41 protein-coding genes, 1 tRNA gene and 1 pseudogene are annotated in these 47,643 nt (G+C 56.8%); 23 read left to right on the forward strand and 20 right to left on the reverse strand.

What is annotated here, in order from left to right; genetic code table 11:
- The 3 genes from H8S59_RS26780 to H8S59_RS08260 form a co-directional block, all read left to right on the forward strand.
- Positions 1-266: hypothetical protein (locus tag H8S59_RS26780; protein ID WP_214658246.1), on the forward strand; the 266-nt coding region annotated here is incomplete at its 5' end.
- 56 nt (positions 267-322) lie between these two features.
- Positions 323-1,411 (forward strand): enoyl-CoA hydratase/isomerase family protein, encoded by a 1,089-nt coding sequence (locus H8S59_RS08255; RefSeq protein WP_187521089.1) that lies wholly within the window; start codon positions 323-325, stop codon positions 1,409-1,411.
- 3 nt (positions 1,412-1,414) lie between these two features.
- Entirely contained in the window at positions 1,415-2,566 is a 1,152-nt protein-coding gene (locus H8S59_RS08260; RefSeq protein WP_095099460.1) for an acyl-CoA dehydrogenase family protein, read from the forward strand.
- A 118-nt stretch (positions 2,567-2,684) separates the two neighbouring features.
- On the opposite strand, the gene H8S59_RS08265 is transcribed toward H8S59_RS08260, so the two are convergent.
- Entirely contained in the window at positions 2,685-7,847 is a 5,163-nt protein-coding gene (locus H8S59_RS08265; protein WP_187521090.1) for a dermonecrotic toxin domain-containing protein, read from the reverse strand.
- A gap of 128 nt (positions 7,848-7,975) precedes the next feature.
- On the reverse strand, positions 7,976-8,539 hold the full coding sequence (locus H8S59_RS08270; RefSeq protein WP_187521091.1) for an NADPH-dependent FMN reductase: 564 nt from the start codon (positions 8,537-8,539) through the stop codon (positions 7,976-7,978).
- A 292-nt stretch (positions 8,540-8,831) separates the two neighbouring features.
- Between H8S59_RS08270 and H8S59_RS08275 the strand changes: the two genes are divergently transcribed.
- Complete coding sequence (locus H8S59_RS08275; RefSeq protein WP_027902834.1) at positions 8,832-9,041, forward strand: hypothetical protein; 210 nt, start codon at positions 8,832-8,834, stop codon at positions 9,039-9,041.
- A 234-nt stretch (positions 9,042-9,275) separates the two neighbouring features.
- On the opposite strand, the gene H8S59_RS08280 is transcribed toward H8S59_RS08275, so the two are convergent.
- From H8S59_RS08280 to H8S59_RS08295, 4 genes are read right to left on the reverse strand one after another with little or no spacing between them, the layout of a single operon-like run.
- Entirely contained in the window at positions 9,276-9,821 is a 546-nt protein-coding gene (locus H8S59_RS08280; RefSeq protein ID WP_187521092.1) for a GNAT family N-acetyltransferase, read from the reverse strand.
- Between the two features lie 45 nt (positions 9,822-9,866).
- Positions 9,867-10,628: a DNA polymerase III subunit epsilon gene (gene dnaQ, locus H8S59_RS08285; RefSeq protein ID WP_095099470.1), complete on the reverse strand. Its 762-nt coding sequence runs from the start codon at positions 10,626-10,628 to the stop codon at positions 9,867-9,869.
- Positions 10,621-11,073: a ribonuclease HI gene (gene rnhA, locus H8S59_RS08290; protein WP_087274467.1), complete on the reverse strand. Its 453-nt coding sequence runs from the start codon at positions 11,071-11,073 to the stop codon at positions 10,621-10,623. Before rnhA ends, dnaQ begins: the two co-directional genes overlap by 8 nt.
- A 28-nt stretch (positions 11,074-11,101) precedes the next feature.
- Entirely contained in the window at positions 11,102-11,863 is a 762-nt protein-coding gene (locus tag H8S59_RS08295) for a class I SAM-dependent methyltransferase (protein WP_187521093.1), read from the reverse strand.
- Positions 11,864-11,933: 70 nt separating this feature from the next.
- Here H8S59_RS08295 and gloB point away from each other — a divergent pair, with 70 nt between their 5' ends.
- The 8 genes from gloB (at position 11,934) to fabI (ending at position 22,870) form a co-directional block, all read left to right on the forward strand.
- Positions 11,934-12,713: a hydroxyacylglutathione hydrolase gene (gene gloB, locus H8S59_RS08300; protein WP_095099476.1), complete on the forward strand. Its 780-nt coding sequence runs from the start codon at positions 11,934-11,936 to the stop codon at positions 12,711-12,713.
- A gap of 99 nt (positions 12,714-12,812) precedes the next feature.
- Positions 12,813-14,399, forward strand: a complete 1,587-nt coding sequence (locus H8S59_RS08305; protein WP_187521094.1) for a LysM peptidoglycan-binding domain-containing protein — start codon at positions 12,813-12,815, stop codon at positions 14,397-14,399.
- Positions 14,400-14,669: 270 nt separating this feature from the next.
- Positions 14,670-16,499, forward strand: coding sequence for an ABC transporter substrate-binding protein (locus H8S59_RS08310; protein WP_187521095.1), 1,830 nt, complete (start codon positions 14,670-14,672; stop codon positions 16,497-16,499).
- On the forward strand, positions 16,496-18,349 hold the full coding sequence (locus H8S59_RS08315) for an extracellular solute-binding protein (RefSeq protein ID WP_187521096.1): 1,854 nt from the start codon (positions 16,496-16,498) through the stop codon (positions 18,347-18,349). The genes H8S59_RS08310 and H8S59_RS08315 overlap by 4 nt, the downstream gene beginning before the upstream one ends.
- Before the next feature lies 1 nt (position 18,350).
- The gene (locus H8S59_RS08320; protein ID WP_095099488.1) at positions 18,351-19,424 is read left to right on the forward strand and encodes a microcin C ABC transporter permease YejB; all 1,074 of its coding nucleotides are present in this window, start codon (positions 18,351-18,353) and stop codon (positions 19,422-19,424) included.
- A 1-nt stretch (position 19,425) separates the two neighbouring features.
- On the forward strand, positions 19,426-20,445 hold the full coding sequence (locus H8S59_RS08325; RefSeq protein WP_095099491.1) for an ABC transporter permease: 1,020 nt from the start codon (positions 19,426-19,428) through the stop codon (positions 20,443-20,445).
- 1 nt (position 20,446) lies between these two features.
- On the forward strand, positions 20,447-22,057 hold the full coding sequence (locus H8S59_RS08330) for an ABC transporter ATP-binding protein (RefSeq protein WP_095099494.1): 1,611 nt from the start codon (positions 20,447-20,449) through the stop codon (positions 22,055-22,057).
- Positions 22,058-22,075: 18 nt separating this feature from the next.
- Complete coding sequence (gene fabI, locus H8S59_RS08335; protein ID WP_087274483.1) at positions 22,076-22,870, forward strand: enoyl-ACP reductase FabI; 795 nt, start codon at positions 22,076-22,078, stop codon at positions 22,868-22,870.
- An 854-nt stretch (positions 22,871-23,724) separates the two neighbouring features.
- Here the strand turns inward: fabI and H8S59_RS08340 are convergent.
- From H8S59_RS08340 to H8S59_RS08360, 5 genes are all read right to left on the reverse strand, one after another.
- Entirely contained in the window at positions 23,725-24,726 is a 1,002-nt protein-coding gene (locus tag H8S59_RS08340; RefSeq protein WP_095099497.1) for a lysylphosphatidylglycerol synthase domain-containing protein, read from the reverse strand.
- Positions 24,723-26,006: a cardiolipin synthase ClsB gene (gene clsB, locus H8S59_RS08345; protein WP_095099500.1), complete on the reverse strand. Its 1,284-nt coding sequence runs from the start codon at positions 26,004-26,006 to the stop codon at positions 24,723-24,725. Before clsB ends, H8S59_RS08340 begins: the two co-directional genes overlap by 4 nt.
- Entirely contained in the window at positions 26,003-26,788 is a 786-nt protein-coding gene (locus H8S59_RS08350) for an endonuclease/exonuclease/phosphatase family protein (RefSeq protein WP_095099503.1), read from the reverse strand. Before H8S59_RS08350 ends, clsB begins: the two co-directional genes overlap by 4 nt.
- Positions 26,785-27,714 carry a DUF72 domain-containing protein gene (locus tag H8S59_RS08355; RefSeq protein ID WP_187521097.1) on the reverse strand — a complete coding sequence of 310 codons (930 nt, stop codon included), beginning with the start codon at positions 27,712-27,714 and terminating at the stop codon, positions 26,785-26,787. Before H8S59_RS08355 ends, H8S59_RS08350 begins: the two co-directional genes overlap by 4 nt.
- Before the next feature lie 142 nt (positions 27,715-27,856).
- On the reverse strand, positions 27,857-29,002 hold the full coding sequence (locus H8S59_RS08360; RefSeq protein ID WP_187521098.1) for a hypothetical protein: 1,146 nt from the start codon (positions 29,000-29,002) through the stop codon (positions 27,857-27,859).
- A gap of 676 nt (positions 29,003-29,678) precedes the next feature.
- Here H8S59_RS08360 and H8S59_RS08365 point away from each other — a divergent pair.
- From H8S59_RS08365 to H8S59_RS08375, 3 genes are all read left to right on the forward strand, one after another.
- The gene (locus tag H8S59_RS08365; protein ID WP_095099510.1) at positions 29,679-30,218 is read left to right on the forward strand and encodes a cytochrome b; all 540 of its coding nucleotides are present in this window, start codon (positions 29,679-29,681) and stop codon (positions 30,216-30,218) included.
- 154 nt (positions 30,219-30,372) lie between these two features.
- Positions 30,373-32,538, forward strand: a complete 2,166-nt coding sequence (locus tag H8S59_RS08370) for a PA5441 family protein (RefSeq protein WP_187521099.1) — start codon at positions 30,373-30,375, stop codon at positions 32,536-32,538.
- Between the two features lie 6 nt (positions 32,539-32,544).
- Positions 32,545-33,252, forward strand: coding sequence for a DUF3142 domain-containing protein (locus H8S59_RS08375; protein WP_187521100.1), 708 nt, complete (start codon positions 32,545-32,547; stop codon positions 33,250-33,252).
- A gap of 143 nt (positions 33,253-33,395) precedes the next feature.
- Here the strand turns inward: H8S59_RS08375 and H8S59_RS08380 are convergent.
- Both H8S59_RS08380 and H8S59_RS08385 read right to left on the reverse strand, forming a co-directional pair.
- Positions 33,396-33,953 (reverse strand): annotated as a pseudogene (locus tag H8S59_RS08380) (cysteine hydrolase family protein).
- A 23-nt stretch (positions 33,954-33,976) separates the two neighbouring features.
- Positions 33,977-34,900, reverse strand: coding sequence for a LysR family transcriptional regulator (locus tag H8S59_RS08385; RefSeq protein WP_187521101.1), 924 nt, complete (start codon positions 34,898-34,900; stop codon positions 33,977-33,979).
- A gap of 119 nt (positions 34,901-35,019) precedes the next feature.
- Here H8S59_RS08385 and H8S59_RS08390 point away from each other — a divergent pair, with 119 nt between their 5' ends.
- Complete coding sequence (locus H8S59_RS08390) at positions 35,020-35,769, forward strand: 3-oxoacyl-ACP reductase family protein (protein ID WP_187521102.1); 750 nt, start codon at positions 35,020-35,022, stop codon at positions 35,767-35,769.
- A 117-nt stretch (positions 35,770-35,886) separates the two neighbouring features.
- On the opposite strand, the gene H8S59_RS08395 is transcribed toward H8S59_RS08390, so the two are convergent.
- Positions 35,887-35,976: transfer RNA gene (locus H8S59_RS08395), tRNA-Ser, on the reverse strand.
- A 127-nt stretch (positions 35,977-36,103) separates the two neighbouring features.
- On the opposite strand from H8S59_RS08395, the gene H8S59_RS08400 reads away from it, so the two are divergent.
- The 5 genes from H8S59_RS08400 to H8S59_RS08420 all read left to right on the forward strand — a co-directional run bounded on the left by H8S59_RS08400 (position 36,104) and on the right by H8S59_RS08420 (position 39,386).
- Positions 36,104-36,391: a hypothetical protein gene (locus H8S59_RS08400; RefSeq protein WP_246475143.1), complete on the forward strand. Its 288-nt coding sequence runs from the start codon at positions 36,104-36,106 to the stop codon at positions 36,389-36,391.
- Positions 36,392-36,529: 138 nt separating this feature from the next.
- Entirely contained in the window at positions 36,530-36,823 is a 294-nt protein-coding gene (locus H8S59_RS08405) for a DUF6388 family protein (protein WP_095099762.1), read from the forward strand.
- Between the two features lie 7 nt (positions 36,824-36,830).
- Complete coding sequence (locus H8S59_RS08410; RefSeq protein ID WP_187521103.1) at positions 36,831-37,493, forward strand: class I SAM-dependent methyltransferase; 663 nt, start codon at positions 36,831-36,833, stop codon at positions 37,491-37,493.
- A 110-nt stretch (positions 37,494-37,603) separates the two neighbouring features.
- A complete protein-coding gene (locus tag H8S59_RS08415; RefSeq protein WP_187521104.1) occupies positions 37,604-38,296 on the forward strand; it encodes a crotonase/enoyl-CoA hydratase family protein in 693 nt (230 codons plus the stop codon).
- A 118-nt stretch (positions 38,297-38,414) separates the two neighbouring features.
- Positions 38,415-39,386 carry a magnesium and cobalt transport protein CorA gene (locus H8S59_RS08420; RefSeq protein WP_095099538.1) on the forward strand — a complete coding sequence of 324 codons (972 nt, stop codon included), beginning with the start codon at positions 38,415-38,417 and terminating at the stop codon, positions 39,384-39,386.
- Positions 39,387-40,027: 641 nt separating this feature from the next.
- On the opposite strand, the gene H8S59_RS08425 is transcribed toward H8S59_RS08420, so the two are convergent.
- Entirely contained in the window at positions 40,028-40,747 is a 720-nt protein-coding gene (locus tag H8S59_RS08425) for an amidotransferase (protein WP_187521105.1), read from the reverse strand.
- 713 nt (positions 40,748-41,460) lie between these two features.
- Between H8S59_RS08425 and H8S59_RS08430 the strand changes: the two genes are divergently transcribed.
- The gene (locus H8S59_RS08430) at positions 41,461-41,832 is read left to right on the forward strand and encodes a rhodanese-like domain-containing protein (RefSeq protein ID WP_095099546.1); all 372 of its coding nucleotides are present in this window, start codon (positions 41,461-41,463) and stop codon (positions 41,830-41,832) included.
- Positions 41,804-42,658, forward strand: a complete 855-nt coding sequence (locus H8S59_RS08435) for a cytochrome c (protein ID WP_187521106.1) — start codon at positions 41,804-41,806, stop codon at positions 42,656-42,658. The genes H8S59_RS08430 and H8S59_RS08435 overlap by 29 nt, the downstream gene beginning before the upstream one ends.
- A gap of 144 nt (positions 42,659-42,802) precedes the next feature.
- Here H8S59_RS08435 and H8S59_RS08440 read toward each other — a convergent pair whose 3' ends face one another.
- The 5 genes from H8S59_RS08440 to H8S59_RS08460 form a co-directional block, all read right to left on the reverse strand.
- Positions 42,803-43,621, reverse strand: coding sequence for a transglutaminase family protein (locus H8S59_RS08440; protein ID WP_095099551.1), 819 nt, complete (start codon positions 43,619-43,621; stop codon positions 42,803-42,805).
- Positions 43,618-44,577, reverse strand: coding sequence for an alpha-E domain-containing protein (locus H8S59_RS08445; RefSeq protein ID WP_095099553.1), 960 nt, complete (start codon positions 44,575-44,577; stop codon positions 43,618-43,620). Before H8S59_RS08445 ends, H8S59_RS08440 begins: the two co-directional genes overlap by 4 nt.
- A 12-nt stretch (positions 44,578-44,589) precedes the next feature.
- Positions 44,590-45,999 carry a circularly permuted type 2 ATP-grasp protein gene (locus H8S59_RS08450; RefSeq protein ID WP_095099555.1) on the reverse strand — a complete coding sequence of 470 codons (1,410 nt, stop codon included), beginning with the start codon at positions 45,997-45,999 and terminating at the stop codon, positions 44,590-44,592.
- Positions 46,000-46,512: 513 nt separating this feature from the next.
- Positions 46,513-46,854 (reverse strand): ribonuclease E inhibitor RraB, encoded by a 342-nt coding sequence (locus H8S59_RS08455; RefSeq protein ID WP_027898878.1) that lies wholly within the window; start codon positions 46,852-46,854, stop codon positions 46,513-46,515.
- Positions 46,855-47,099: 245 nt separating this feature from the next.
- Entirely contained in the window at positions 47,100-47,336 is a 237-nt protein-coding gene (locus H8S59_RS08460; protein WP_095099558.1) for a hypothetical protein, read from the reverse strand.
- Positions 47,337-47,643: the final 307 nt, after the last annotated feature.

Here is a 47,643-nt window from a genome sequence, read left to right on the forward strand (position 1 = left end):
GGTGGCGGCGGCCCCACGCAGTAATGTCGGATTACGGGTATGCCGAGCGACAGCGAGGCACCCAGTGGTGGGGCAAGAGCGTTTTGCTTACTTTTGCGCTCCTTTCAAAAGTGAGGCGCTGTAAAAGCGCAACCAATGTCAGCCTTCACCGCAAAAATGGATATGCACACAAGAACAAACGCATCATGGATATCAACCGCACCCTGCAAGAACGCCCTAGGACTATGCACCTTTACCGGCTGTCTTTTGCAAATTTGCACTGTTAGCATCGTGACTGTCATCTCTCGCAGCCTATAAAACAAAAACGAACAGGGAGTTTGTAATGACTGCATCTGCTTCAACTGCCCTCAAGACGCTCACCGACAACAGCATTCTGGCCGAGGTGCGCAATCACATCGGCCACCTGACACTCAATCGCCCGGCGGATCTGAACGCCATTGACCTGAGCATGGTGCGCAGTCTTCAGGCGCAACTGGACGCCTGGGCCCGGGATGACTCGGTGTACGCCGTAGTCCTGCGCGGTGCCGGAGAAAAGGCGTTTTGCGCCGGTGGCGATATTCGTTCGCTTTACGACAGCTTCAAAAATGGCGAGACCCTGCATCAGGCTTTCTTTGTCGAAGAATATGCCCTGGACCTGACTATTCACCGTTACCGCAAGCCGGTTGTCGCGCTCATGGACGGTTATGTCCTGGGGGGCGGTATGGGACTGGTGCAGGGCGCGGATCTGCGGGTGGTCACAGAGCGAAGCCGCCTGGCTATGCCGGAAGTGGCCATCGGATACTTTCCGGATGTAGGTGGCAGTTACTTTCTGCCGAGAATTCCCGGCGAGCTGGGGATTTATCTGGGGGTGACGGGCGCGCAGATCGGCGCGGCAGACGCTTTGTACTGCGGCCTGGCGGACTGGTATCTGCACAGCGACGCGCTGACAGAGCTGGACAGAAAGCTCGACCGCCTGCAATGGCGCAATCAGCCACTCAAGGATCTGCAAGGAGCGTTGGCGAAAGTCGCCAGTCAGCGCTTGCCTGATCCACCGATGGAACAACTGCGGCCCGCCATCGACCATTACTTCGCGCAGCCGGACATCACGAGCATCATCGAACAGCTGCGTGAAGTTGCCGTGTTCGACACCCATACCTGGGCTTTGAACACCGCAACGCTGATGGAGAGCCGCTCGCCACTGGCAATGGCCGTGACGCTGGAAATGCTCCGGCGCGGGCGTCATCTGTCGCTGGAGGACTGCTTCGCGATGGAGCTGCATCTGGATCGACAATGGTTTGAGCAAGGCGACCTGATCGAAGGTGTCCGCGCACTGATCATCGATAAAGACAAGAAGCCGCAATGGAATCCGCCCACTGTTCAAGCGTTAAGCGCCGAGCGTGTGCAAAGCTTTTTCAGCGGCCATGGAGATTGAGTGATGCACGATATCGAACTCACCGAAGAACAAGTCATGATCCGCGACATGGCCCGGGATTTCGCCCGCAACGAGATCGCGCCTCATGCGCAAGCCTGGGAGAAAGCTGGCTGGATTGATGACGTACTGGTCAGCAAGATGGGCGATCTGGGTTTGCTGGGCATGATCGTGCCCGAGGAATGGGGCGGTACCTACATCGACTACGTGGCCTACGCGCTGGCAGTCGAAGAAATTTCTGCTGCTGATGCCGCAACAGGCACCTTGATGAGCGTGCACAGCTCGGTGGGTTGCGGGCCGATTCTGAATTACGGCAGCCAGGAACAGAAACACACCTGGCTGGCCGAATTGGCCAGCGGGCGAGCCATTGGCTGTTTCTGTTTGACCGAACCGCATGCCGGTTCTGAAGCTCATAACTTGCGCACGCGGGCCGTGCTGCAAGGCGACGAGTGGATAATCAACGGTGCCAAGCAGTTCGTCAGCAATGGTAAACGGGCACAGTTGGCGATTGTGTTTGCGGTCACCGACCCGGAGCTGGGCAAAAAAGGCCTTTCGGCGTTTCTGGTGCCCACCGACAACCCCGGTTATGTGGTGGACCGCTCAGAACACAAGATGGGTATTCGGGCATCCGATACCTGCGCTGTGACGCTAAACAACTGCCGTATTCCTGCCGCCAATCTACTTGGCGAGCGCGGCAAAGGCCTGGCCATCGCCCTCTCGAACCTTGAAGGTGGGCGAATCGGCATTGCCGCTCAGGCGCTTGGCATCGCCCGCGCTGCGTTTGAAGCGGCGTTGACCTACGCACGGGAACGGGTGCAGTTCGACAAGCCAATCATCGAGCATCAAAGCATCTCCAACCTGCTTGCCGACATGCATACCCGCATCAATGCAACACGCTTGCTGGTCCTGCACGCAGCGCGACTGCGCAGTGCGGGCCAACCCTGTTTGTCAGAAGCATCGCAGGCCAAGTTGTTCGCCTCAGAGATGGCCGAGTCGGTCTGCTCCAAAGCGATCCAGATTCACGGTGGGTATGGCTATCTTGAGGACTATCCCGTCGAGCGCTATTACCGGGATGCCCGCATCACCCAGATCTACGAGGGTTCCAGCGAAATCCAGCGACTGTTGATTGCGCGGGAGCTGAAGCATTATCTGATCTAATCCTTGCGTGGACCGGCTTAGCCGGGAAAGGGCCGGTACAGCCGCAGCATCTCTATCGTCAGGAAGGCAGCCTTCCCGGCTAAGGCCGGTCCCACGGCAAATCAGATCATGTAGTGACTCAAAACCGCTCACGCCCCAGCAGCGTTACCAGCAAGGCCATGGAATCGGCATTGCTCATGATGATTTTGGCGCGTGCATGCGCATCATCGAGAAAGACATCCCGGGCAGCATCAATGGTCGGAGCTCCCGTCAGCTTCAGGACCCTCTGTTTAGCCCCGCCATCCTCTGATTTGAGGTCCCGCAACACTCCCTCGTCTTCGATCAGAAACAACTCATCACGAGGGGTGAGATGGGACAACTTGCTCTGGTGTTTCGCCTGCTCTCTTTTCAAACGCGCCCGATACTCGCCGGCATCTTCTAGCAGATCGAGGAACGGAAGTTCTGAATCCACATAAACGATGTCTACGGTTTTGCCGGCAATGTGCGAAAGCTCATGAATCAGTGCAGTCGCCCGGTAATGGGCACCGGTGTTAAAACCACCCAGGCGCGATTGCGCTGGTTTGAGGCGGACAAACGGTGAACAGAAATACCGCTCACTGAAAAACACCCGTTGCAATGGATCATTCGTATAAGTGAAGGCCGTCGTGCCTCGGGAGTTGAGCTTGTTGGTTCCGACCACATAACGGGGTGAAGAATGTGGCGACAGCGTAGGGTCCAGCACCAATCGGTAGATATCGGTGATCGCTTGTTTGATGGGGATGACAAGCTTGTTACTCAGGCTTGTGACCCCGAAGAAGTCTTTGATGATTTGCTCGACACGAGGATCCAGAACGCGGCGCGTGGCACGAACGGTCAGATTTTCCAGAGCGTAACGCAGGTAGATCCGTGCCTGGCGATGAGCTTCGACAATCTGCGTGGCCTTTAGCGGGTACAGACGCTGGATCTCGGCCATCCCACGAGCCTCAACGACAAAGACGTCATCGACGTTGCGATCTGTCAGATCGGTCTTGAACCGGGTAAGCGCACCACCATTGCGTCTGCTACCCAGGTCAGTATCAAATTCCCAGCGTTTGTGAGCATCCAGCCTGATCAGAGGCCCCTCTTTCTCCCCTTCAATCACACACCAGCCCTTCAGGGCTTTTTTTACCTGGAACACCCTGCCGGACACCGCGGCGTATTGCTTGAGCGTCGCCGGATCTTTGAAAACCTGGAGCGCATCATTTTTTTCCAGCTGGCTCAGTGATATATCGTGCACTTCGAACTGCCGCAGACGAATGTCCAGCTCCCGCTGCATTTGCTGATCATGCCAGTGGGATTCCGCCAGTTCCTCGGGGTCTCTGTCGCCTTCCGCCAGTAGCGAAGTCTCTCCACCCAACTGCTGACCAGTGGAGATCAGCACCAGTAATGCGGCTGCAAATTCGGCAGCCGCCTCGCCCCACTCATCATGGTTGGCCGAATTGAGTGACGAATGAAACAGGTCTTTTGCCTGCCATAACCCCAGAAGCCCGCCAACCCTTCCGGGTAAAAACGTCAGGGACTGCTCAGCCCCCAGCAGCATCAGGTAGCGCATCTCGGCGCGGTCGGCCTCAGCGGTGGTGACACTGCTTCTTTTCGCAATAAGCATCATCACCTGTTGCGCAGCACGAAACAGGCAGGACAAAAAGTTTTCCTGCGTCGCTTCGACCTTGATTTGCACAGGCCCTGGGTGAGATTCACCCAGATCGCTAACCCCCCCGACAAACCAGGAGAGACGCGGCTGCAGGAAACCTCCCCGGTTGTAGATAAATCGCACCGTTGGATCCAGGCGCTCAAGGACCAGAGCCTGCAGCTCTTCGTTGGTTTGCAGGTCGGTGAGAAAATCACTCTGGCTGGCGTATTCCTTGAAGATGTAGTCCGGATTGGCAATCATGTGCAGGATCCAGGGCCCCTCATCCTGTTTTTCCGGGCCAATCAGGTAAATCCCCGCAGCCACGTCGACGAGGTAGTCTGGAGCGGGCAGCAACTGCAGCGGGCAGAAAATAATCTTTCGGCCGTCAAGGGGCAGCCGTGCGAAGCCATCGGGCATGCTGACCACGTTTTCAATGAGGTTGTACGCCGTGCTGGTCAGCTTCCCTTCGAGCATGGACTGAAAGGCGGCGAGAAGCAGCGCACAAGGGGCTTGCTCGAGAAACTGCCCGAGGCGCTCGGCATAGTCCGGCGCGGTTTCCTTGAACTTGCCAGCCAGATATTGCTGATACCCGGTACCGATATCCAGCGTTCGCGCCAGATTGCGCACATAAATTGCGTCCAGCGAGGCAGGTAGAGGTGTCGTGCCATTAGTCGAGACACTGAGCGACGCATCCTGGAAATTGGAAAAACGATTGATGGCGAAGTCAGACAACGATTCGCTGAGGGTGCTGGTCGCCGCAGGAATTGAAGACGGCACCTGGCCGGTACCAACGGGTGCCACGGTGTAGTGAGTGAGGGTGATCGATATTTGCTCGGGATCAAGTTGTGCGGTGGGGTAATCCTTCTCTAGCCGCTCTCGCAGTTGCACGACGGTGTACTGATCCAGACTGGAGAGCGACACGATTCTCTGCTTCGAGGTGTAAAGCTGCCAGAAGCGCACCATCAATTCTCTGAACGCCAGCAAATCGCGTTCAGAAGCCTTTTTCAGCCAGTCAGGCAAACGTCCGGCCAGCAACGAGAACTCCAGCTGGCCAGACAACGTATCTATCACGGTACGCGCCTTGTCGTCTGATTCCATGGGAACCAGCATTTTTTTCAGCAGCCCGGCGTCGGCTTGCCATTCAACTGCCGTACGGTAAACCGCTTCGATGCCAAGGCATTGCCTGCGCCATTCGTCATCCACCAGATGCTTGATAAAATCATTTTCGACCCGCGCCAGGCTGACAGTAATGGGTTGGCTGAGGCCTTGCCTGAAGTAATTATGGAGCCTGTGCCGGTCAGCTTCGGCCACCAGGGCCAACCACCTGTCTCGAGACTCGGGATAGGCCAGCCTGGCATTGAGATCCAGTTGAAGGTCACTGAGGCTTTCGAACTCCCGCAAGCCAAGCACCGCCGAACATTGCAGCGGCTTCCCATCGCCATTCAATGGCTGCTGAAGGATAAAGACATTGGTGAGCTTTATCGGAGGCTGATTACTGTCATAAACAAGAAACGGAACCGAGACTTCGACGGCCTCGAAACCAAAGTGCTCGCGCAGTTTGAACACCGGCCGATCAAGAACCTGCTGAAGCATGCCCAGCCCGTGACTGCTCACCTCTCGGGCTTTGCCGTGCATGCTCAAGGCCAGCCTGAGCAACCCCTCCCGAATCAACCGCGAGGCATTGGCCGAAATGACGCTGGAGCCGGCTACCCGCAGGTGTGATCCGTGAAAGCTTCTGATCTGCCGGAAATATTCGCCGGTGAATGCTCTTTGCGCGCGATCCATCACGTGATTGAGCAAATCAGGTGTCAGCCACGTCAGATGCCGGGAGTACACCGAATCAAGCGGGTCAAAATAAACAAGGCAATCCTGCGAGACCTTTGCCTGGCGGTGGCCGGTCACCCGCTCGACCAGTAACACCACCAGACTGACAACGCTGTCGTCGTCCTCGCGATACCACATGCGCTGGGCATCGACAGCGTCATCGTGCAGTACCGAAAAATACCGGTTCAGCAATCGGCGAGCGCAATCCGTAACAGCGGGATGAGCATCGAGAATACTGTCAATCCGCATGCGTGTATCACGCAGATAAGTCGCCCAAAGTAACGGCGCGGCGTTGCCTGCATCCTTGAGATGGATATCCAGTGAGGACATTCTGGACGGCGAACTGAAGCTGGACCAGAGTTCCTCGGAGCTTTCCATCTCTTTGCTCCATGACTTGGCGTCATCTGGGAGCAAGAGCCGGGGATCGAGCAATCTACGGATATCGAGCGCTCCAGCAACGGCTACCGACGCGTGAGCAGGCGATTTGAAACCCAGTTTGAGAATGCTCGCGAGGTTGCGCTTTTGCAGCGCAATGACCGAATCCACGAGCCTGATGAAGGGCGTTTTGCTCACCGGGTCGAGACGTAAATGCACGTTCCCCTGAGCGCGCAGCAACAGGTCGTCATCAAGCGATGTGTAGCCGAGAACTTCTGCTCGACCTTCGATCCTGAAAAAGTACTCAGCGACGGCTCCGACGCTGCTGAAGCGCCGCAAGCCCGGTTTCGCGCTGTACAGAAAAACGTCCGGCAGTTCACTCGAGCTGAAACCGATCAAGATAACGCCTGCCAGCTTGAGCGGGTCCTGATTGTGTATCGCGATGGATAACCGCGACATCTCGACCTCGTGCGATACGCTTTCACCCGGTTGGCACAGTGATTTGAGCGCGGCGTATTCCGCCGCAGTGACGGTGCCGTCCTGTCGGCTGCTCAGCAAATGCTGACGGAAACACCCGATAAAAGCCTGTCCTGCCAGATCCCGGAGGCTCATGTCGCCCTCTATCGGGGTACGCCAGTAATCCTCCAGCAGGTTTTCATAGACACCGACCAGCCCGCTGCTGCTGGTGACCGCTCGTTGCCAGGATCTTGCCTCGTCCCCCGCCAGTTCCCGCCCCTCGCTGTCCAGCCACTGCTGACGTATACCGATGCCCAGCGGCCTCCCGCACCAGGCCCTGGTCGCCACGTCGACCAGAGTCTGCGTACCCAAAGTGACACCATCCTGTTTCGAACTGTCCAGCTGCTTCACCTGAGCAATATGGGTCAGCACGTTGATCGTCGTCCCTGGAAAACGCGTATCGACCTCTTGTTGCAGGTTATGGCCTATGGCCTTCTGCAACGAGGGTACACGCTGCAAGTGTTCAGCCATTTGTTGGAGCTGCTGCGCCTGCTGATCAATGATTGCGAACATGCGCTGCTCGGACAGCCGTCCTTCAATCAGCTCATACTCGAATTGATTCGGATCGCCATATTGCAGGCCATACCGGGTCGTCAACCCGGCCACTAATGCCTGACGATCATCGAATCGCTCTACACCGTTCAGGGCCGTGCACAGATAAACCTCAGGTGTGAGGTTTTTCGAGTCACTGATCAACAGCGCGCCTGCCAGTTCGGCATGCATCAGCCCGCCGTCGCCACGGGACAGCAAATCAACCCGCGGCGCGGTGGCCTCCTCGTCCTGCGGATCAATGAGCAATCGAAGCCAGGTGGCTTGCGGATCAGTGATGCGCTCCGCCTGAAGCGCATCGTCGATGTCCTGGGAAAATCGTGAGTCAAGCGACCCGGAATAAAACCAGGGTGAGTCTGTAGCTGACATGACAAGTTCCTTTTGCAATAAAAACCCATCGCCACTCAGGGCGATGGATTGAAAGAGCGAAGGAGCTTATCGGGGGCTAAATCATTACCGACGGTACATAAAGCAGTGTATTGCCAATATCAGACCACTCAGGCTTTGTGGTTCTGCTCGACCCAGGTCGCATAGGCATTGATGAAGGTTTGCAGGAAAGGCTTGGTCTGCTCGGAGAGCGTCCCCGCTGCATCGAAGAATGTCCCGGCATTGCCCAGATAGGCCTCCGGCTGCTGCAAGCACGGTACGTTTAGAAAGACCAGGGCCTGACGCAGATGATGGTTGGCACCGAACCCGCCGATGGCGCCTGGTGAAGCACTGATCACCGCACCGGGCTTGCCACTCCAGGCGCTTTTACCGTAAGGACGCGAGCCCACGTCAATGGCGTTCTTCAGGGCACCCGGAACCGATCGATTGTATTCAGGTGTCACGAACAACACGCCATCGGCTGCGCTGATTTGCTGACGGAACGCCGTGTAGCTCTCGGGGCTTGAAGTAGCCGTGTCGATGTCTTCGTTGTACAGCGGCAAATCACCGATTTCGACAATCTTCAGTTGCAGGCTGGCCGGGGCCAGGTCAGCGAGGGCCAGAGCGATCTTACGGTTGATGGAATCAGCGCGCAGACTGCCCACTACTACGGCGATTGAGTAAACCTGACTCATGAATATTTCCTTCAACGTATGAAAAGAGCCACTAGTTATAGATCAAGTCGCGGCCAAGGTGCAGATTGCATTGCTGTGATTGAGCATTAAACAGCACAAACAGCCCAAAATCCGGCCATGACTATTTTTTAATCGCGGGCAAACTCCACGGCCAAACAGCGGTCTACTTCGCTTGATTGCGTACTGCGCACGACGTTTTGTCAGAGTCATGCAAGATGTGAACCCGACGCTCGATGCGCAGTGTTAGCATGCAACAGTAAACATGCGGTTATCTTCAGAGGTTACAAAGCAAATGGCTTCAATCAAGGTTGGACAATTTCATGCACGCGATGCCGAAGGCCGTGTTTATTCGGTGCATGAGTTCCGGGAACAGCTGTCTGAAGCGAGTGGCACGGAGCCTGTTTCAATCTACAAGCTGGCGATTGGCGACCGGGTCAACCATCTGGGTGGCGATGAGTTTCAGCTGGTCCAGTCCGGCATAACCATGACTCGTACGTCCTGATACGGTCGGCGGTCTGGAGGAGCGATCCGGTTCTCACAGGCTCTGCTCATGACGTGGGACCGGCTTTAGCCGGGAAGAGGCCGGTATAACCACAGACATTTCATCGTCTTCCCGGTTACGCGCAACTCGTAGGAGCGGCTTCAGCCGCGAGCAGATCGATGCGCCAGCAGTGTCTGTGTGGCTTGATATTCAGCCCTCCCGGCTAAAGCCGGTCCTACGGCTAGGCACAGCTGGTCAGCTAAACAATAGATACCAGAAGATCGCGGATTCGCGTGTCTGAGGGTCGATGGCGCGGTAACGCAGGTGGTCTACCCCACCGACAACGAATCCATACTGCTCGTATAACCGGCAAGCAGCCAGGTTGTTGTTCTGGGTTTCCAGCATGATGCCTGGCAAATTCTGCTTGCGCGTCCAGAACTGCGCGACATCCAGCAGCGACCGCGCCACACCGTTACGGCGCGCCGATGCATCGACGGCCAACTCGTCGACGTGCGCAAAACCGTTCCAGTGCCGACTCAGGACCATGTGCCCTACGGCACGCTCGTCCAGCCAGGCAACCATCACCGTGCTGTCGGCGGCGTCCCGATGGTCGCAAAATTCCTGAGAGTCGATGCCATAGTTTTTGCTGTAAGGCTCGACCGCTTCGACCTGCCATTGCTCAACACGCTGCCCCACTTGCACCGCCGCATAACCGCTGACCGTGAAAGTGAATTCGCTGTTGAGGATGTAGTCCTCGAAGCATTCGTCTGCAACGCGAATGCTCAGTGCCGGATTAGCCAAGTTCGTGAGTCCATTCAGTTGCCAATGAATCGGTCGAGCGTTGCGTTACGCCTGTCGGGCAGCGGCTGCGGCTTCCTGTAACTGCACCCACAACGCCGGGGCGCCAGCTGCCTTGGCAATGGCCGCCATGCGCACATCGTGTTCGGCCAGGTCGTTTTCACTGGCACGAATGACACGGCATGGCTGACGGTCAGCCGGCAAACGACGAATTTCGGTTGCCGTATTACCTGAACCTTCACCAGAACCATTGCCGTCACTGGCGTTACCTGCCAGCGACAGACTGGTCTGGCCGCCGGTCATGGTCAGATAGACGTCAGCGAGAATCTCGGAGTCGAGCAATGCGCCGTGCAATTCACGGCCGGAGTTGTCGACGCCATAACGTTTGCACAACGCATCGAGGCTGTTGCGCTGACCCGGGTGACGCTCACGGGCCATCATCAAGGTGTCGAGCACGGTGCAGTGCTGAGTGATATCAGCTCTGTCCTGCTGACCGATCAGGGCAAATTCGTTGTTGATGAAGCCAACGTCGAACGCCGCGTTGTGAATGATCAGTTGCGCACCTTTGATGAATTCGAAGAACTCATCCGCCACTTCAGCGAAGCGCGGCTTGCCGACCAGAAATTCGTTGGTGATACCGTGGACGCCGATAGCGCCTTCGTCACTTTCCCGGTCCGGTTGCAGATACACGTGGAAATGCCGCCCGGTGAGGCGGCGGCCCATCAGTTCGACGCAACCGATCTCGATCACCCGGTGGCCATCGGTGACCGGCATACCGGTCGTTTCGGTATCGAGTACTACGCTACGCATGTTTGATGCCTCTTACTTCATCCACACCACGGTTGGCCAACTGGTCTGCCCGTTCGTTACCAGGGTGACCAATGTGGCCGCGGACCCATTTCCAGGTCACGGTGTGGCGATTGACTTGTTCATCCAGCAGTTTCCAGAGATCGGCGTTCTTGACCGGTTCCTTGGCAGCCGTTTTCCAGCCGCGCTTCTTCCAGTTGACCATCCACTCGGTGATGCCTTTCATCACGTACTGCGAATCGGTCACCAGCAGAACTTCGCAGGGACGCTTGAGTTCTTCCAGGCCGCGAATGGCACCCAGCAGCTCCATGCGGTTATTGGTGGTATTGGCTTCGCCGCCCCACAGTTCCTTTTCAACGCCCTTGCAGACCAGCAACGCGCCCCAGCCGCCAGGCCCGGGATTGCCCTTGCAGGCGCCATCAGTGAACAGTTCAACGGTATCGCTCATTACAAACATCCAGAATGGGTTGGCTTTGCTATTCAGGCTCGCACGTGTCTCGGTTGACCTTGGCCATGGGCAGCGGGATCAGCTTGCCCATGGGCTCGCGGCGTAACTCCCGCAAAGGTCGCAATCCTACCACCAGCTTGCGTGCAACCAATAAATAGAAGCCGCCGCCGGGGCTTTGCCAGCCATCGCCGAGACGCTCCAGACCAGAGAGACGTGCTTGCCAGCTCGCGGCAGCAAGCGGCGGACGATAGCACCCGAAGCGGCGCTTCTCCAGCGCGAAGCCCAGCAGATTCAGCCAGTCGGCGACCCTTGACGGGGAAATGCAGCGAGCCTTGTGCAACGCGTCTTTGGCAAAAACATGCCGCAGGCCCCACGTGCTCCAGGGGTTGATACCAACAATCAACAAATGGCCGCCGGGCCGCACGCTGCTGGCTGCCTCGCGCAACAAACCGTGGGGTGACAGGCAGAAATCCAGACCGTGCTGCATGACCACGACGTCGGCGGCATGCTCGCTGAGGGGCCAGGCCTGTTCTTCACAGACAATCTCCACCCCGGGCAAGGGCGCGCCCAGGCGCACATTGCGCTGAACCTGCTGTGCAGCGGGCGGTGTTTCGGCCGAAGGACCGTAATGCACCAGATAACCCCCAAAAAAGCGCCCGAGTTCTTCTTCCAGAACCCGCCGCTCCTCATGCAATAAAAGCTGGCCCAACGGGCCTGACAGCCAGTCGCGCGCTGAACTGATCAGCGCCAGCCACTCGGGATCAGCCTGCGCGAATGCTTCATCGGTCATGTGTGATCCTCGCATCGAGCGTCATCAGACTCTAAGATGCCTCATTGTTTCCAGCTAAGCGAACTGCGCCATGATACAGATTGATGCCCTGCCGGCTTTTACCGACAACTACATCTGGTTGTTACAAGATCCTTCCAGCAAACGCTGTGCTGTGGTGGATCCGGGCGATGCTGCACCGGTCATCGAGTGGCTGGAGCAACATCCGGACTGGACCCTGAGCGATATCCTGATCACTCACCATCACCACGACCATGTGGGCGGCGTCGCGCAACTCAAACAACGCACGGGCGCCCAGGTCGCCGGTCCTGCGACGGAAAACATTCCGGCGCGGGACATCAGCCTTGCCGATCGCGATCAAATCAACGTACTGGGGCTGGATTTCGACGTCATTCTCGTACCTGGCCACACCCTTGGCCACATTGCTTTTTACCACGCAAGGTCAGAGAAGCCGTTGTTGTTCTGTGGCGACACACTTTTCGCGGCGGGTTGTGGGCGTCTGTTCGAGGGCACACCAGTACAAATGCACCAGTCGCTGGGTCGCCTGAACGAATATCCAGATGACACGCTTGTGTACTGCACTCACGAATACACACTGAGTAATCTGCGCTTCGCCCAAGCGGTTGAGCCTCACAACACCCACATTGCAGAGCGCCTGGCACAAGTCAGCCAGTGGCGCAGTGAAAATCGCATCAGCCTGCCGTCAAATCTTGCTCTGGAACGTCTCACAAACCCGTTCATTCGCACCAGTGAAACATCTGTTAAACAAAAAGCGGACGAACGGACCGGGACCGATAATCAGTCGCCAAGCGAGATTTTTGCTGCCCTGAGGGCCTGGAAGGATACGTTCTAAAAAGCGCGACCTGGACCCTGAAAGTTCTCAAAGGTTGACCATTGGCAGGGGGGTTTCTAGAATCGCCCGACATTTTCGCCTGGAACTATCTCCCAGCCAATGTCGTCATCTATACGCAGCACCCTTAATTCAGACGCATTGACTCGGTTAGCTCAGGCTATTGCCGTAGCCGTGAGCGCCACGCTCGCCGGCTGCCAGACCACTAGCCACGTCGAACCCAGCAGTAGCCACCGCACGCCCAATCTGGCCGCGGGCATCAAGCAAAAACCGATCTTTCTCTCTCATAAACCGGCCCCACTTGCGCCACCGCAAGATGTCTGGGAGCGCATGCGTCAGGGCTTCCAGTTGCAACAAGGCAACGGCCTGAACCCTCGCATTGACCAGCAACGCCTCTGGTTCGCCAACAACCCGTCGTTCCTTGAGAACGCCGGTGAACGCGGCAGTCTGTACATGCACTACATCGTTGAACGCCTCGAAGAGCGCAATATGCCGCTTGAGCTGGCGCTGCTTCCGGTCATCGAAAGCGCCTACAACCCCATGGCGGTCTCCCGAAGTCAGGCAGTAGGTCTGTGGCAGTTCATCCCGTCCACCGGGCGTTACTTCAACCTGCGTCAAACCAACTTCTACGACGGTCGCCGTGACATTCAGGCGTCCACCGTTGCCGCACTGGATTACCTGACACGTCTGCACGATATGTTCAACGGCGACTGGCTTCTGGCACTGGCGGCTTATAACGCGGGTGAAGGCACGGTCAGCCGGGCTATAGAGCGTAACGACAAGCTCGGTCTGCCGACCGACTACTGGAATTTGCCTCTGCCCCAGGAAACCAAGGACTACGTGCCCAAACTGCTGGCGCTGTCCCAAGTGGTGCTGGCACCCGAAGCCTATGGCGTCAACCTTAATCCAATCGCCAACGAACCGTATTTCGACGTTGTAGAACTGAATCAGCGCGTGGACCTTTCCAAGGTCGCCGCCATGGCCAACATCGACGAAGACGAACTGATCCAGCTCAATCCCGCTTACAAGAAGCGCATGACCATCGATGGTCCCAAGCATCTGCTGGTGCCAACGGCCAAGACGCAACTGCTGACCGCCAGCCTGTCGAACATGCAACCTCAGGAGTTGGTGGACTGGAAGCAGTACCGGGTTCGCAAGGGCGACACACTCGCCAGCCTAGCCAGCCGCTATCAGGTTTCAGTCGACTCGCTGAAAAGCACCAACGGTCTGTCCAGCAACAATTTGCGCCTGGGGCAATCGTTGAGCATTCCGACTCAGCCGGGCATGACGCCTTCAAAACCGGTATTCGAAGAGTTGGCGCGTAACGAAAAACCAGCTCGCAGCAGAAACTACACGGTCAAGAGCGGTGAAAACCTGTCGATCATCGCCAAGGCGAACAAGGTCGATGTCAAGGATCTGCAGCGCTGGAACAAGCTTTCCGGGCAGAACCTCAAGGTCGGTCAGACCCTGGTAATGCAGGACAACACCCCGAAAGCCAGAAGCACGGCGACCGCCAGTGCCGCTCCGGCTGACAAGAAGTCCATGCAGTACAAGATCCAGAAAGGCGACTCGATGTACCTGGTTGCCAAACGCTTCAACGTGGAGATGCAACATCTCAAGCGCTGGAACCCGCGCAGCGGCTCGGCTCTCAAGCCGGGTCAGACGTTGACGGTTTATCTGCCGCATTGATCGCATTGTCAAACCTGGCTATCGACCTGTGGGAGGTTCCATGTTCGCCTGCGAGCGGACGTGGGACCGGCTTTAGCCGGGAAAGCGGTATTCCTGAAGCCTTATTATCAGTGAGTGTTCCGGACTCTTCCCGTCTAAAGCCGGTCCCACGACATTGCACAAGCACCGCTCCCACAGAAGCCGCGCGCCAACAGGCTCTCCACTCCACCCTTTTTCCTGTCGATACAAGCTGTTACTGTTGACGACCCAAAAGCCCAAGCCGTCTGGATCGTGATACGTCCCTTCCTGCTCATCATCAGCCTGGCCTTGAGCTTTCCCGTCTACGCGGCCATCAGCGAGAGTCATGGCTACGCGCAGTTCGGTGTTCTCAAGTATCCAGCCAGTTTTACGCATTTCGACTGGGTAAACCCCGAGGCGCCGAAAGGTGGCACCTTGAGAATGATGGCTTTTGGCTCGTTCGACACGCTCAACCCTTATACCTTCAAGGGCAGCAGCCCGATTTCGACGGCCAATTTCCTGCAGTACGGCGTCAATGAGCTGAACGAGCCGTTGATGGTGGGCACTGGTCAATACGATCCCTCCGGCGACGAACCGACTTCAAGCTATGGCCTGATCGCACAAAGTGTCGAGTTCAGTGAAGATCGCAGCTGGGTAGTCTTCAACATCCGCCCGCAGGCCCGCTTCCATGACGGCAAGCCAATCACTGCCTACGACGTGGCGTTCTCCTATCGCACCCTGCTCAAAGACGGCCATCCTCAGTACCGCACCGCCCTTCAGGAAGTGCAGCGAGTCGATATTCTCAATCGCCACCGCATTCGTTTTGTCTTCAAACGCACGGGCAATCCACTGTTGATCCTGCGTTTGGGCGAGTTGCCGGTTCTGCCTCAACACTATTGGAAAGATCGTGACTTCAAAGCCACGACCTTCGAGCCACCACTGGGCAGTGGGCCGTACCGGATTACCAAGGTGCAACCCGGTCGGCAACTGGTCTTCGAGCGGGTCAAGGATTACTGGGGCAAGGATCTCGCGGTCAATCGTGGCAAATACAACTTTGACCGGGTTGAAGTCGAGTTCTATCGCGACAGCGACGTCGCCTTCGAAGCCTTCAAAGCAGGCGAGTTCGACATCTACATCGAGCATCAGGCCAAGAACTGGTCCACGGGCTACAACTTCCCGGCCGTGGCCAACGGCCAGGTCATCAAGGCGCAGATCGAGCACAAGATCCCGACCCAGACGCAGGGTCTGTTCATGAACACCCGGCGCGCCATGTTCGCCGACGTACGGGTACGTGAAGCACTGGGGCTGATGTTCAACTTCGAATGGACCAATCGCACCCTGTTCAGCGATGCCTATTCGCGTACCACCAGCTACTACCCCAACAGCGAATTTTCCGCCACCGGCCTGCCTACCGGTGCCGAATGGCTGCTGCTATCGGCGTATCGCGAGCAATTGCCTCCCAGCCTGTTCACCCAGCCGTTTACGGTGTCGAAAACCGACGGTGGCGGCATTCCGCGTGAAACCCTGCGCAAGGCCTTGAAGCTGTTTGGCGACGCGGGCTGGAAGCTGTCGGATCACGGTCTGGTGAATGCCAAAGACCAGCAACTGCGTTTCGAGATCCTGCTGGTCAACCCAAGCCTTGAACGTATCCAGCAGCCTTTTATTGAAGACCTGCGCCGGATCGGCATTGACGCCCGCTTACGCACGGTCGACCGTGCGCAGTACAAGCAGCGCCTGGACCAGTTCGATTTCGACATGATCAGCATGACCATGGCGCAGACCCTCAGCCCCGGCCTGGAACAGTGGCAGTACTTCCACTCCAGTCAGGCCGCAATCAAGGGCAGCAAGAATTACGCGGGCGTCGCCAGTCCTGTAGTCGACGGCCTGCTCAATCAACTGCTCGCCGCGCAGACCCGGGATTCGCAAGTGGCGGCCGCCCGCGCGCTGGATCGCGTCCTGCTGTCACAGCACTACATGATCCCCAACTGGTATCTGAACAATCATCGCCTGGCGTACCGCAACCGGTTCGCCATGGTCACCACCCCGCCCTACACCCTGGGTTTGCGTGCGTGGTGGATAAAGCCTCTGGAGAAGACCCAATGAACCCGTTGCGTTCCCTGCTCAAGCAGGCTGGCGGCCTGTTGCTGGTCGGTATTGCCTGCACCGCCCAGGCTGCGCCCCAGCACGCCCTGACGCTCTATGACGAGGCGCCGAAGTACCCCGCCAACTTCAAGCACTTCGACTATGTGAACCCGGATGCGCCCAAGGGCGGCACCATTCGCCAGGCAGGTTTTGGCAGCTTCGACAGCCTCAACCCGTTTATCAACAAGGGCACGCCCGCCGAAGACCTTGGCCTGGTCTACGACACACTGGCCCGTTCCAGCCTGGATGAGCCTCTGACCGAATACGGGTTGATCGCCAGCAAGATTGAAAAAGCACCGGACAACACCTGGGTGCGTTTTTATCTGCGTCCCGAAGCACGCTTCCATGACGGTCACCCGATTCGCGCCGAAGACGTGGAGTTTTCCTTCAATACCTTGATGAAAGATGGCTCCCCGATGTACCGGGCGTACTACGCCGGGGTAGACAAGGTAGTCGTCGAGGATCCGCTGCGGGTCCTGTTCAAGTTCAAGAACAGCGACAGCCGCGAATTACCGCTGATCATCGGACAGCTGCCGGTGTTGCCCAAACATTTCTGGGCCACACGTGAGTTCAACAAAGGCAATCTCGAGTTTCCGTTGGGCAGCGGCCCGTACAAGGTCGCCGAAGTCAAAGCCGGGCGCCTGGTTCGTTATGAACGGGTCAAGGACTATTGGGCCAAGGACTTGCCGGTCAACCGCGGCCAGTACAACTTCGATGTGATGAGTTACGACTACTATCGCGACAGCGACGTGGCGTTGCAGGCCCTCAAGGCCGGTCAATACGACTACCGCATGGAAAATACCGCGAAAAACTGGTCCGCAGCCTATGACATCCCTGCCGTGCGCGAAGGCCGGTTGATCAAGGAAGAACTGCCAAACGGCAACCCGCAGGGGATGCAGGGCTTCGTCTTGAATTTGCGCCGCCCGATGTTCCAGGACCCGAAAGTGCGTGAAGCGCTGACGCTGCTGTTTGATTTCGAATGGACCAACAAGCAGTTGTTCAACGGCTCCTACACGCGCACCAAAAGCTACTTCGACAATTCGGAAATGGCCTCCAGCGGCCTGCCCTCTGCCGCGGAGTTGAAGCTTCTCGAGCCGTTGCGCGGCAAGATTCCTGATCGGGTGTTCACGGATGAATTCGTGCTGCCAACCACCGACGGAAGCGGCATAATTCGTCCGCAAATGCGCCGTGCTTACCAGTTGCTGCAAGAAGCAGGCTGGCGCATCAAGGACGACCACATGACCGACGCGCAGGGTAATCCGGTCAAACTGGAATTCCTGATGGCGCAAACCGCCTTTGAGCGGGTCATGCTGCCTTACAAGCGCAACCTCAAGGACCTCGGTATCGAACTGACCATCCGCCGCGTGGATGTCGCCGAATACATGAACCGCCTGCGTTCGCGAGACTACGACATGATTGTCAGCAGTTATCCGCAATCTTCGTCGCCGGGTAACGAGCAACGTGAGTTTTTCCATTCGGTGAGCGCCGACCGCGCTGGCAGCCGCAACTTCATGGGCCTCAAAGACCCGGCAGTCGATACGCTGGTGGATGGCCTGATCAACGCCGACTCGCGGGAAAATCTGATCGCCCACACCCGAGCTCTGGATCGCGTGCTGCTGTGGGGCTTCTACATGGTGCCCAACTGGCACATCAAGAGCTGGCGCATCGTCTACTGGGACCACCTGGCGCATCCGGAGGCCAAGGCCTTGTCGGATATCGGACTGACCAATTGGTGGGTAAAACCGGATGTGAAGCCTGCACCGCCGCAGCAACCTGTCCCCGATGCAGACGCCGAGAAGGAGGAGCGCTGACATGCTGGCTTATATCCTGCGACGTCTGCTGCTGATTATCCCGACGCTGTTCGGCATCCTCCTGATCAACTTCGTGATCATCCAGGCCGCGCCCGGTGGCCCGGTAGAGCAAATGATCGCCAAGCTCGAAGGCTTCGAGGGCGCCACCACGCGAATCGCAGGTGGCGGCTCCGAAGTCTCGGTGGCTGGCTCCAACTATCGCGGCGCACAAGGTCTTGACCCGGCCCTGGTGAAAGAAATCGAGAAGATGTACGGCTTCGATAAATCGGCGCCGGAACGTCTATGGATCATGATCAAGAACTACGCCCATCTGGACTTCGGCGACAGCTTCTTCCGTGACGCCAAGGTGGTCGACCTGATCATCGAAAAGATGCCAGTGTCCATTTCCCTCGGGTTATGGAGCACCCTGATCATGTACCTGGTGTCGATCCCGCTGGGGATCGCCAAAGCAACCCGACACGGCAGCCATTTCGACGTCTGGACCAGCTCGGCAATCATCGTCGGTTACGCAATCCCGGCCTTCCTGTTCGCTATCCTGCTGATCGTGATGTTTGCCGGGGGCAGCTACTTTGACTGGTTCCCGTTACGCGGCCTGACTTCGAACAACTTCGACGAGCTGAGCACAGGCGGCAAGATTCTCGATTACTTCTGGCACCTGGTACTGCCGGTTACCGCGCTGGTGATCGGCAACTTCGCGACCATGACGCTACTGACCAAAAACAGTTTCCTCGACGAAATCGGCAAGCAGTACGTGACCACTGCCAAGGCCAAGGGCCTGAGCAACAACCGCGTGCTCTACGGCCACGTGTTCCGCAACGCGATGCTGCTGGTGATTGCCGGTTTCCCGTCGGCGTTCATCAGCATTTTCTTTACCGGCTCCCTGCTGGTGGAAGTGATCTTCTCCCTCGACGGCCTGGGCCTGATGAGTTTCGAAGCCGCCATCAACCGCGACTATCCCGTGGTGTTCGGCACGCTGTTTATCTTCACCCTGCTTGGGCTGGTGGTGAAACTGATCGGGGACATCACCTACACACTGGTGGACCCGCGCATCGACTTCGAAAGCAGGAAGCATTGATATGAAGTTGTCTCCTCTGAATCGTCGACGCTTCGAGCGTTTCAAGGCCAACAAGCGCGGCTGGTGGTCCCTGTGGCTGTTCCTGATCCTGTTCGTCCTGAGTCTGGGCGCGGAACTGATCGCCAACGACAAACCGCTGGCCATACGGTACGACGGCGCGTGGTACTTCCCGGTACTCGAGCGCTATCCAGAAACCACCTTCGGTGGCGAATTCCCGCTGGAAGCCAATTACAAAAGCCCCTACATCAAGGAACTGCTTGAAGCCAAAGGCGGCTGGACATTGTGGGCACCGATCCCTTTCAGCTACCAGAGCATCAATTACGACCTGAAAGTCCCCGCCCCTGCCCCGCCCTCATCGGAAAACCTGCTCGGCACGGATGACCAGGGGCGAGACGTACTGGCCCGGGTGATCTACGGTTTCCGCATTTCGGTGCTGTTCGCCCTGACCTTGACCGTACTCAGCTCAATCATCGGCGTCATCGCCGGTGCCTTGCAGGGTTTCTACGGCGGTTGGGTGGACCTGGTAGGCCAGCGTTTCCTGGAAGTCTGGTCCGGATTGCCGGTCCTCTACCTGCTGATCATTCTTGCCAGCTTCGTGCAGCCCAACTTCTGGTGGTTGCTGGGCATCATGCTGCTGTTTTCCTGGATGAGCCTGGTGGATGTGGTGCGCGCCGAGTTCCTGCGCGGGCGCAATCTGGAATACGTGCGTGCCGCCCGTGCGCTGGGCATGGAGAATGGCGCGATCATGTTCCGCCACATTCTGCCCAACGCCATGGTCTCGACCATGACCTTCATGCCGTTTATCCTCACCGGCGCCATCGGTACCCTCACTGCGCTGGACTTCCTTGGCTTTGGTTTGCCCGCCGGGTCGCCGTCACTGGGCGAGCTGGTTGCCCAGGGTAAATCCAACTTGCAGGCCCCATGGCTGGGCATCAGCGCCTTCGCGGTCCTGGCCCTGATGTTGAGCCTGCTGGTATTTATCGGCGAGTCCGCCCGCGATGCTTTCGACCCAAGGAAATGAAATGAACAATGACAATCTGATCGAGATCCGCGATCTGGCCGTCGAGTTCGTGTCCGGCGAAGGCTGTCAGCGCGTGGTCGAAGGCATCAATTTTGATATCCGCCGGGGCGAAACCCTGGCGCTGGTGGGTGAAAGCGGCTCAGGTAAATCGGTCACCGCCCACTCGATCCTGCGTCTGCTGCCTTACCCGCTGGCCCGCCACCCAAGCGGCACTATCCGCTATGCCGGTCAGGACCTGTTGACCCTGGACGAGAGAAAACTGCGCAAGATTCGCGGTAATCGCATCGCGATGATCTTCCAGGAGCCGATGACCTCGCTGAACCCATTACAGTCGATCGAGAAGCAGATCAATGAAGTCCTCGGCCTTCATAAAGGTCTGACCGGCAAGGATGCGACCCGCCGCACCCTTGAACTGCTGGAGCTGGTGGGCATCCCCGAACCCGTGAAACGCCTGAAAGCCCTGCCCCATGAGTTATCGGGCGGCCAACGGCAACGGGTGATGATCGCCATGGCGCTGGCCAACGAGCCGGAACTGCTGATTGCCGACGAGCCAACCACAGCGCTGGACGTCACGGTACAACTGAAAATCCTCGAACTGCTCAAGGAACTGCAGGCACGTCTGGGCATGGCGTTGCTGCTGATCAGCCATGACTTGAACGTTGTGAAGCAAATAGCCAACCGCGTATGTGTCATGCAGCGCGGTTGCATCGTCGAACAAGCGTCCTGTGACGAATTGTTTCGTTCGCCCCAGCATCCGTACACCAAAATTCTGCTCAGCGCAGAGCCCAGCGGCGGCCCGGCGGCCAACCCGGCGGGCGCACCGCTGCTGGAAGTGGAGGATCTGCGGGTCTGGTTTCCGATCAAGAAAGGCCTGCTCAAACGCACCGTCGATCACGTCAAGGCAGTGGACGGCATCCACTTCAGCCTGCCCAAAGGGCAAACGCTGGGGATTGTCGGTGAAAGCGGCTCGGGCAAATCGACGTTGGGCTTGGCGATTCTTCGTCTGATCGGTAGCCAGGGAGTCATCCGTTTCCAGGGCGAAACGCTAGACTGCCTGTCGCAGCAACAGATTCGTCCGTTGCGTCGACAGATGCAGGTGGTTTTTCAAGACCCGTTTGGCAGCTTGAGCCCGCGGATGTCGGTGGGTGAAATCGTTGGCGAAGGCCTGCGTATCCATCGCATGGGCACAGCGGCCGAACAGGAAACTGCAATTATCGAAGCACTCAGAGAGGTAGGACTGGATCCGGAAACCCGGCACCGCTACCCTCACGAGTTCTCCGGTGGGCAACGGCAGAGAATCGCCATTGCCCGGGCACTGGTATTGAAACCGGCGCTGATTCTGCTGGACGAGCCCACTTCGGCGCTCGACCGGACAGTGCAGCGTCAGGTAGTCGAGCTACTGCGCTCGCTGCAAACCAAGTACAACCTGACGTATTTGTTTATCAGCCATGACCTGGCTGTCGTCAAAGCCCTCAGCCACCAATTGATGGTGGTCAAGCAGGGTCAAGTGGTCGAACAGGGGGATGCGCAAGAAATCTTTGCCGCACCGCAACATTCTTATACACAGCAGTTACTGGAAGCCGCCTTTTTGGCACCAGTAGCTGTCGATTAACCTGAAGAGGAACAACACATGGGTTTTCTCGCCGGTAAGCGCGTCCTGATCGTCGGTGTCGCTAGCAAACTGTCCATCGCATCCGGCATCGCTGCCGCCATGCATCGCGAGGGTGCAGAGCTTGCCTTCACCTACCAGAACGACAAACTCAAAGGTCGCGTCGAAGAATTCGCCGCTGGCTGGGGTTCGGGCCCTGAGCTGTGCTTCCCTTGTGACGTCGCCAGTGACGAAGAAATCGCCAAGGTCTTTGAAGACCTGAGCAAGAAATGGGATGGCCTGGACGTGATCGTTCACTCCGTTGGCTTCGCTCCAGGTGACCAGCTGGATGGCGACTTCACCGACGCCACTACCCGCGAAGGTTTCCGCATCGCTCACGACATCAGCGCCTACAGCTTCGTGGCATTGGCCAAAGCCGGTCGCGAAATGATGAAAGGCCGCAATGGCAGCCTGCTGACTCTGTCGTACCTGGGTGCCGAGCGCACCATGCCGAACTACAACGTGATGGGTATGGCCAAGGCCAGCCTGGAAGCCGGTGTACGTTATCTGGCAGGCAGCCTGGGTCCGGAAGGCACTCGCGTCAACGCGGTATCGGCCGGTCCGATCCGTACGTTGGCGGCTTCGGGTATCAAGAACTTCCGCAAGATGCTGGCCGCAAACGAGGCGCAAACTCCGCTGCGTCGTAACGTGACCATTGATGAAGTCGGCAACGCTGGCGCGTTCCTGTGTTCGGACCTGGCGTCCGGCATCAGCGGCGAAATCATGTACGTGGACGGTGGTTTCAACACTACCGCTATGGGCAATATCGAAGAGTAATCTTCGAGTACGCCTGTGAGAAAGCCCGCAGCTTGTGAGAGTTGCGGGCTTTTTTTGTGGGCGTTTGGTTGCTCATGTGTACATATCCGTTATTGCGGTAATGGCTGGTATTGGTTGCGCTTTTACAGCGCGTCACTTTTGATAGATCCGGAAGCCTGCCCAGACAAAAGTAACCAAAAACGCTCTTGCCCCATCACTCGGCACCTCGCTGGCGCTCGGTGTACCCGCCCGCAGATCCTGAACCGTGGGCCGCCGCAACGGGCCATCCATGGCCCAATGCGGCTAACCCGGCGTCCTGCCACTCTTCAACTCAAGAGCGCTCCACGCTTCAGAATCTGCGTTCGGCCAGCGTGATTTAACGGGGCGCCTCAGATCAAGATCAAAAGCGCGGCGGCCTGAGAGCCGACCTGGTTTATGAGCTTTCCGGGCATCTGTAGGAGCTGCCGAAGGCTGCGATGCATTGTGTCAGACGACGTATGCGTTGGCCGTGGTAACGTCTCGCGAACAAGTTCGCTCCTACCGGTCCGTGGTGAAACCGCTGCTTTTGATTTTGATCTTAAGCGCCCCGTTAAACCACGCCGGCCGTAATTCGATATTGCTGCGTGGGGGCTCTTGTTAAATGAAGAGGCGGCAGGAATGCCGGTTTAGCCGCCTCAGGCCATGGATGGCCGGTGGTGGCGGCCCCACGCAGCAATGTCGGATTACGGGCATGCCGAGCCTAAGCGAGGCACCAAGTGGTGGGGCAAGAGCCTTTTGGTTACTTTTGGCTGGGCCGGCTTCCGGAACCAAAAGTGACGCGCCGTAAGGGCGCAACCAATAGAAGCCGTTACCTAAATAACGGATATGTACACAAATCAGGCCTCACCCTCAGCCTGATTCCTCTCCCCCATCTTCTTGCTACGCTTCTCCAGCACCAGATAAACCACCACAGCAATCGTCAACGGCAGCAGAAAGTAAATCGCCCGGTAGCCAATCAGCGCCGCTAGCAACGTGCCCTTGGAGAACTCATCCTGCAGCAAGGTCATGAAGACCGTCTCCAGCACCCCAAGCCCGGCCGGAATATGCGTGATGACACCGGCAATGCTACTGATCAGCAACACCCCGAGAATGGCTGGATAAAATGCTTTGTCCGGCAACAACGTATAAATCACCAACGCCATCAACGACCAGTTCAGCGCGCCAAGACTGGCCTGTAACAGCGCCTGCTTCATGGAAGGCAGCGTGATTTCCTGCTTGCGAATCGTCCAAGAACGACGCTTGGAAAACCGGCAAGCCAGCAAATACGCACCCGACACCGCCAACAACGCAAAGCCAATCAGCCGTAGCGTTCCAGTCCCTACGGCCCAATCCTTTGGCAGCTCCAGGAAACCCATGGAGAACACGCCACCGGCCAGAATCATGTAACCCAGCCAGTTGGTAATCAGGCTCAGACTCAAGATACGAGTAATAGTCGGCACATCCAGCCCGAGTCGGGAATACAGGCGATAACGCAAGGCAATCCCGCCGACCCAGGAACTGAGGTTCAGGTTGAACGCATAACAGACAAACGCCACCGGCACGATCTGTTTGATCGCCAACTTGTGCCCGGTATAAAACCGCGCCAATACATCAAAACAGCAATACGTCAGGTAACTGCACAGCGCAATCACCACACCCAAAGCCAGGGTGCTCAGCTTGTAGGATTGCAATGCCTGCTTCACTTCCTGCCAGTCGAGGTTCTTGACCAGCAGGAACAACAACACCGGCACCGCAATGAAGAAGAACAGGTTGAAGGCACGCTTGGCCCACTTCCATTTGTTGCTTTGCTTCTCTTTTTCTTTTGGCTGATCCGAAGACGCCTCATAAGCCTGACTCATAGCGACTTCTCCTGATCCGATTGCAGGCTGGACTTCAATTGTTCTGTCACGCTGCTTTTCTCGTTTTCAACAACGCTGGCTTCAGGAATCACATCCGCAGCCCGCAACGGTTTGAGCCTCATGCCATGGGCCGGAAACAAGCCAGCGATGGCCGGGAAGTGACGCAGGAAGTGAAAACTCAGGAAGATCATCGGCGCACGCCACCACTGACCGCGTGCTGCGCCCCGCAGGCTCATCTCTTTACTGTGGGTAGCAGCGAGTCCGGTCAAATGCTCGTGCAGATGCTGGTTGAGCTGTTGGTCACGGATGAACAGGTTTACTTCAAGATTCAGCGCAAGGCTTAGCGGGTCCAGGTTGCTGGAGCCGACGGTGGACCATTCGCGGTCGATCAGCGCGACTTTGCCGTGCAGAGCGCGCTGGGTGTATTCGTGAATTTTGACCCCGTCACGCAATAAATAGGTGTACGTCAGACGCGAGCACACGCGCACGAACGGCATGTCCGGCTGGCCTTGCAGAATCAGCGTGACCTTGACGCCGCGCCGCGCCGCATTGCGTAACTCGCGCAGGAAGCGGTAGCTGGGGAAGAAGTAGGCATTGGCGATGGTGATCCGCTGTGTTGCATTGCGAATCGCCAACAAATACTGCTCTTCGATATCCGTGGTGTGCTCTTCGTTGTCACGTTCACACAAGAGCATTCGCGCACTGCCCGCGTGCTGGGTCGCTACCCGCAGCGCCGGGACTTTGGCTCGTACGGCCTCACTCAACAGGCGCAAGGCGGACTTGTGAATATCGCCGACGATAGGGCCGCGAACCAGAACTGCATAATCCTGTTTGGCGGTCAGACCGGTGTCGCTCATGTGATCAACGCTGTAGTTGATGCCACCAATGAAGGCCAGTTCACCGTCGATCACCACGACTTTGCGATGCAGACGCCGGAACAGGTTGGTGCGCATGCCCATCAGGCGCGGACGCGGATCGAACAGCTGAATATGCACACCCGCAGCCAGCATCCTGCCGACAAACGACTTGCTGAGATCCGAAGTACCGTAATCGTCGACGGTCACCACGACGTAAGCACCGTTGCTCGCCGCTTCAATTAGCGCTTGCTGCAGTGCTTCCCCGATCCGGTCTTCGAAAATGATGAAGGTTTCCAGCAGCACTTCTTTGCGCGCCGCGCGGATGCATTCGAAGACGCGGGTGAAATAGTCTTCGCCGTTGATCAGCAATTCAACCGAATTGCCCTCCTGCCACTGCCCGTGGTTATTCGCCTGATCACTCATAAGGTTAACTCCACTGCCAGCGGCGCATGATCTGAAAGGTGTGACCACGGACGATTGGACAAGACTTTGGGTCGATTGCTCGTGGCATTGCGTACATAAATGCGATCCAGCCGAAGTAACGGCCAGCGCGCGGGAAAGCTTTTAGCGGGAACACCGAAGTGCTTCACGAAAACCTCGTGCATCCCGGTGCCTTCCAGTGCGGCATCTGCGCGCTGACGCCAGTCGTTGAAATCGCCAGCTACGATCACCGGCTCACCTTCAGGTAACCGGGCCAGCAATTCGGCGAGCAGCTTCAGTTGCTGCAACCGATGATTTTCCCGCAGGCCCAGGTGCACGCAGATGGCATGCACGTGACCGTGATGGGGAACGTCCAGCACACAGTGCAGCAGGCCGCGCTCTTCCGTGCCATGGATCGAGATGTCGAGGTTCTCGTGGTAGCTGATCGGGTACTTGGACAGCAGTGCGTTGCCGTGGTGGCCGTGGGGATAGACCGCGTTGCGGCCATAGGCGAAATCGCCCCACATGCTGTCGGCAAGGAATTCGTATTGCGAAGTGGTTGGCCAATCCTTGACGCGCTGCGCATGATTTTGATGTTCGCCGTGCACTTCCTGCAAAAACACCACATCGGCGGACACCGAGCGCACCGCGTCCCGCAGCTCGGGCAAAATAAACCGGCGATTCAGAAAGCCGAATCCCATGTGCATGTTCATAGTCAGTACGTTCAGAGAAACGCTGGCGGATGTCGCCGTTCGCACGCCAACGGGCGTTGTGGCAGTGGTCAAAACTCAACTCCTTGCAGGTCGCCCGGCGCAACGTCCAGCCGTTTGGCGAGATCGAAGCGCTCCAGCAATTGACGGGCGTCATACGGCGCACGGACTTTAAGGTCGTTATCGAAGTAGCAGTAGATATCCCGGGACTTTCGTTTAGGAGTCGCAGACTTCCGGGGTTCAGCGATTACCACCTGCGCGTCGGACGGTTGCGAGCCTTTACGCCAGGCATCGATACGATCGCCCCAATGCTCGATGGCCTCGTCGGTATAGCCACTGGCGTAAAGCTTTTTATCGCCGTGCAGCCGCAGGTAGACAAAATCACTGGTCAGGTCTTCGATGTAAGGCCACTTGCCCGCAGTGTCCGCCATCACCAACGCTACCTTGTACTTGCGTAACAAGGTGATGAACTCGGGCACCTTGAAGCTTGCATGACGGATTTCTACCGCATGCCGCAGCCGACCGGTCTTGGGAAGATCCAGATAACCGGGTTTTTGCATTTTTTCGTCGCACTGCGCAGCGCAAAGCCTGGCCTGCTTCATGTCATGAGGCAGTAGCTTAAGGAAGTGTTCGAATTTTTCCGCATCGAATTTGAAGCTCGGCGGAAACTGCCAGAGGATCGGACCCAGTTTCTGTTTGAGCTGAAAAATACCCGACGCAAAGAAATTGGCGACAGGTTTTTCAACCTCATTCAAGCGCCGCACATGGGTAATGAAACGCGGGGCTTTGACACTGAATACAAAATCATCAGGCGTATCGGCATACCAGCGCGCATACAGCTCCGGCGATTGCAGGGCGTAAAACGACCCATTGATCTCGATACTGTTGACCGCACGCGAGGCGAACTTAAGCTCGTTTTTCTGCGTCAGCCCTTCTGGATAGAAGTCGCCCCGCCACGGGACGTAGCGCCAGCCGGAGATGCCAATGCGGATATCGCTCATGATGAGAGGCCCAGTGCAATGCGCGGCGCCTGAAAGCTGCGGACCTCCAGGCGCGATCCTGGCCGAGGTCCACGCCCGCTTTCAGGCATGAATGTTCACGTCATATGAAGCCTGGCACTGGCACAGGTTCCATACCGATTTGTCAGCTCATCCGCGCCTGACTGACCGAGTCCGCGAAGCTTTTGTATTTAAGGCCCAGTTCCGCCGCATAGTAGTGAACGTCTGGAAGTTCCATATTCGACATAGTGAAGCCGAGCAGTGCCTCCATGACTGCCATTTGTTCAGACTCGAAACTAACGCTGCCGTCAGCGCGTATGGCGCTGATGCCGTCCTGGCGCTGGCCGTTTTGATTGACCGTGATTGCATCGTTGCGCGACACACCATACGGCAGAGCCAGCAGCACCTGCCCCATTCCTACGCGAACCGGATAGCCGCCCGGCAGCCCGTTCGGACCGGGGACATGGGTGATGATTTCATGCTCGGCGTACAGATTCTCCAACAGACGAACCGCGGAGATTGCGTTGAAGAAATTGATATCCACCCCGCCCAGGCTGCGAAAATGTGTGCCTACCGCGTTAAAAATCGCTTCATCAGCAAACTCGCCAGTGCGGTCAAGGTTATCCACCCAATAGGTGAGTCGGTACTGCGTATCGGGGGCCATGCCCGTGCGCGCAACCTGCTGACATAGGCTTTGCTGCGCAACCAGTCGAACCCGAACGCTCTCAGGTGGACGCATGGCCATCCGGGCAATCGACAACCGAACACCGGGAATCATAGTGGCAATACCGCCAATCCCGGTGTCTGGCGCCATGCCCACCTTATCAAGCACCGCGTTGACGGCGTCAGGAAACGCCGCGTTGACGGTCACAACCTTTACCCCGGAATGTTTGATTGCCCGCATAAGTTCGTAGGCTGGCGCAAGATGCATGGGCAACCAGGGACCGAATCGGGCCTTGTCCAGTGCCTGATAGTGCTCCGTTGGTAATTGAGTCATCATCCGCCATGACAGCAACGAAGCACTGTTAAAAATGATGTCCGGGCGAACCCAATAAATAGTCCTGGCGTTCGCCTCTATATTACCTTCGGTCAGATCCATGACGAGGGGATGAGCGGTACACGTACCCCCCATCTGTAAACATCCCAACCGCAGAAGGTGACAAAGCCGGGTGACTTTTTCCAGATCACGACCGGCCACGTAGAAGATAAAATCATCTCTAGGCATTAACATCTTCAGGATCTGCAGGCACAGGTCGCCCCCGCCTACTAACATAAGCTTTTTCTTTTCCATTTCGGTATTCCCGCCTGGCAGAGGCCCCGGAACCTTTAGTCCGTACGTCGAAGTGCGTCTTACATCACAACAGGGGCTCTATCTCGCTCTCGTGATTGCGCTCTACAGCAAGTCAAAAGCCTTTAACGTTTTACCTGTCTGAACAGCGCCCCCCAATTGAGACCTCCAATCAACTTTATGGGCAACCAAACAGAATCCAAAGACATGTTTAGAGCCTTATAAAGACATTGGATAAGCCCACAAAGCCACTGCCCATTCGGGTGTAACATGACATTTACACCGCCCCCGGCTTTCGACCAGATACTGCCCTGCGAGCAGGTGTAAAGATGGATCCAGGATTAAACACTGTCAATTAACTAACCCGTCTTTAACAGCACTATTGGATATAACTAATCAGGTTTTAAATCCGAACATTCAAACTCAGCGCTCACCTCATGCGCCTGGGCGAGCGCTCATGATCCATGCTTCGGCGACGCAACCTGGTTTCGGGCATGGGTATTGCTGTAACGATATAAGCGACTCTCAGTCAAAAAAGTGTCCACAGTGCGGGCACTGACTGAACCGCCATTGCTGAGCAAGCGGGAGGATTAGCCGGTCGAAACACGACACGCCATAATCGGGCTGCGACCATTTGCATCTGTGCCTAGAATGCCAAAAGACATCAAGGGAAAACACCGTGAATACACCTTTAGCAGCACGTTATAGCTACAGAGCCCGTTGGCTTCACTGGGTTATGGCCGTCCTGATCGTGCTGGCCTATGCCCTGATCCTGAGCCGCACACAATTTGCCCGTGGTTCTGGCTTGCGAACTTTCGTAGTACAGAGCCACTTCTGGGTTGGCATCCTGGTGCTGACCCTCGCATTTTTCCGCGTTGCTGAGCGACGTCGTCATACACCACCGGATGTCACCCCACCGCTTGAAGGTTTTCTGCGACTCGCGGCAACCGCTTCTCACTACCTGCTGTATGCATTCCTGTTTGCGCAACCGCTGCTGGGGCTATTCACAGTGCTGATAGAAAAAGGCTCGCTGCCCGTTCCTTTGACGGATTTTCTGATCCCTTCGCCCTTCCCACTCTCCGAGCGCTTCGCCGAATCACTGGAAGACCTGCACAAATTGCTGGGGTCGATTTTTTACTACGTGATTGGCCTGCATGTCGTCGCCGCGATCTGGCATCACTTTGTACGCAAGGACAATACGCTCAAGCGGATGGTGTAAATCTCACTGATACCACGTAGGTGTGCGGCAAACGGAGATCCCGTAGGAATGCCTTACATTCAGGCAGCCATACGTAGTTGATAAGAGCAAGGGCCGCTCAAGGTATGATCGCCAACACTCACCGTTACTGCCTCCCTGATATCAAGGACGTTCCATGCAAAACCGCTTGCTGACTTCCCTGGCTATTGCCGTGTGTGCATCGACTTCCTCCCTGGCCAATGCCAGCAGTGATGACGCTTGCTATCCGACCTGGTCGATACTCAGCGAACAACTGGACACTTGCAGCAGCTTGCCTTTCCTGAGCCCAGGCAATGACAGCTCGGTGAATCTGCGGCTGTTACTGGCCAATGCCGGTAAGTTGCAACTGAGCCCCGCGGCACTGAACAAGGATGACCTGGCGGAAGGTTACGGCGAAGTACCGTTTGCTCATTACCGTCTGATGCCTGTGCCTGACGACGTCGATGAAGAGGTTGGCAAAGAAGGTCACACACTCGGCCTGAATGAAATGCTTGCCACGCTAGGTATCAAGCGCGAACCCGCAGAGGTGGCCGGTGATATGTTGGTGGACGGCGAAGGCAGCCGCTGTCGCAGCAACAATGAAACCACCGCCACGGACTTTGTTCGCGAATTGACCGGAACGCCTGAACTCTCCCCGGCCGAACGCGCTGCTCTGGCCAATAGCCGGATGCAGATGCTCCCGGCCTGCGGGTGGGAACCCGAGCAACTGATCAGTTTGTTACCCGGCGAAATAGTCTCGACCACAGGCAAAGCTTTCGTCACCTATCTGCAAGCGGCGGCCGACTTCTACAGCGGACGCTTCGTCGAAGCGAGCAAAGGCTTTACCTTACTGGCCGATAATCCAAACGAGTGGCTGAAAGACACGGCGCTGTACATGATTGGCCGAACCGAGCTGAATCTGGCTCAGGAAAAGGCCTTCGAGTACGGTGAACTGAGGCCGGAACGCGTCGATCTGGCCGCAGCCAGACGTGCCGAAAGCGCCTTCAGGAACTACGTCGATAATTACCCCTATGGCGTGTACTCCAACACCGCCACTGGCTTGTTGCGCCGGGTGCATTGGCTGACCCGGGACAACGACAAGCTTGCCGCTGATTATGAAGCGCAGTTGCTGGCCCCGAGCGGAAACCGCCCGGCTTACGAAGCTCTGGTTCGCGAAGCTGATCTCAAGTTGATCACGCCGAACACAACCGCGGTCAAGTCGCCCATGATCGCAGCCGTCAACGACCTTATGCGGATGCGTGAAGGATCCGACAAAACGCTGAGCAAAGCCGGTCTGATGGCGCAAAAGGACACGTTCGCCGAACATCCTGAGCTCTTCAACTATTTGCAGGCCGCGTTTGCCCTGTACGTCGAGAACAATCCGGCCAGTGCCTTGCAACTGCTACCCAATGCCATTCCTGCCGAACTCCACTACCTGGCGTTCAGCCAACAGATGCTGCGTGGGTTGGCTCTGGAAGCCAATCAGGATTCGAAGGACGCACAGGCGCTGTGGCTGCAATTAATGCCTCTGGCCAAATTGCCACTGCAACATGAACAATTGCAGTTAGCACTGGCCATGAGCTACGAGCGCGACGAACAACTGGCCAGGGTCTTCGCCGCTGACTCGCCGATCAAAGCCGAAAAGGTGCGTTACATCCTGCTCAGTAAAGCTGCTGATGCGGACCTGTTGCGTCAACAGGTCATTCAGGGTGCGAGCGATACCGAGCGTAATACCGCGCTGTTTGTTTTGCTCTACAAGGACCTGATGCGCAGTCAGTTCGCCGCGTTCGGCGAGGATCTCAAACAATTACCAGAAATCCCCTCAGCAGAAAAACTTAGCTATAGCCTTGGCTATGTCTACGATCAGGGGCAGGCTCTGACGCTGTTTCGCTGGCAAGGCGACAAGGCCGAATCCGGCTACGTCTGCCCGAGTATTGCGGACACCGCCGCGACGTTGGACAAAGATGCGAAGAATCCCCGGAGCCTGAATTGCATGGGCGAATTCATCCTGCGCAACAGTCTGGACAGCATGCCGCTGGACGAAGCGCGCAGCGCCGACGTCCTCGGCGGCACAGCCCCCGGTTTTGCCGGGCAGGTATTCTCCAGGCACAGCGCGTATCAAACCGTTATCGCCAATCCAAAAGCCGACCACGAAGACAAAGCCTACGCACTGTTTCGTGCCATCAACTGCTACGCCCCGTCGGGCAACAATGGTTGTGGCGGTAAAACAGTAGAGCCCTCAGTACGCAAGGCGTGGTTCAAAAAGCTCAAGGGTGGATTTGCCGATACACGCTGGGGTAAAACCCTTCAGTACTACTGGTAACCCGGGATGCGCGGCTGGCTGATATTGCTGTGCCTGTTACAGCTGAGCCCGGCCAGCGCGGCGGTGAAAGCAGAGGCTTATGATGCCTTCTGGCTGTGGGGCGGCGTCGCGGCACAGCCGGTGCTGGGTACGGCGAAAACCCTTTACCTTTTGCAAGGCCAGATCAGCAGTTCGCGCAGTGAACAGCATCGTCGGGTCAACTTAGTGGCTCAAGGTATGCCAGTGACGAAGCTGCCTCAGCGCGAAGTCTGGATCGTCTATCGCGCTCATACCCTACGCTGGCCTGAAGCGGTCTATAGCCAACTGTTTGGCCAGATAAAACGCTGGCGTCAGGCGGGTAACCAAGTGGAAGGTATCCAGATCGACTTCGATGCCCGCACTCGCTATCTCGACGAATACCTGGCATTCCTGCGCGACCTTCGCCAACGTCTGCCCGCCGACTATCGCCTGAGCATCACCGGCCTGCTGGATTGGAGTAGCCATGCAGACGCTTCCGTTATCGGCGAACTCAAAGGCGTGGTCGATGAAGTGGTGGTGCAAACCTATCAGGGCCGCCACAGCATTCCGGACTACAGTGCTTACCTGCCCCGAATCAGTCGGCTGGGTTTGCCGTTTAAAATAGGGCTGATTCAGGGCGGAGTATGGCAAGCGCCTGACTATCTGCAAGACAACCCATGGTTCAAGGGTTATGTGGTGTTTTTGCAGAACCCCTGATCATTGATCCTGGATCCCGTGTTGCTCATTCGCTTACAGCCTCGCGGCTAAAGCCGCTCCTACGGACCTCATATATTTATAGGAGTGGCTTTAGCCGGGCGGACTTATTGCCTGATGCGCTTAGTCCGGCGGACGAGCCGGTCTTACACGTACTTCAGTATTTCTTCGCTGGCGACGACGGTGGCGTATTCCCCGTGCAGATTGCCAAGCGACATGGCATGCACGTCTTCAGCAGTACGTGGCGTATCAAAGAAATCGTTCTTGTCGAAGGTAAAACAACCGTCATGGGGCACGATCACCTCAAACCCCAGATTGCCACCGGTGCGAGCAGTGGATTCCACTGAATTGTTGGTGACAACACCAACGATAACGACCTGAGTGATGGAATCGTCTTTTAACCACTGCGCCAAGGGCAAATTGCAGAACGCATCAGGCACCTGTTTGCGCAATTCACGCTCACCGTCCAAAGGCAAAAAGGCGGGCTGATATTCAACTCCGGACTGCTCTGGCCAAAACACGGATTCCGGTTCTCGTGAAAAATGCCGGATGTGGATCACAGGCCTTTGGGAATAACGCCAGGCCTAGAGCAGCGCGAGCATTTGCCCTTCAGCCTGAGGATTATTGCGGCGGCCCAATTTGGGATGCTGAATGCCTTGTTGCATATCGATGATCAGTAGCGCGGCGTTAGCGTGAATATCCATTGAGTTGGCTCTATAAAAAACTTCTAGACCGCACTGAACGCTGCGGGCAGACCCTGCTCGGCGAACTGCTCGAGTACAAAATCCACGAATGCCCGAGTCTTGCCAGGCAACAATTTGTGCTCCGTGTAATAGAGCGAAATATTACCGTCGTCAACGTACCAATCGGGCAATACACGGACAAGTTGACCGCTGCGTAAATACGGCACGGCAAACGGCATACTGACCAACGCGATGCCCAGTCCCTGCTCGGCAGCAGAACACGCAGCCTCTGAATCACTCATGGTCATGCGCGGCTTCAGGTCAAGGGCGCTGTACCGATGATCGCGGCTGGTCAGCGGCCAGGAGCGAATTCGTCCCGTCTGCGGCGAGCGGATCAGAATTCCTGGATGGATCTGCAGATCCTCGGGCTGATCAATAACCGGCTGCCCGGCCAGATAACCCGGCGATGCCACGAGCACCCGGTGCGCAGGCGCCAACTTGCGCGCCACAACTCCTTGAGGCAGATCAAAGCCGCCGCCTATGGCTGCGTCAAATCCCTGCCCGATCAAGTCCACCTGTCGGTTATCGAAATGCCAATCCGGCGTGATAGCCGGGTAACGGCGCAGAAACTCGGCCAGCAGCGGCACGATGTAAAGCCGTCCGAAGATCGTCCCCATGCTGACTTTAAGCGTGCCAGTCGGTTGCCCTTCTGCACTGGCGAGATTGGCAACGGCATTTTGAATGGTGGTGAAACTGGCAGCGACTTCCGTCAGAAAACGTTGCCCGGCTTCTGTCAGTGTGAGACTGCGGGTACTACGCTGAAACAGGCGCACCCCCAATCGCGCTTCCAGCCTGGCGACACTTTTACCCACGGCCGCAGGCGTCAGGCTTAGACGCCGTGCCGCTTCGGCAAAGCTGCCCACCTCCGCGCTGCGCACAAAGCATTCGATGCTGCTCAAGTTTTCCATCAGCTGGATTCTAAACTTTTGGTTTACACAGACTATCGCAATTACCGTCTACTCAGGATGCAATCTGCGCCGGATACTGGCTCCCATCAACTCACCTACCCACTGCTCAGGAGAAACTCATGACTCAGCACACACCACTCAGCGGCAAAATAGCGCTCGTTCAAGGTGGCTCACGGGGCATCGGCGCAGCCATCGTCAAACGTCTGATCGAAGAAGGCGCGTCAGTCGCTTTTACCTACGTCAGCTCCGAAGCCAAGGCACTGGAGTTGCAGGACAGCATCACTGGCAATGGCGGCAAGGCCTTGGCAATCAAAGCCGACAGCGCAGACGCAGAAGCCATTCGCAATGCAGTCGCCCTCACGGTTGAAAAATTCGGTCGCGTCGACATCCTGGTCAACAACGCAGGCGTACTCGCCGTCGGTCCGCTGGAAGAATTCAGTCTGGAAGATTTCGACCGCACCCTGGCTATCAACGTGCGCAGCGTATTCATTGCTTCCCAGGCCGCAGCGAAGCACATGGGCGATGGTGGTCGCATCATCAACATCGGCAGCACCAACGCCGATCGCATGCCCTTCGCCGGTGGCGGCGTGTACGCCATGAGCAAATCGGCACTGGTCGGGCTGACCAAAGGCCTCGCCCGGGACCTGGGCCCACGGGGCATCACCATCAACAACGTACAACCCGGCCCGGTCGACACCGACATGAACCCGGCAAGCGGCGACTTCGCCGAATCGCTGATCCCGCTGATGGCTATCGGGCGTTATGGCCACGCTGAAGAGATCGCCAGCTTCGTCGCCTACCTTGCGGGCCCGGAAGCGGGTTACATCACTGGTGCGAGTTTGACGATTGATGGTGGGTTTGGGGCTTGATGGATCGGCGGGCTATCGATTGAGGTGGCTTTGAAGGCAATGAATTAAAGACAAACAGCCAGAAACGAAAAACCCCTGACTTCTCAAGGAAGTCAGGGGTTTCGTTTGTAGCGAATTTGGCGGTGAAGGAGAGATTCGAACTCTCGATACAATTTCTTGTATACACACTTTCCAGGCGTGCTCCTTAAGCCACTCGGACACTTCACCGTATCTCGTCACACCGTTGGTCTGTCGAGGCGCGCTAATGTAGTCGAAAGCTTTTACGAACGCAAAGGTTTTTTCAGAATTTTCATGCGGTTAAGCAAATCCCCCTCTGCGCGCCTAGCGCCAACTCATGATCACAGGGTTTCAACCTATTACCGGTGCTGACCGAGGTGATTTCCTGTGGAGCATTGCTTTATATTCGAATCCTGCTCGGCGGAGATCGAAAGCGATGGCACATTCACCCCGGTATCAAATCTCGGAATCCGTACGCAATATTGAAACAGAGGTGGGCAAGCTGCTGGACCTGGTTGTCATGCTCAAGGAGGCTGGCGACGAAGGATTGTCAGGGAACGTGGCGCTCCAGGCGCACAAACTGTTGGAGGCTGCAGTGGCGCTGAGGATGGCGATGGCGGGTTGATGGCCGCAGACCAATTACACATGACAGACCCGGTGGCACTGGCAGCTCATCCCCCAATCACGCACAATCCCCTTCCCGTCGCTTTGGCGCGTTGCGCTGGAGATGATCGACTTGGCTGCAAACCTGCCGGAGAACCCGATGAATCTGCTCGAATGGAACGACGTTACTCAAGCCAAATACCTTGAGACCAACCCTCTTCTGCGCGATGAAATCCAGGGCCTGAGCGCCAAGGATCAGCAAGATCAGATCAAATGGGCTTTTGAAGATGAAGCAGAAGCACAAGGCATCGAGCCTTGGGAGCTGGCAGCGCAATTGATCGCTGAAACCCCTGAGGAACTCAAGGCCATGCGCCTTGACACCCATCGGCAGGTAGCCGAGGCGCTGGGCATGGACTGGGCCGAATATTGCGAGCTGAACGACATTCAGGAGTAACGCACTGATGAGCACATCGTCCGAAGCAGGGGCTGCCGTTTACTCGCCCCTGACGCTGAAGCTTTATGACGCGTGGGTGCTTGGGATTTCCAACCAGTTCGCCTGGCACTGCCCTACCCGGCAGGTGTTACAGCCATTCTTCGACCGTCACGTGGGCGCACGCCATCTGGATGTGGGTGCCGGCACCGGTTATTACCTGGCAAACGCCCGCCTGCCAGACACCACTCATGTCACCTTGCTGGACCTGAACCCCAGTAGCCTTCAAGCCGCCAAAGACCGCTTCGGTCGCGCTGACACGCAAGTCCTGCAGCATGACGTGTTCAAGCCGCTGGATGCCTCGCAGCATGGCCGCTATGACTCTATCTCGCTGTTCTATCTGTTGCATTGCCTGCCGGGCACCATGGCTGACAAAGCCCAGGTGTTCGCCAGCCTCAAGCCCTGCCTGAAAGACAACGGGGTGTTGTTCGGCGCCACCATCCTCGGAGATGCGGCCGGGCACAATGGCTTTGGCCGCAAGCTGATGGACATTTACAACAAGAAAGGGATTTTCGGTAATCGCAGCGATACGGTGGCCGGTCTGCGCAGTGCCCTTGACCAGCACTTCGCTCAGGTGAGTATTGAGGTGGTGGGAAAAGTGGCGCTGTTCAGTGCTCGATCAGCGATTCTGTAAGCTGCCACTGACACCAGACGATCAAAGAAAAGCTGACTCGGTAGTCATCGCTTTACCTGCCCCTTGCGGGTGGGTAACGTCTGCTCACGTCAATAACAAGGAACATTGCCATGAGTGATTTGATCTCTTACCAACTGGAAGATGGCATCGCCACCCTGACGCTGAGCAACGGCAAGGTCAACGCTATTTCTCCTGAGGTAGTGGCCGCTTTCAACAGTGCGCTCGATCAAGCCGTGAAAGATCGCGCGGTGGTGATCATCACCGGCCAGCCCGGAATTCTTTCCGGTGGCTATGACCTGAAAGTCATGACGTCGAGCGCCGAAGCTGCCATCAATCTGGTCAAGGAGGGCTCGACGCTGGCCCGACGCATGCTGGCCCACCCCTTCCCCATCGTGATCGCCTGCCCCGGTCATGCAGTCGCCAAAGGCGCTTTCCTGCTGCTGTCTGCTGATTATCGGATCGGTGTCGAAGGGCCATTCAGCATTGGTTTGAATGAAGTGCAGATAGGCATGACCATGCACCACGTCGGCATTGAGCTGGCCAGGGATCGCTTACGCAAATCGGCTTTCCATCGCTCGGTCATCAACGGTGAAATGTTCGATCCGAAAGGTGCGATGGACGCAGGGTTCCTCGACAAGCTGGTCAGCGTCGAAGAGCTGACTGAAGCTGCACGCACAGCAGCGCTGCAATTGAAAAAGATCAACATGAATGCTCACAAGCACACCAAACTGAAAGTGCGCAAAACGCTGCTGGAAACCCTGGATGCGGCTATTGAAGCCGATCAGCAGCATTCGCTGAGCTGACTTCAATCGCCTGTCGAAACAGGCGTGGGAGAGCCCGCGAACTCGGCGGGTTTTGCCGACTCTTATTCGTGAGCCCGCTGCCGGGCATCCCCCGCCACTCTCAGGATGCAAAACCAAAATGGGTCGAGTCGTTGCCGCTGCGGTATACAGTGCAGGCAAGAAAGTCAGCAATATCAGCCTCGAAGAAGGCGCAGCCTGGGCTGCAAAACCGGGTCATTTTGTATGGATCGGTCTTGAGCAACCAACTGCAGCCGAGCTGTCCAGCCTCAAGGAGCAGTTCAAACTGCATGAGCTGGCCCTTGAAGACGCCCTCGAAGTACACAGCCGCCCCAAACTGGAAACCTTCGGTGACGCACTGTTTATCGTCACGTACGCACCGGTCCGAGAGAACGGCAAACTGGAGTTCGTTGAAACTCATATCTTCGCCGGCAAGGGTTACATCATCACCTCGCGCAATGGTCACTCCAAATCCTATGGACTGGTGCGCCAACGCTGTGAAGCGCGGCCGCTGCTGCTGGAGCATGGCGAAGACTTCGTGCTCTACGCTTTGCTGGATTTCGTCACTGAAAACTATCAGCCGGTCACCGAAGCCATCCATTGCGAGCTGGAAGAGCTGGAACACAGCGTGCTGACGGGGGCATTGAAAGAGAGCGACATCCAGCGCATCCATAGTCTACGTCGCGACCTGTTGCGCCTGTGGCGATACGTAGCGCCGATGGTGGAAGTGGGTGAAGAGCTGCAGAAACTCAGCTTCCCTTTCATCGACAAGAACATGCGGCCTTACTTCCGAGATGTGGAGATTCACGTCAAACGGCAGATGGAAGATCTGGGCAACCTGCGTGATATCGCCAGCCAGACCATTGAAATCGGCCTGCTGCTGGAGTCTTCACGTCAAAGCATCGTGCAACGCAAGTTTGCTGCCTATGCGGCGATCCTTGCAGTGCCTACAGCCATCGCGGGCATTTACGGCATGAACTTCGAGAACATGCCGGAGCTGACCTGGCACTATGGGTATTACGTGGTGCTGGGCACGATCGTGACGGTATGTGGCGGGCTGTTCGCGAGCTTCAAGCGTTCAGGTTGGCTTTGAAAACCTTTGTACGACATGAGACGTGGGACCGGATTTATCCGGGAAAGGGGCGGCACACCCACTGCATCTTCATCGTCTGTACTGCCGCTTTCCCGGCTGAAGCCGGTCCCACGACAACTCGCAAAATCCGGAACCTGCGCAACCCTGTGGGACCGGCTTTAGCCGGGAAAGGGCCGGTGCATCCACTGCATCTTCTTCGTCTGTACTGCCGCCTTCCCGGCTGAAGCCGGTCCCACGACAACTCGCAAAATCCGGAACCTGCGCAATCCTGTGGGACCGGATTTATCCGGGAAAGGGCCGGTGCATCCACTGCATCTTCTTCGTCTGTACTGCCGCTTTCCCGGCTGAAGCCGGTCCCACGACAACTCGCAAAATCCGGACCTGCGCAATCCTGTGGGACCGGCTTTAGCCGGGAAAGGGCCGGTGCATCCACTGCATCTTCGTCGTCTGTACTGCCGCTTTCCCGGCTGAAGCCGGTCCCACGACAACTCGCAAAATCCGGAACCTGCGCAATCCTGTGGGACCGGCTTTAGCCGGGAAAGGGCCGGTGCATCCACTGCATATTCATCGTTTGTGCCGCGGCATTCCCGGCTGAAGCCGGTCCCACGTCAGCATTTGCCTCGCTAGCGTGTTATCACGTCTCAAACAGCAGCTTTATGCTGCACGAACCGCATCATCCATTCGGCTACGGTCTGGCCGTGATGGTCGTGGTCGAGGCTGGCGATACCGGTCTGGTAAACCTTCTCGCCCAGACAGGCCTGGCGGATATCCAGCAACGTGCGTGAGTAGTCGTGAATGAATTCAGGATGCCCCTGGAAGCACAACACCTGATCATTGATGTGGTACGCCGCAAACGGGCAGAACTCGCTTGAAGCAATGACCGTGGCATTTTCCGGTAGCGCAGTGACCTGGTCCTGGTGACTGATCAGCAGGGTCAGTTTGTCCATGGCCGGGGTCATCCATGGCGTGGCAGGTGCCAGCTCGTAGTGGTGGATACCGACGCCCCAGCCTTTGCTCGCCCGTTCACTTTTACCACCCAGCAGCAGCGCCAGTAACTGGTGACCGAAGCAGATACCGAGCAGCTTGTCGCCGCGCTGGTACAGCTCCAGCAAATAGACTTTCAGGGTTTGAATCCACGGATCAGTGCCAAACGAGTCAGCTTTGCTGCCAGTCACCAGATACGCGTCAAAGCGCTCGCCTTCCGGTGGGTATACGCCCTGCATCACGTTGTAAACCTCGAACTCGGCGGCAATTGGTTGCCGTGCGAACAGACGTTCGAACATCCGCCCGTACCCCTGATATTGATCCACCAGCTCAGGGCGAAGAACGTCGGTTTCCAGAATGCAGATGCGTAGCGGCATAAAAAGTACCTGAAGCGGTCAAGGCGATAGTGCATGGCTCCAAGCCTGCCTTGAACGGGTAGGCCAAGGCAAGCGCCCGTTGCCGGATCTGTACGTCATTACCTGAACCACCGCTGTACCACCTGCATTTTTAGCAACCAGTCTTTTGAGAGATTGGTACAACAGTAATGACCGACGTAGGAATATTCCGACACCGACGAACGGTAGGTTGGCGCTGTCCAGGCAAAAAAATGCCCGACCTGTCTAGCAAGGGAGCATGCGCCCGCTGACGGCGGTTCCTATAACCGGATATTCGCATTTGTTAACCATAGATACGAAATGGTTCTAAACAATCACCACCGAGGGCTCTAAGGTTAATTTTGTAGCAACAGTAGCGCGATAAAAATCATATGCGGCGCTCGGGTTGTCGGCGACTTTGCCGGACCGGTTGCTCAAGGAATCACCTTTGCCAGCTGCCCGAACATTCATCAACACATTCGGTGAGCTTTTGTCGCTCAGGAATAACAAAAAAAGGCATACAGCCATGTTCAAGCATTCGAAAGTACGTCAAGCCGGGCTTATTTTGTTCGCCACTACCCTTCTGTTGATCTTGCCGAATATGACCCGTTTATTTGGCTAAGAGACGTCGCCATTGAAACCGACGATTTCATCGCCCTATCTGGCGAGAATTTTCTGTGCCAATCTTCCTTCTTCAAAGAAAGGAGGCATTGGTGATGGGTAAATGGATAGCACTGGCACTCGCAGTATGTGCCGGCAGTGCCGCCGCAGGTGACGTCGAACAGGCTGTCGCCGTAGCGGCGCTCAAGGAAGGGAAACTGGCCGTCGATGTACGCAGCCAGACTGACTATGACGCGGGCACTGTTCTCAATGCAGTACGCGTTGAGGAAGCACGACTGGTCAATCAGATGAAGCAAGTGCTCAACGACCGCAATGTGGTGTTTGTGGTATTCAGCAGCAGCAACGAAAAAGCCAGCAAGGCTCAGGACAAACTGAACAGAGCCGGGTACTACAGCGTTATAAATGGCGGCAATTATGAAGAGTTGCACAACGCTCTTTATGACACCAGCGACGATCCTGCGGAGTAATGTTTTGCGCTTTTTTCTTTCTCTGGCTGCGCTGACACTGGCGCTAGCCCCTCAATTTCCCCTGCAAGCCGCAGAGTTGAAGATAGAACTACCCGATGAAGTCAAAATCTGGGAAACCCGTCAACTGCTCGCACACCCGCTGATTCAGACCATCAAGATCGGCGAGGATGTTGCCTACAAGCGCCCCATGAGCTACCAGGCCATTCCGCTGGCGGCGCTGCTTGAAGGCGTCACTGCACAGGATCACCTTCAAGCAGTCGCGACTGACGGCTTTGCTGCAGAAATATCCGCAGCACCGGTGATTCAGCCCAAAGGCGCAAAGGCCTGGCTCGCCATCGAAGACCCGTCTCATCCCTGGCCTGCTATCAACAACGGCACGCACAGCGCTGGCCCGTTCTATCTGGTGTGGACAGACCCCTCGGCCGATAATATTGGCCGCGAAGAATGGCCTTATGCGATGAGCACCCTGAAAGTGCTGGCGTCCGTGAGTGAACGATTTCCCGCGTTGCTACCCGACCGGAAACTGGCGGCTGAAGATCCGATAAACAAAGGCTTCGCGCTGTTCCAGAAGAATTGTCTGGCCTGCCATCGCCTCAACGCTGCCGGGGATTCACAACTAGGCCCTGACCTGAACCAGCCTTACAGCCCTACTGAATACTTCAGCGCCGGATATCTGAGCCAATACATTCGTAACCCGCAAAGCCTGCGGGAGTGGCCGCAAGGCAAGATGCCTTCCATCCCGAAGGAGGTCTTGTCAGATACCGAACTGGATCAGGTGATTGCCTATCTGGAACACATGGCGGCGCGGCGCAAGGCGGGGGAATAACGATAAGCGCAGTGTGGGCCCGGCACGCCTCGCGAACAAGTTCGCTCCTACCGGTTCAGCACCGTGTCAGGTAGGAGGCAACTTGTTGGCGAGTGGGCTTGATCATGGCGCCTGGGCATCAATGGCTGATGAGCCCCCTTTCAATCACTGATGCTGCGCCTGCATCATGACCTTCGGTGCGCCAACCATCGGCGAGACCAGTACCTTGGCGTGCATCTGCTCACTACCACCGCCGCGGCGCATACCGCGTACCGGGCAGGCATCCAGGTAATCCAGACCTACCGCCAGTTTCAGATGACGCTCCGGGATCGCCAACCGATTGGTCACATCAAAACTGTACCAGGCGTCGTCAATCCACGCTTCAGCCCAGGCATGGCTGGCCAGATGTTCGCTGTCTTCGCTGTACAGATAACCGGACACATACCGCGACGGAATTCCGAGGCTGCGTGTGCAGGCGAGAAACGCATGGGTGTGGTCCTGACAAACACCGGAACGGCCCGCAAAGGCCTGCGCGGCGCATGTATCGACCTCGGTAGAACCCGGCGTGTAAGTGATGTACTGATTCAACGCGTGCATCAGATCAATCAATGCCGTGCGGTCCTTGCGCGTTTTGCATTGCTGATCGGCAAACGCCCGAATGGCCTCATCAGGCTCGGTCAGACGGGTGAAACGCAGAAACGGCAGCGGTGACTGACTTTCATGTTCGGCTTCACGCTTCTCGTCGATTTCAACCTGGCCACGTGCGCCGATGATGATCGCCTCATGAGGCTCATCCATGCTCAACACATGCAGAATGTTGCCGAACGGATCGATCTGCGCGCGCACCGGGCGCGGCAGGGTCAATTGCCAACTAAGCACTTGCTGGCGCTCGCTGTCGTGTGGCGTCAGACGTAAATACTGGATGCTCGCGCGGACCTGATCCTCATAGTGATAGGTGGTCTCGTGGCTAATTGAGAGTCTCATGCAGCCTCCAGGTAAGAAGTGTGAATGGCGTTACCCAATTGGGCCAGCAGCGGGATGAATTCGTTCAACCACTCGTGCAAGCCCTCCTCCAGTATTTCGTCGATCCCGGTGTAGCGCAGACGTGCATCCAGCTCAGCTGCCAGACGTTGCGCAGGGCGGCCATTGGCACCCGGCAGGCTGGCAAGGATCTGATCCAGCTCTTCAAGACAGGCACTCAGCGAACGGGGCACGTCGGGGCGTAACAAAAGCAGTTCTGCAACATGCCTCGCGCCTGGCGCATCGCGATACAGCTCCGTGTAGGCTTCGAAGGACGACAATGCCCTCAGCAGCGCGCTCCACTGGTAATAACCATGAGCCGAGCTGTCGGCGTCCACATTGGTGTCCGTGCCACGCAGTTCGAGCATTTCATAGCGAGCATCGAGCATGCGCATGGTGTTGTCGGCGCGCTCGATGAATATGCCCAGGCGAATGAAACGGAATGCGTCATGACGCATGATCGTGCCATATGTGGCACCACGGAACAGGTGTGAGCGCTCCTTGACCCACTCGCAGAAACGACTCATGCCGTAGCGGGTCAGGCCTTGTTCAGCGATGCCGCGAATCTCCAGCCAGGTGGAGTTGATGTTCTCCCACATGTCCGCGGTGATTCGACCGCGTACCGCGTGAGCACTGGCCCGTGCGGCCCCCAGACAGCTGTAAATACTGGCCGGGTTGCTCGCGTCCAGCGCGAAAAAATGCAGCAGGCGTTCGGCATGCAGCTCACCGTGACGCTCCAGATAATGATCCAGCGTGCCGGTGATCAGCAGTGGCATGGCCAGTTCATCAAGACCGTCACCACGCCCATCCTGAGGCATCAAAGACAACGAGTAGCTGACGTCCAGCATCCGGGCGAGGTTTTCTGCCCGCTCCAGATAACGCGACATCCAATATAAATCCGAGGCAGTTCTACTTAGCATTGGCAGGCATCCTTAATCCTCGACCACCCAGGTGTCTTTTGTTCCCCCACCTTGAGACGAGTTCACCACCAGCGAGCCTTCACGCAGCGCGACTCGGGTAAGACCGCCGGGTACGACGCGGGTTTCACGACCAGAAAGGACAAACGGGCGCAAATCGATGTGGCGCGGTGCGATGCCGTTCTCGACGAAGGTCGGACAGGTCGACAGGCACAACGTCGGTTGCGCGATGTAAGCATGCGGCTTGGCTTTGATACGCGCGCGGAACGACTCGATTTCCGCAGCCGTCGAAGCGGGCCCGACCAGCATGCCGTAACCGCCCGACCCTTGAGTTTCCTTGACCACCAGTTGCGGGAGATTGGCCAGCACATGGGACAAGTCAGCAGGCTTGCGGCATTGCCAGGTCGGCACGTTCTGCAGGATCGGTTCTTCATCCAGATAGAAACGGATCATGTCCGTGACATATGGATAAACCGATTTGTCGTCCGCGACACCGGTGCCAATTGCGTTTGCCAATACCACATTGCCGGAGCGATAGGCCGACAGCAAGCCTGGCACCCCCAGCATCGAGTCAGGGTTGAACGCCAATGGATCGAGGAACGCGTCGTCTAGACGACGGTAGATAACATCCACCGCTTTCGGTCCATCGGTGGTGCGCATGAACACGCGATCATCACGCACGAACAGGTCCGCACCTTCAACCAGCTCGACACCCATTTCCCGGGCGAGGAACGCATGTTCGAAGAACGCACTGTTGAAACGGCCCGGCGTGAGTACCACCACGCTCGGATTATCCAGCGGGCTGGAGCTCTTCAACGTGTCGAGGAGCAGATTCGGATAGTGATCAATAGGCGCAATGCGCTGCGCGGCGAACAGCTCGGGGAACAGACGCATCATCATCTTGCGGTCTTCGAGCATGTAACTCACGCCGCTCGGCGTGCGCAGGTTGTCTTCCAGCACGTAATACGTGCCGTCACCATCACGCACCAGGTCGACCCCGGAAATATGCGAATAGAGGTCGCGGTGCAGATTAAGGCCCTGCATCGCCAACTGATATTGCTCGTTGGCCAACACCTGTTCGGCGGGGATCACCCCTGCCTTGATAATCCGCTGCTCGTGATAGAGGTCGGCAAGGAACATGTTCAGCGCCTTGACGCGCTGAATACACCCACGCTCAACCACCCGCCACTCGCTGGCCGGAATGCTGCGTGGAATCGTGTCGAAAGGAATCAGGCGCTCGGTGCCCTGCTCATCACCATAGAGCGTGAACGTAATCCCGGCGCGATGAAACAATAGATCGGCTTCACGCCTGCGCTGAGCCAGAAGCTCAGGGGGCGTCTCACCCAGCCAACGGGCGAATTCCCGATAATGCGGGCGGACTATACCGCCAGCATCGTACATCTCATCATAAAAGGTGCGGATCATGCCGTACTCCTTGTCACCACGGACACCAAGGGCCTTCGCAAGGCCCGTGCCATCGGCATAAACGCTTAAATATCAACTGGTTACATAAAAATCGAAAGCCAACCGCACCATTCCTGTGCAAGAAGCTTCCCAACCAGTTCTCCTACGCCTCATTCGGAAGCGTTATTCAACTGCAAAAACTATGACCAGCATAGCCAGAGTTGATTTCACGAGACGATATCGTTTGTCGATAATCAGCGACATCCGAAACACACCGAATTTGTATGCCCCGTTTCAAGTCGCTGTCGAAAATACGAGCGCGCTGCCAGTACCGACTTCCAACCGGGCTGTCCTGACCGAACTTCCCTTTGTGCCACTCGCTGAGTGGCTTTTTTTTGTCTACCGAAAACTGAACAGATACACCGGTAGAGCCGAGATACTCTGTTTTGCGTTTAGAACATACAAACTAAAACCGGCCAATTCCCAGGCATTTGCCTGGTAATTGACCGGCGATTCACCCTGTCATAGCGCGTTTCATGCGTGTAGCCGCCGGATCTCCTGTCTCACTCCCCAGCCCTCGACCTCTCCGTCCAGCGGAGTAATCGCAGCCTGGAAATCCTGCTCGAAATCACCGATGCCGTCATAAGTCGCGTGCATGACTTTGCTCAATTGCAAGTGCCAGGCACCGTCATCCCGAACATTAATCTGAGTATTGAGAGATTCGCCACGGTACTGATCTGCAGCCTGCCTTGCCCGTTCCTCGTCCGGGAAAATGGCGTAGAACTCGATGGGATGGATACGTGCGAAGTCAAAACCGCTTTCTTTCATGCGGCGCAGCACGTTGCTGCTGATGTCCTCTTGATAGGCTGTGCTCATGAAACGTCCTCCTATTCAACGATAGATAGAGTTTCAACATTCCCTGCGCGCCGCTCGCGGCAGCGCCAATACACAGCAGATACTCTGCCATACGGGATCAAGCATGTAGCTGACAAGGCCGAGCCTGTTGCCAGACCGGCATCGACATGGAGAAAACGGGAGAAACGCTTCACCCGTCTCACTTGCAGAGTAACCCCATCATTGGTCTTCTGCCAATTCCCGGCGGGGCCATTTTTTCAATGCACTCAGAAAACCTCTTTGATCGAGATGATCTGCACAGCGTTGTGTTCTTTCAAAGACTTGGCCGTGGGCTCGGCTATGCGGCCGTCCAGGTCATTCATGTCCAGCTCGTCAGCGACCGGAACCAGAATGTGGCGAAGACGCTGGGCGGCCTTCTCCTCGCTGGGCAGCTCCTCGGATTCCATCACATGGCTCTGTTGCACACCGTCTTTGTCGAGATACGAAATGTTCCACTGTTTCATCAAGGTCTCCTCGGCAGCCGACAATGCGGCTTACGTGATCTTGACCTTTTGACGCGAGGATTCGTTCACAGGATTTGCAATCACGGCAGTGCGTCGGAACAACGGGCACGCGTGGTCTTGCTGGAGAAAAAGGTGGTGCAGTGGTTCAAGCATGATGCCTCGCGAACAAGTTCGCTCCTACCGGCTCAGCGCTGTTTCAGGTAGGAGGCAACTTGTTGGCGAGAGGGTTTTCACGCGGTGATCCAGGCCCAACACCTCGCGAACAAGTTCGCTCCTACCGGTTCAGCGCTGTTTCAGGTAGGAGGCA

The organism is Pseudomonas folii (genome assembly GCF_014357575.1).
Lineage (GTDB): Bacteria > Pseudomonadota > Gammaproteobacteria > Pseudomonadales > Pseudomonadaceae > Aquipseudomonas > Aquipseudomonas folii.

What these genes read in the sequence shown, in the direction of transcription:
- H8S59_RS08320 (WP_095099488.1), top strand. Translation starts at nt 18,351, where the DNA reads ATGCTGGCTTATATCCTGCGACGTCTGCTGCTGATTATCCCGACGCTG.
- H8S59_RS08315 (WP_187521096.1), top strand. Translation starts at nt 16,496, where the DNA reads ATGAACCCGTTGCGTTCCCTGCTCAAGCAGGCTGGCGGCCTGTTGCTG.
- H8S59_RS08295 (WP_187521093.1), bottom strand. Translation starts at nt 11,863, where the DNA reads ATGACCGATGAAGCATTCGCGCAGGCTGATCCCGAGTGGCTGGCGCTG.
- H8S59_RS08455 (WP_027898878.1), bottom strand. Translation starts at nt 46,854, where the DNA reads ATGAGCACAGCCTATCAAGAGGACATCAGCAGCAACGTGCTGCGCCGC.
- rnhA (WP_087274467.1), bottom strand. Translation starts at nt 11,073, where the DNA reads ATGAGCGATACCGTTGAACTGTTCACTGATGGCGCCTGCAAGGGCAAT.
- H8S59_RS08445 (WP_095099553.1), bottom strand. Translation starts at nt 44,577, where the DNA reads ATGCTAAGTAGAACTGCCTCGGATTTATATTGGATGTCGCGTTATCTG.
- dnaQ (WP_095099470.1), bottom strand. Translation starts at nt 10,628, where the DNA reads ATGCGTAGCGTAGTACTCGATACCGAAACGACCGGTATGCCGGTCACC.
- H8S59_RS08270 (WP_187521091.1), bottom strand. Translation starts at nt 8,539, where the DNA reads ATGAGTCAGGTTTACTCAATCGCCGTAGTAGTGGGCAGTCTGCGCGCT.
- clsB (WP_095099500.1), bottom strand. Translation starts at nt 26,006, where the DNA reads ATGAGTGATCAGGCGAATAACCACGGGCAGTGGCAGGAGGGCAATTCG.
- H8S59_RS08390 (WP_187521102.1), top strand. Translation starts at nt 35,020, where the DNA reads ATGACTCAGCACACACCACTCAGCGGCAAAATAGCGCTCGTTCAAGGT.
- H8S59_RS08265 (WP_187521090.1), bottom strand. Translation starts at nt 7,847, where the DNA reads ATGTCAGCTACAGACTCACCCTGGTTTTATTCCGGGTCGCTTGACTCA.
- H8S59_RS08305 (WP_187521094.1), top strand. Translation starts at nt 12,813, where the DNA reads ATGTCGTCATCTATACGCAGCACCCTTAATTCAGACGCATTGACTCGG.
- H8S59_RS08360 (WP_187521098.1), bottom strand. Translation starts at nt 29,002, where the DNA reads ATGGAAAAGAAAAAGCTTATGTTAGTAGGCGGGGGCGACCTGTGCCTG.
- H8S59_RS08375 (WP_187521100.1), top strand. Translation starts at nt 32,545, where the DNA reads ATGCGCGGCTGGCTGATATTGCTGTGCCTGTTACAGCTGAGCCCGGCC.
- H8S59_RS08385 (WP_187521101.1), bottom strand. Translation starts at nt 34,900, where the DNA reads ATGGAAAACTTGAGCAGCATCGAATGCTTTGTGCGCAGCGCGGAGGTG.
- H8S59_RS08415 (WP_187521104.1), top strand. Translation starts at nt 37,604, where the DNA reads ATGAGTGATTTGATCTCTTACCAACTGGAAGATGGCATCGCCACCCTG.
- H8S59_RS08405 (WP_095099762.1), top strand. Translation starts at nt 36,530, where the DNA reads ATGAATCTGCTCGAATGGAACGACGTTACTCAAGCCAAATACCTTGAG.
- H8S59_RS08330 (WP_095099494.1), top strand. Translation starts at nt 20,447, where the DNA reads ATGAACAATGACAATCTGATCGAGATCCGCGATCTGGCCGTCGAGTTC.
- H8S59_RS08435 (WP_187521106.1), top strand. Translation starts at nt 41,804, where the DNA reads ATGACACCAGCGACGATCCTGCGGAGTAATGTTTTGCGCTTTTTTCTT.
- H8S59_RS08340 (WP_095099497.1), bottom strand. Translation starts at nt 24,726, where the DNA reads ATGAGTCAGGCTTATGAGGCGTCTTCGGATCAGCCAAAAGAAAAAGAG.
- H8S59_RS08355 (WP_187521097.1), bottom strand. Translation starts at nt 27,714, where the DNA reads ATGAGCGATATCCGCATTGGCATCTCCGGCTGGCGCTACGTCCCGTGG.
- H8S59_RS08275 (WP_027902834.1), top strand. Translation starts at nt 8,832, where the DNA reads ATGGCTTCAATCAAGGTTGGACAATTTCATGCACGCGATGCCGAAGGC.
- H8S59_RS08460 (WP_095099558.1), bottom strand. Translation starts at nt 47,336, where the DNA reads ATGAAACAGTGGAACATTTCGTATCTCGACAAAGACGGTGTGCAACAG.
- gloB (WP_095099476.1), top strand. Translation starts at nt 11,934, where the DNA reads ATGATACAGATTGATGCCCTGCCGGCTTTTACCGACAACTACATCTGG.
- fabI (WP_087274483.1), top strand. Translation starts at nt 22,076, where the DNA reads ATGGGTTTTCTCGCCGGTAAGCGCGTCCTGATCGTCGGTGTCGCTAGC.
- H8S59_RS08370 (WP_187521099.1), top strand. Translation starts at nt 30,373, where the DNA reads ATGCAAAACCGCTTGCTGACTTCCCTGGCTATTGCCGTGTGTGCATCG.
- H8S59_RS08410 (WP_187521103.1), top strand. Translation starts at nt 36,831, where the DNA reads ATGAGCACATCGTCCGAAGCAGGGGCTGCCGTTTACTCGCCCCTGACG.
- H8S59_RS08440 (WP_095099551.1), bottom strand. Translation starts at nt 43,621, where the DNA reads ATGAGACTCTCAATTAGCCACGAGACCACCTATCACTATGAGGATCAG.
- H8S59_RS08255 (WP_187521089.1), top strand. Translation starts at nt 323, where the DNA reads ATGACTGCATCTGCTTCAACTGCCCTCAAGACGCTCACCGACAACAGC.
- H8S59_RS08260 (WP_095099460.1), top strand. Translation starts at nt 1,415, where the DNA reads ATGCACGATATCGAACTCACCGAAGAACAAGTCATGATCCGCGACATG.
- H8S59_RS08430 (WP_095099546.1), top strand. Translation starts at nt 41,461, where the DNA reads ATGGGTAAATGGATAGCACTGGCACTCGCAGTATGTGCCGGCAGTGCC.
- H8S59_RS08425 (WP_187521105.1), bottom strand. Translation starts at nt 40,747, where the DNA reads ATGCCGCTACGCATCTGCATTCTGGAAACCGACGTTCTTCGCCCTGAG.
- H8S59_RS08325 (WP_095099491.1), top strand. Translation starts at nt 19,426, where the DNA reads ATGAAGTTGTCTCCTCTGAATCGTCGACGCTTCGAGCGTTTCAAGGCC.
- H8S59_RS08400 (WP_246475143.1), top strand. Translation starts at nt 36,104, where the DNA reads ATGATCACAGGGTTTCAACCTATTACCGGTGCTGACCGAGGTGATTTC.
- H8S59_RS08450 (WP_095099555.1), bottom strand. Translation starts at nt 45,999, where the DNA reads ATGATCCGCACCTTTTATGATGAGATGTACGATGCTGGCGGTATAGTC.
- H8S59_RS08420 (WP_095099538.1), top strand. Translation starts at nt 38,415, where the DNA reads ATGGGTCGAGTCGTTGCCGCTGCGGTATACAGTGCAGGCAAGAAAGTC.